56 protein-coding genes, 2 tRNA genes and 1 pseudogene (2 of these 59 running past the window's edge) are annotated in these 55101 nt (G+C 68.4%); 33 read left to right on the top strand and 26 right to left on the bottom strand.

Annotated elements, in window-relative coordinates; translation table 11 throughout:
• Positions 1 to 591, bottom strand: part of the annotated coding region (locus IFT79_RS05325) for an SGNH/GDSL hydrolase family protein (RefSeq protein ID WP_192123091.1) (this coding region is incomplete at its 3' end). The annotated region extends 207 nt beyond the left edge of the window; 591 of its 798 annotated nt are in view.
• A gap of 137 nt (positions 592 to 728) precedes the next feature.
• On the opposite strand from IFT79_RS05325, the gene IFT79_RS05320 reads away from it, so the two are divergent.
• Positions 729 to 819 (top strand) — tRNA-Ser (locus IFT79_RS05320).
• Positions 820 to 1063: 244 nt separating this feature from the next.
• Here IFT79_RS05320 and IFT79_RS05315 read toward each other — a convergent pair.
• Complete coding sequence (locus IFT79_RS05315) at positions 1064 to 1567, bottom strand: restriction endonuclease (protein WP_192123090.1); 504 nt, start codon at positions 1565 to 1567, stop codon at positions 1064 to 1066.
• A gap of 238 nt (positions 1568 to 1805) precedes the next feature.
• Here IFT79_RS05315 and IFT79_RS05310 point away from each other — a divergent pair, with 238 nt between their 5' ends.
• Positions 1806 to 4433, top strand: a complete 2628-nt coding sequence (locus tag IFT79_RS05310) for an N-6 DNA methylase (protein WP_192123089.1) — start codon at positions 1806 to 1808, stop codon at positions 4431 to 4433.
• Positions 4434 to 4475: 42 nt separating this feature from the next.
• Here the strand turns inward: IFT79_RS05310 and IFT79_RS05305 are convergent, their stop codons facing one another.
• The 5 genes from IFT79_RS05305 to IFT79_RS05285 form a co-directional block, all read right to left on the bottom strand.
• On the bottom strand, positions 4476 to 5060 hold the full coding sequence (locus tag IFT79_RS05305; protein WP_192123088.1) for a hypothetical protein: 585 nt from the start codon (positions 5058 to 5060) through the stop codon (positions 4476 to 4478).
• Entirely contained in the window at positions 5051 to 5734 is a 684-nt protein-coding gene (locus IFT79_RS05300; RefSeq protein ID WP_192123087.1) for a hypothetical protein, read from the bottom strand. The genes IFT79_RS05305 and IFT79_RS05300 overlap by 10 nt, the downstream gene beginning before the upstream one ends.
• Before the next feature lie 412 nt (positions 5735 to 6146).
• Positions 6147 to 7295, bottom strand: coding sequence for a plasmid recombination protein (locus IFT79_RS05295; protein WP_192123086.1), 1149 nt, complete (start codon positions 7293 to 7295; stop codon positions 6147 to 6149).
• A 348-nt stretch (positions 7296 to 7643) separates the two neighbouring features.
• Positions 7644 to 9152: a Rep family protein gene (locus tag IFT79_RS05290; protein ID WP_192123085.1), complete on the bottom strand. Its 1509-nt coding sequence runs from the start codon at positions 9150 to 9152 to the stop codon at positions 7644 to 7646.
• 225 nt (positions 9153 to 9377) lie between these two features.
• Positions 9378 to 9608 carry a helix-turn-helix transcriptional regulator gene (locus tag IFT79_RS05285; protein ID WP_199859391.1) on the bottom strand — a complete coding sequence of 77 codons (231 nt, stop codon included), beginning with the start codon at positions 9606 to 9608 and terminating at the stop codon, positions 9378 to 9380.
• Between the two features lie 190 nt (positions 9609 to 9798).
• On the opposite strand from IFT79_RS05285, the gene IFT79_RS16230 reads away from it, so the two are divergent.
• The 6 genes from IFT79_RS16230 to IFT79_RS05260 all read left to right on the top strand — a co-directional run bounded on the left by IFT79_RS16230 (position 9799) and on the right by IFT79_RS05260 (position 13932).
• Entirely contained in the window at positions 9799 to 10095 is a 297-nt protein-coding gene (locus tag IFT79_RS16230; RefSeq protein WP_249407730.1) for a hypothetical protein, read from the top strand.
• A gap of 39 nt (positions 10096 to 10134) precedes the next feature.
• Positions 10135 to 10920, top strand: coding sequence for a tyrosine-type recombinase/integrase (locus IFT79_RS16225; protein ID WP_342211768.1), 786 nt, complete (start codon positions 10135 to 10137; stop codon positions 10918 to 10920).
• Positions 10921 to 11181: 261 nt separating this feature from the next.
• Entirely contained in the window at positions 11182 to 11520 is a 339-nt protein-coding gene (locus IFT79_RS05275) for a hypothetical protein (RefSeq protein ID WP_192123084.1), read from the top strand.
• The gene (locus tag IFT79_RS05270; protein ID WP_192123083.1) at positions 11517 to 12317 is read left to right on the top strand and encodes a hypothetical protein; all 801 of its coding nucleotides are present in this window, start codon (positions 11517 to 11519) and stop codon (positions 12315 to 12317) included. Before IFT79_RS05275 ends, IFT79_RS05270 begins: the two co-directional genes overlap by 4 nt.
• Positions 12318 to 12322: 5 nt before the next feature.
• Complete coding sequence (locus IFT79_RS05265; protein WP_192123082.1) at positions 12323 to 13315, top strand: hypothetical protein; 993 nt, start codon at positions 12323 to 12325, stop codon at positions 13313 to 13315.
• A gap of 545 nt (positions 13316 to 13860) precedes the next feature.
• Positions 13861 to 13932 (top strand) — tRNA-Gly (locus tag IFT79_RS05260).
• A gap of 621 nt (positions 13933 to 14553) precedes the next feature.
• On the opposite strand, the gene IFT79_RS05255 is transcribed toward IFT79_RS05260, so the two are convergent.
• The 3 genes from IFT79_RS05255 to IFT79_RS05245 form a co-directional block, all read right to left on the bottom strand.
• Complete coding sequence (locus IFT79_RS05255) at positions 14554 to 15027, bottom strand: Mov34/MPN/PAD-1 family protein (RefSeq protein ID WP_192123081.1); 474 nt, start codon at positions 15025 to 15027, stop codon at positions 14554 to 14556.
• Positions 15012 to 16298 carry a HesA/MoeB/ThiF family protein gene (locus IFT79_RS05250; RefSeq protein WP_192123080.1) on the bottom strand — a complete coding sequence of 429 codons (1287 nt, stop codon included), beginning with the start codon at positions 16296 to 16298 and terminating at the stop codon, positions 15012 to 15014. Before IFT79_RS05250 ends, IFT79_RS05255 begins: the two co-directional genes overlap by 16 nt.
• Positions 16299 to 16803: 505 nt before the next feature.
• Positions 16804 to 17820 carry an SMODS domain-containing nucleotidyltransferase gene (locus IFT79_RS05245; protein WP_192123079.1) on the bottom strand — a complete coding sequence of 339 codons (1017 nt, stop codon included), beginning with the start codon at positions 17818 to 17820 and terminating at the stop codon, positions 16804 to 16806.
• A gap of 108 nt (positions 17821 to 17928) precedes the next feature.
• Here IFT79_RS05245 and IFT79_RS05240 point away from each other — a divergent pair, with 108 nt between their 5' ends.
• Positions 17929 to 19230, top strand: a complete 1302-nt coding sequence (locus tag IFT79_RS05240; protein ID WP_192123078.1) for an SAVED domain-containing protein — start codon at positions 17929 to 17931, stop codon at positions 19228 to 19230.
• A gap of 368 nt (positions 19231 to 19598) precedes the next feature.
• Here IFT79_RS05240 and IFT79_RS05235 read toward each other — a convergent pair whose 3' ends face one another.
• Positions 19599 to 20036 (bottom strand): hypothetical protein, encoded by a 438-nt coding sequence (locus IFT79_RS05235; protein WP_192123077.1) that lies wholly within the window; start codon positions 20034 to 20036, stop codon positions 19599 to 19601.
• A 155-nt stretch (positions 20037 to 20191) separates the two neighbouring features.
• Here IFT79_RS05235 and IFT79_RS05230 point away from each other — a divergent pair, with 155 nt between their 5' ends.
• Positions 20192 to 21079, top strand: a complete 888-nt coding sequence (locus IFT79_RS05230) for a helix-turn-helix transcriptional regulator (RefSeq protein ID WP_192123076.1) — start codon at positions 20192 to 20194, stop codon at positions 21077 to 21079.
• 81 nt (positions 21080 to 21160) lie between these two features.
• Complete coding sequence (locus tag IFT79_RS05225) at positions 21161 to 22372, top strand: MFS transporter (RefSeq protein WP_192123075.1); 1212 nt, start codon at positions 21161 to 21163, stop codon at positions 22370 to 22372.
• A gap of 50 nt (positions 22373 to 22422) precedes the next feature.
• Here IFT79_RS05225 and IFT79_RS05220 read toward each other — a convergent pair whose 3' ends face one another.
• A complete protein-coding gene (locus IFT79_RS05220; RefSeq protein WP_192123074.1) occupies positions 22423 to 22767 on the bottom strand; it encodes a DUF2200 domain-containing protein in 345 nt (114 codons plus the stop codon).
• Positions 22768 to 22831: 64 nt separating this feature from the next.
• On the opposite strand from IFT79_RS05220, the gene IFT79_RS05215 reads away from it, so the two are divergent.
• A complete protein-coding gene (locus IFT79_RS05215) occupies positions 22832 to 23350 on the top strand; it encodes a MaoC/PaaZ C-terminal domain-containing protein (RefSeq protein WP_192123073.1) in 519 nt (172 codons plus the stop codon).
• A gap of 116 nt (positions 23351 to 23466) precedes the next feature.
• Here IFT79_RS05215 and IFT79_RS05210 read toward each other — a convergent pair whose 3' ends face one another.
• The gene (locus IFT79_RS05210; protein ID WP_123571417.1) at positions 23467 to 23856 is read right to left on the bottom strand and encodes a MerR family transcriptional regulator; all 390 of its coding nucleotides are present in this window, start codon (positions 23854 to 23856) and stop codon (positions 23467 to 23469) included.
• A 47-nt stretch (positions 23857 to 23903) separates the two neighbouring features.
• Here IFT79_RS05210 and IFT79_RS05205 point away from each other — a divergent pair.
• A pseudogene (locus IFT79_RS05205) lies at positions 23904 to 24686 on the top strand (NADPH-dependent F420 reductase); the annotation flags it as partial.
• A gap of 64 nt (positions 24687 to 24750) precedes the next feature.
• Here IFT79_RS05205 and IFT79_RS05200 read toward each other — a convergent pair.
• Positions 24751 to 25461 carry an SDR family oxidoreductase gene (locus IFT79_RS05200; protein WP_173153806.1) on the bottom strand — a complete coding sequence of 237 codons (711 nt, stop codon included), beginning with the start codon at positions 25459 to 25461 and terminating at the stop codon, positions 24751 to 24753.
• A 108-nt stretch (positions 25462 to 25569) separates the two neighbouring features.
• On the opposite strand from IFT79_RS05200, the gene IFT79_RS05195 reads away from it, so the two are divergent.
• A complete protein-coding gene (locus IFT79_RS05195) occupies positions 25570 to 26172 on the top strand; it encodes a TetR/AcrR family transcriptional regulator (protein WP_192123071.1) in 603 nt (200 codons plus the stop codon).
• A 28-nt stretch (positions 26173 to 26200) separates the two neighbouring features.
• On the opposite strand, the gene IFT79_RS05190 is transcribed toward IFT79_RS05195, so the two are convergent.
• Together IFT79_RS05190 and IFT79_RS05185 are read right to left on the bottom strand one after the other, a co-directional pair.
• Positions 26201 to 27196 (bottom strand): NADP-dependent oxidoreductase, encoded by a 996-nt coding sequence (locus IFT79_RS05190; protein WP_192123070.1) that lies wholly within the window; start codon positions 27194 to 27196, stop codon positions 26201 to 26203.
• 231 nt (positions 27197 to 27427) lie between these two features.
• Positions 27428 to 27943, bottom strand: coding sequence for an ASCH domain-containing protein (locus IFT79_RS05185; protein WP_192123069.1), 516 nt, complete (start codon positions 27941 to 27943; stop codon positions 27428 to 27430).
• 165 nt (positions 27944 to 28108) lie between these two features.
• Between IFT79_RS05185 and IFT79_RS05180 the strand changes: the two genes are divergently transcribed.
• From IFT79_RS05180 to deoC, 7 genes are read left to right on the top strand one after another with little or no spacing between them, the layout of a single operon-like run.
• Complete coding sequence (locus IFT79_RS05180) at positions 28109 to 29098, top strand: substrate-binding domain-containing protein (RefSeq protein WP_192123068.1); 990 nt, start codon at positions 28109 to 28111, stop codon at positions 29096 to 29098.
• Positions 29095 to 30207, top strand: coding sequence for an alcohol dehydrogenase catalytic domain-containing protein (locus tag IFT79_RS05175; protein WP_199859390.1), 1113 nt, complete (start codon positions 29095 to 29097; stop codon positions 30205 to 30207). The genes IFT79_RS05180 and IFT79_RS05175 overlap by 4 nt, the downstream gene beginning before the upstream one ends.
• Before the next feature lies 1 nt (position 30208).
• The gene (locus IFT79_RS16855; RefSeq protein WP_192123067.1) at positions 30209 to 31810 is read left to right on the top strand and encodes an FGGY family carbohydrate kinase; all 1602 of its coding nucleotides are present in this window, start codon (positions 30209 to 30211) and stop codon (positions 31808 to 31810) included.
• Positions 31807 to 32757, top strand: a complete 951-nt coding sequence (locus tag IFT79_RS05165) for a sugar-binding transcriptional regulator (protein WP_192123066.1) — start codon at positions 31807 to 31809, stop codon at positions 32755 to 32757. Before IFT79_RS16855 ends, IFT79_RS05165 begins: the two co-directional genes overlap by 4 nt.
• A gap of 1 nt (position 32758) precedes the next feature.
• The gene (locus IFT79_RS05160; protein WP_192123065.1) at positions 32759 to 34357 is read left to right on the top strand and encodes a sugar ABC transporter ATP-binding protein; all 1599 of its coding nucleotides are present in this window, start codon (positions 32759 to 32761) and stop codon (positions 34355 to 34357) included.
• Positions 34350 to 35411, top strand: a complete 1062-nt coding sequence (locus IFT79_RS05155) for an ABC transporter permease (RefSeq protein WP_192123064.1) — start codon at positions 34350 to 34352, stop codon at positions 35409 to 35411. Before IFT79_RS05160 ends, IFT79_RS05155 begins: the two co-directional genes overlap by 8 nt.
• A gap of 49 nt (positions 35412 to 35460) precedes the next feature.
• Positions 35461 to 36171, top strand: coding sequence for a deoxyribose-phosphate aldolase (gene deoC / locus IFT79_RS05150; RefSeq protein WP_192123063.1), 711 nt, complete (start codon positions 35461 to 35463; stop codon positions 36169 to 36171).
• 158 nt (positions 36172 to 36329) lie between these two features.
• Here deoC and IFT79_RS05145 read toward each other — a convergent pair whose 3' ends face one another.
• The 4 genes from IFT79_RS05145 to IFT79_RS05130 all read right to left on the bottom strand — a co-directional run bounded on the left by IFT79_RS05145 (position 36330) and on the right by IFT79_RS05130 (position 38108).
• Positions 36330 to 36914: a DUF1349 domain-containing protein gene (locus tag IFT79_RS05145; RefSeq protein ID WP_192123062.1), complete on the bottom strand. Its 585-nt coding sequence runs from the start codon at positions 36912 to 36914 to the stop codon at positions 36330 to 36332.
• 74 nt (positions 36915 to 36988) lie between these two features.
• A complete protein-coding gene (locus tag IFT79_RS05140) occupies positions 36989 to 37213 on the bottom strand; it encodes a hypothetical protein (RefSeq protein ID WP_192123061.1) in 225 nt (74 codons plus the stop codon).
• A 123-nt stretch (positions 37214 to 37336) separates the two neighbouring features.
• Positions 37337 to 37747, bottom strand: a complete 411-nt coding sequence (locus tag IFT79_RS05135; RefSeq protein WP_159828071.1) for a (R)-mandelonitrile lyase — start codon at positions 37745 to 37747, stop codon at positions 37337 to 37339.
• 7 nt (positions 37748 to 37754) lie between these two features.
• Positions 37755 to 38108, bottom strand: a complete 354-nt coding sequence (locus IFT79_RS05130) for a carboxymuconolactone decarboxylase family protein (RefSeq protein ID WP_192123060.1) — start codon at positions 38106 to 38108, stop codon at positions 37755 to 37757.
• Between the two features lie 394 nt (positions 38109 to 38502).
• Between IFT79_RS05130 and IFT79_RS05125 the strand changes: the two genes are divergently transcribed.
• Complete coding sequence (locus tag IFT79_RS05125; protein WP_123571410.1) at positions 38503 to 39333, top strand: oxidoreductase; 831 nt, start codon at positions 38503 to 38505, stop codon at positions 39331 to 39333.
• Positions 39334 to 39618: 285 nt separating this feature from the next.
• On the opposite strand, the gene IFT79_RS05120 is transcribed toward IFT79_RS05125, so the two are convergent.
• Entirely contained in the window at positions 39619 to 40158 is a 540-nt protein-coding gene (locus tag IFT79_RS05120; protein WP_192123059.1) for a PadR family transcriptional regulator, read from the bottom strand.
• A gap of 128 nt (positions 40159 to 40286) precedes the next feature.
• Positions 40287 to 40643 carry a VOC family protein gene (locus IFT79_RS05115; RefSeq protein WP_159828062.1) on the bottom strand — a complete coding sequence of 119 codons (357 nt, stop codon included), beginning with the start codon at positions 40641 to 40643 and terminating at the stop codon, positions 40287 to 40289.
• A gap of 327 nt (positions 40644 to 40970) precedes the next feature.
• On the opposite strand from IFT79_RS05115, the gene IFT79_RS05110 reads away from it, so the two are divergent.
• Entirely contained in the window at positions 40971 to 42017 is a 1047-nt protein-coding gene (locus tag IFT79_RS05110; protein WP_192123058.1) for an NAD(P)-dependent alcohol dehydrogenase, read from the top strand.
• Positions 42018 to 42213: 196 nt separating this feature from the next.
• Here the strand turns inward: IFT79_RS05110 and IFT79_RS05105 are convergent, their stop codons facing one another.
• Together IFT79_RS05105 and IFT79_RS05100 are read right to left on the bottom strand one after the other, a co-directional pair.
• Positions 42214 to 42933 (bottom strand): hypothetical protein, encoded by a 720-nt coding sequence (locus IFT79_RS05105; protein WP_192123057.1) that lies wholly within the window; start codon positions 42931 to 42933, stop codon positions 42214 to 42216.
• 130 nt (positions 42934 to 43063) lie between these two features.
• Entirely contained in the window at positions 43064 to 43684 is a 621-nt protein-coding gene (locus IFT79_RS05100) for a DUF3887 domain-containing protein (protein ID WP_192123056.1), read from the bottom strand.
• A gap of 348 nt (positions 43685 to 44032) precedes the next feature.
• Between IFT79_RS05100 and IFT79_RS05095 the strand changes: the two genes are divergently transcribed.
• Positions 44033 to 44956: an EamA family transporter gene (locus IFT79_RS05095; RefSeq protein WP_192123055.1), complete on the top strand. Its 924-nt coding sequence runs from the start codon at positions 44033 to 44035 to the stop codon at positions 44954 to 44956.
• Between the two features lie 35 nt (positions 44957 to 44991).
• On the opposite strand, the gene IFT79_RS05090 is transcribed toward IFT79_RS05095, so the two are convergent.
• Positions 44992 to 45330 carry a hypothetical protein gene (locus IFT79_RS05090; protein ID WP_192123054.1) on the bottom strand — a complete coding sequence of 113 codons (339 nt, stop codon included), beginning with the start codon at positions 45328 to 45330 and terminating at the stop codon, positions 44992 to 44994.
• A gap of 226 nt (positions 45331 to 45556) precedes the next feature.
• On the opposite strand from IFT79_RS05090, the gene IFT79_RS05085 reads away from it, so the two are divergent.
• The 6 genes from IFT79_RS05085 (at position 45557) to IFT79_RS05060 (ending at position 52426) form a co-directional block, all read left to right on the top strand.
• Positions 45557 to 46483 (top strand): phosphate/phosphite/phosphonate ABC transporter substrate-binding protein, encoded by a 927-nt coding sequence (locus IFT79_RS05085; protein ID WP_192123053.1) that lies wholly within the window; start codon positions 45557 to 45559, stop codon positions 46481 to 46483.
• 109 nt (positions 46484 to 46592) lie between these two features.
• Positions 46593 to 47417, top strand: coding sequence for a phosphonate ABC transporter ATP-binding protein (gene phnC, locus IFT79_RS05080; RefSeq protein WP_056043952.1), 825 nt, complete (start codon positions 46593 to 46595; stop codon positions 47415 to 47417).
• On the top strand, positions 47414 to 49144 hold the full coding sequence (gene phnE / locus IFT79_RS05075) for a phosphonate ABC transporter, permease protein PhnE (RefSeq protein ID WP_192123052.1): 1731 nt from the start codon (positions 47414 to 47416) through the stop codon (positions 49142 to 49144). The genes phnC and phnE overlap by 4 nt, the downstream gene beginning before the upstream one ends.
• Positions 49141 to 50466 (top strand): TIGR03364 family FAD-dependent oxidoreductase, encoded by a 1326-nt coding sequence (locus tag IFT79_RS05070; RefSeq protein WP_192123051.1) that lies wholly within the window; start codon positions 49141 to 49143, stop codon positions 50464 to 50466. Before phnE ends, IFT79_RS05070 begins: the two co-directional genes overlap by 4 nt.
• Positions 50463 to 51230: an HAD family hydrolase gene (locus IFT79_RS05065; RefSeq protein ID WP_192123050.1), complete on the top strand. Its 768-nt coding sequence runs from the start codon at positions 50463 to 50465 to the stop codon at positions 51228 to 51230. The genes IFT79_RS05070 and IFT79_RS05065 overlap by 4 nt, the downstream gene beginning before the upstream one ends.
• On the top strand, positions 51227 to 52426 hold the full coding sequence (locus IFT79_RS05060) for a zinc-binding dehydrogenase (protein WP_342211767.1): 1200 nt from the start codon (positions 51227 to 51229) through the stop codon (positions 52424 to 52426). Before IFT79_RS05065 ends, IFT79_RS05060 begins: the two co-directional genes overlap by 4 nt.
• 109 nt (positions 52427 to 52535) lie before the next feature.
• On the opposite strand, the gene IFT79_RS05055 is transcribed toward IFT79_RS05060, so the two are convergent.
• Complete coding sequence (locus IFT79_RS05055) at positions 52536 to 53285, bottom strand: GntR family transcriptional regulator (RefSeq protein ID WP_043594651.1); 750 nt, start codon at positions 53283 to 53285, stop codon at positions 52536 to 52538.
• Between the two features lie 191 nt (positions 53286 to 53476).
• On the opposite strand from IFT79_RS05055, the gene IFT79_RS05050 reads away from it, so the two are divergent.
• The 3 genes in view from IFT79_RS05050 to IFT79_RS05040 are tightly spaced (each overlapping or abutting the next) and all read left to right on the top strand, a layout consistent with a single transcriptional unit that may run on beyond the window.
• Positions 53477 to 54406 (top strand): helix-turn-helix transcriptional regulator, encoded by a 930-nt coding sequence (locus IFT79_RS05050; protein WP_192123049.1) that lies wholly within the window; start codon positions 53477 to 53479, stop codon positions 54404 to 54406.
• A complete protein-coding gene (locus tag IFT79_RS05045; protein WP_192118563.1) occupies positions 54403 to 54627 on the top strand; it encodes a hypothetical protein in 225 nt (74 codons plus the stop codon). The genes IFT79_RS05050 and IFT79_RS05045 overlap by 4 nt, the downstream gene beginning before the upstream one ends.
• On the top strand, positions 54624 to 55101 hold the start of the coding sequence (locus IFT79_RS05040; RefSeq protein ID WP_192123048.1) for an aldo/keto reductase. The gene runs 491 nt beyond the window's last position; 478 of the gene's 969 nt are visible here — the first part of the coding sequence; it begins with the start codon at positions 54624 to 54626; the stop codon falls past the right edge of the window. The genes IFT79_RS05045 and IFT79_RS05040 overlap by 4 nt, the downstream gene beginning before the upstream one ends.

Below are 55101 nucleotides of genomic sequence, written 5' to 3'. Positions count from 1 at the left end.
GAGGCCGAACTCGCCGGCGATGCGGTGGACGATGGCGTTGGCCTCGACGAGCTTCTTCTCGCGGTCGGGAATCCACATGGCGGGCAGGTCGCCGACGATGGCGTGGGAGGGCAGGGCGCCGTAGATGACGCGGAGGTTCTTCTCGAACGACTCGGGGTTGAACTGGATGATGTCGTTGGCGCCGATGGCCACGGTGACGACGTCGGGTTCGTACTTCTCGAACTTCGGCAGCTGGTCTTTGCGGCAGAGCCAGGTGGTGGAGCCGCTGACGCTGAGGTTGACGACGCGCAGCGAGGTGTGGCTCTGGCGGCGCATGTACGCGGAGAGGCGGCCGACGTAGCTGCGGGCCGGGCTCGAGGCTCCGATGCCCTGGGCGGCGGAGTCGCCCATCGCGACGTAGAGCAGCTTGCCCTTGCGGTCGAAGCGGTCGCGCCACCAGGCGGAGTGGACGGGCAGCAAGGCGTTCAGGTCGGCGGCGGCCGCGTTGCGGCGCTGCAGGAAGCGGCTGACGCCGGCGCCGGCGGCGGCCGTGGTGGCGAGGGTGACGCCGACGCCCGAAAGGAAGGCGGTGACGGTGTGGCGTGAGGGCATGGGCCGAGGCTACGCCGGGCTCCGCTGCCCGCGCCGGGCGTCTGTGCACCCTGTGCACAACCCCGAGGAGGCGCGGTCCGGTGGACGAGCAATCCCCCGGTTTCGTCCCTGCCGCCGGATGTACTAAACTCGTCCTCGGTACCGTGTCCGAGCGGCCGAAGGATCATGTCTCGAAAACATGTGTGGGGGTTAACTCCACCGTGGGTTCAAATCCCACCGGTACCGCCACAGAAAACCCCTGGTCATCCAGGGGTTTTCGCTTTTTATCCTGACGGTTTGGTGCATAGGTGGTGCATCTAGCTGGGCGAGAAGTCTCCAATCAGGGCTGCGGTTCCCGAATGGGGCGATGAACCTGGCCATGCCCCATGGGGGGGTGACGCAGAGGTTTATTCTCGGCACGCGCGAAATTGAGGCCGTGTAGCCCGCTGATTAGCTCGGTCGGCTCCCAAAGGACTTCCACTGCAGCGGTGCGTCAACGAAATGAGCCCGGATCCTTGCCATCGGTGAGGACGTTTTCCACGCGCTCTAAGGCCCGGTTTCGGCTGATGGCAAAGATGGAAGTTCCGGCGCCTAGTGAGTACAGCAAGTCTTGCTGAAGGGTCGAGCGAGGCACACGTTTCTCCCAAGCCACGCGGACCACATGTCTGCAAGCCAAGTCCTTCTCTTCGGCCAGATACAGGTAGGTGGAAGTCACCCGTCCTAAGGCCAACTCGCGCGTGGTCTTCATCGGCAGGATGATGAGGTTGCCAGGCACGATCTCGTTTCTCAGAGCCCAAAGCTGTCGCGAGTACGCCGAGCGCCGTCCCGCCGATGCAGTCTCGAAGGTGCGCTGCACGAGGCTCTCAATGGCGGCTTGAGAGGTGAAATCCGACAGGTCGGGAACGTTGGCCCAGCCTCCTCCGGAGTAACAGCCCTGCCAGGCCCAACGGTCGCGCTCTCCCTGCTCGCCAGAACGCGTGACCCAGACGCCGGTCATAAAACAACACCTTTCGCTTTGTTCGATGTTCAGTGCCCAAAGTTTTGGTCATTCTCACGCCGACGTCGGAAGTCTTTCCTGTGCGTGGTCTGGCCTTGGGGTCGGGACAGTGTCCGATCCCTCCGACTTCGGCAACTGCACGCGGTGCCCGTTCGGGGTCCGCTCCGCAGCCTTTAGTCTTGAACCACCTTGCCTGTTGATGGCAAGCCACGAGCTGACGAGTCAGGATTGAGCCAGAATGACCAACTTGCCCGCGTCGGACGAAGCAGCGGCACCCCGGCCGGTCCTCCTTACTTGCCCAATTCGCGGGGCCCTGAACGCATCGGCCCTGGCTAAGGACGGCCTCACGCCCACCGAGGAATCTCGTCGCATCGAGTTCTTGAAGTACCTGCTCAAGCGCGGGTATCCGGCGGCCAATATCGCCGTCGAGACGGTTATTCTGCGAAAATTGGGCGAGGGTGGGCGAAACAGCCTGCGAGCTGACGTGACTGTCTACTCAAAGGCCCTAGACAAACTGTCGGGGGCCTCACCCGCTGAGCGGTTGGATGAGGTCGTCCTCGTAGCTGAGATCAAGCGTCAGGCCTCGAAGAAGACCTCAGGCGTTGACAATCAGCTGATACCCGCCATGCGCGTCCTGCCTTCCATGACTGTCTTGGGGGTCTACTGGGACGACGTAAACCAGTTGCTCTTCCACAAGAGTGTTATTCGGGAGAATGGCGCCGAACACGTTCGGATCGGCCAGGATTCGCTTGCTAACCTGCCTCAGTTCGGGCAACGCTACAAGAGCAAGCCCATCACGCTGTCAACTCTGGTGCCGGCCGAAAACCTCGTCTCAATTCTGCAGTCCATCGCAAACGTGATGCGAAGCCACGGTGTGAACGACGAACCAACTCGGTACCGGGAAACGGTCAAGCTTCTGCTTGCTCGATACATCGACGAAAAAGAGGCGCGGGACAAAGCGCCCCAGATTCTCGACCTTCAGGTGTTTGACGGGACTGACCCCGACTTCAGATCGAGGATCGACAAGGTCTATGGCAAGGCAGCTAGCCGGTACAGTCGGGCCAAATCGCTCTTTGCTCCAGTTAAGATTTCTTCCCTGAAGGACGACGCCCTGCGCGAGTGCGTGCGCACGGTTCAAGGAATCGACCTCAGTTCTGCCCCGAACGACGTGCTCCAGCAGGTATTCATGTCATTCGTGCCCGCTGTCTTCAAGCGATCGCTCGACCAGTACTTCACCCCCATCACGCTCATCGACGCGATGGTCGAAATGACACAGATCGGCCCGACAGACAAAGTGGCTGACCCGGCCATGGGCACCGCTGACTTCCTCTCGGCCGCCATGGCGTACCGCGTGGCAAAGGGTGATGACGACGCCTATCAACGTGTCTACGGCATCGACATGGACAGCCAGGCTTACGAGCTGGCCGTCATCAACATGATTCTGAATAGGGACGGCCAAGCCAACCTCCTCAACGAAGACTCCATCGAGAAGCATGCGCAGTGGGCTGAGAGCATGAACGTCGTTCTCTGCAACCCACCCTTTGGATCTCGCACTGTCGAGAAGCGCTCAGCCACCCTCAAGAACTACGAACTCGGCTTTCAATGGACCCAGGGCGAAGGTGGCCGATGGGTGCGAGGTGACGACGTCGTGCCCCAGCAACAGCTCGGGCTCCTTTTCATCGAGCGTTGCTACAAGCTGCTTGACGAGGACGGGCGTGTGGCGATCATTCTGCCGGAGGGCTACCTCTGCACGCCCAGCTACGGGTATGTACGCCAATGGATCATGGATCACTTCCAGGTGCTCAGCCTCGTGGAGTTGCCTCGACGGATTTTCCTCAAGTCTGAGGCGGACTTGCGCTCCAATATTCTGATTGCTCGAAAGAAGACCGCAGTTGGGCCGCCCCAAGTTCCCTACGCGATCCACACAGAGCTCGTCCGCAAGGTTGGCTACAAGCTTGGCAAGAGTTTCTCGTCGATACCCCTACGTGACCCGTCGACAGGACTCGCTCGTCGTGACGCGGAGAACAACGAGATTCTGGACACCGATTTCACGCGGGTGCGGGAGTCCTACGCTGCCTTCCTGGAATCGACGGGAGATGGACGATTCATCCCAGAGGGTTGGTTGGGCGCCACCTCCGACGATGTTTACGCTACAGCGCTGCTCGATCTGAAGCCGAGACGACTAAGCGTTAAGGCTCTCGCAAATGTCCGAGGCCTCCTCGCTGGGGATCATGTGCGTCTGCGAGATGTAGCTGACGTGCTCGAGGGAGATGCCCATCTGTTGAATCTGCCAGACGATCCTGGGGCCCTTCACCGACTTATCGAGGGTGAAGACATTCGGGCGGTAGAAGGAACGGCTTGGCCCAAAGAGCCTCAGCGGGCATGGGCCATAGCGGACCGCAAGGCCGCAAAGGTCTACAAGCTCCAGCAAGGAGACATCATCGTGGGGTTGGTGCGACCCGAACGTCGCAACGTCGGTCTCCTATTCGCGGATTATGACAACATGGTCGGTGCCCCAGACGGAATTGCAGTCATTCGTCCGCATTCCGAACTCTCGAATGACTACGGATCTGGCTGGCTATTTGCCGCACTTCGAAGTGAGGCGGCTCGCCTGCAGCTGTGGACGGAGAGTGGTGGGACGAGTTACGGAAAACTGACCCGCGAGCAGATACGCGAGACCATTCTCCCCTCGGGTTCCCCGGAGTCCCGGGCGCAGACTGAAGCGTCCGTCCAGGCATGGCAAGAATCCATGAAGGCATCTCTCTCTGTGTGGGAATCCATTGGGGCGCCGGACGATCGCGTTCCCATTCGTAATAGCCCCCTGATTGGCCTTGCTGAGGACGAGAGTGACATTGAGGACGATTAGCGGAGCCGTGCGCGAGCGGAGTCAAACATAAGCCCTGCCTGACTAAAGGCAGCCCGGTAATTGCGCCACCGCCGACGCCTCCGCTGCTTGATCTCCTCCCGCATCTGAGTTCTTATCGACCAGCGGGCCCATCCTGTAATTCTGCAGGATCGTTTCGATGACCGCGGCATCAAAGCCATGCGCAAGCCACTCCGCAGGCGACAGATACGTCGTCGTTCTCGATGCCAGATCAGGGTGTTGGGAGGTCATGAAGAGCGAGATGTCTGCGGCATCCCACCACTCGGGAATACCCTCATTCAGCTCGGCTAGGCCCTCAACCGGCCGATTCGGATCTGTCCGAAACTGCCACGACGGAAATCGGGGCAGTCCCAAGACTTTGAACCACTGGAGATGTCCTTGCGCTACGGCGCTCCACCAGCTGTCTTCATCGTGGCCAAGATGCTTCTGAAGCCAACTCATGGAACGTGTCTCTTTTAGGGCGGCCCAATCTTCGTCGTCTATCACGACCTTCAGCCCACACAATTCGAGGGGAACGGGGCGCAGGTTATCCGCGATCAGGTCTTCGCTGTCCTCAAGGAGCGCGGCGAGAACGGTCGCATATGGGTCTTCTCGCGTCGTCACCACCACTTGTCGCCCTCGATAATGTCCGCGATGGCGGCGGGATCTCCGCCGTCGCGCAGCCAGGACCTCGGAGTTTTTCTGCCATCGGCCACGAGGCTGCGCTGTCTCACGGACATGAAAGCGCTGATCGAGATCCAGTCCCAGTGCTCGGTCAAGATGGGCAAGACGGTCTCGAGGTGGGGGATGAGCTTCCCGGGTGAGCCGAGGCTGAACTGCCAGCGGGGAAATCGGAGGCTGCCTCGAACAGGAATGCCGTAGATGCGCTGCTCCTGGGCCGCGGCCAGGACTTCGTTCTGCGTCCAGCCTAGAAATCGAGCAGCTGTGTTCGCGGACCACGTCTCTTGATACGTCCTGAGCCACAGCTCTCCGGCGCTCTTTTCAAGCGACCCTCTCGCGACGCTCCTTTCGGAAGCCACGAGCTCGGCCTCCGTCATAGCGCCGGACTCGATGACGAACTTCCGTTCCTCGGCCGTCATGCCGGGTCTTCCACTGCGCTTCTGGAGCCGGAGGAAGTCAGTGAGGCCCCCAACGAGCCAGCGCCCGTCGACGCCGAGGGCGTTCACGGTGTCGATGAATTCGGTCACTGCGTTGTCTGACGGGTTGAGGGTTATGGGATGCGCCTCATGGCCGGCCGCATCTCGGTAGATGGGACTCGGTGCTTCGTTGTGATCGTCGGTCATAGGAGGGACCGTATGACGGCTCTTGCCTGTTCCGGCTCAAGCCTTTCGGGCCTCGGTGTTGGCAGCGCACCGAGTTATCGGCGGCGATACTTTCGTATACGAAATGACCAAAAACGGATCTACACGTAATCGAGCACAATTCTCACATTTCAGAAGAGTCCCGTCCTCCGGAGGTCTTTGGCCGAGGTGCCCTGTGAAGTGTTGTGTGGCCGGGCGTGTCGCCTAAAGCTGAAGTGTGGGCGTTCCGCGGCCTGCCGAGGGGCGGTTGGGGGACGTCCGCTGGGGTGTCCGAGGCCCACATCCGACCGACCTGTGACCAGGCAATTTACTGGTCGTACGATGGCCGTCACCCGACCACGATGTAGTCGGGTGACGGGCGCAACTCGACGAGTTGCGACCGTCATGCGGCCCCTCAGCCTCCTTCTCGTTCAGCGTCCTCCGCGCCCTTGTTGCGGACGGGGTAGCCCACCTGGCGGGCCACATCGCTCCTGGCTGCCCTCGCTTTTGCCATGTCTGCCATGAACCGGTCACGAAGTGGAGTGCCCCCGACTCGCACCTTGTCGAGCCACCTATCGAAGTCGGGTGGGAGCTGCTGCAGCCGGTCATTCGTCGCCTGCAGCCTGGCCCGCTCCTTCTCTGCTTCATCCCGCGCGAGTTTGGCTGCGAACCGAGCCGCCGCCGCTGCTTGCTGCGCAGTTTCGGCCGCCTCAGCCGCGCGGCGCGCCTTCTCCTGCTCAGCCGCCACCTCACGCTCCTTCTGCGCCAGGGCTGCCTGCTGAGCATCGAGATTGCTCCGGCGGACGTCGAGGCTGCGAACGAGGGTCTCGTAGGTCGCCTTCTCGTCTTCGATGTCCTGCGCGGCAGCCTGGAGCCGGTCGGCCTTGGCCTGGAACTCGCTGCTGCTGAGGTGTTCCGTCGACCGCTCGGTGACACGAACTTCGACGTCGTATCCGGCCTCGTCCATGTGCCCGCGCAGCTCCTTGTGCTGCCGCCTCAGGTCTGAGGGGCCCTTGAAGAAGTCCTTCTGGGCGAGCCTGCCATCTTCCGTGACAGGTGTCATGAGGACTTGGAGCTGGGGGCTGTACTCGTCGAGGTGCAGCGAGAAACCGATGAGGTTCTTCTGGCCGAACTCTTTGCATGCCCACTCGAGCGACGCATCCAGGTTGTCGACTGCCGCCCGGTTGATACCGGTCTCTCGCCAGCCCGGGTTGTGCTCCTCGAACCATTTCGGGTCGAGCTGCAGGATGATGCCGCGGATCGGAACAGCGTCCTTTCGGAGCCCCTTAGTGACCGTCGCCAGGCGCTGGTTGAGGTAGTCCTCGAGCTCCTGAGACGGCGGCCGGCCGTCGACCGACTTGAGCGCACGGAAGTCGCCGGCGCCGTCGTTGACCCGGGTGAAGTTGAGCTTCGTGCGCTCCGGGACGATGTTTTTGTTGACGTGCTGGAAGTGGAAGCCGGCCGCCTGGTCGGCGTCACGGGCGATGTGGCGAAGGAAGTTCTTGACGTGGCCTCCGCCGATCTTGACCTTGTGGGACACGTCGAACGTCATCGTGTAGCTCATGCTTCGCTCCCCTCTACGACTCCCGACAGGTGATCCGCCTTCGGCGCATCGCCTGCCGCGGCCTCCGGCGGCTCTCCCGAGGGGCTTCTACTGCCGCGACTCCGACCACCACCCCGGTGCACCTTCGGGAGGGTGGTGGTCTCCTTCGCGGCAGTAGAAGGTGTAGCCCCTTACACTTCGGCATCGCTTCGCTCGTCGAAGTTCCTGGTGCCCTGCGGGGCGCCTCCGCGCAGAGCGCGTCGAGCGCTCCCTGACGGGAGCCCAGCGGACCCGTCACGCTGGTCGCTTGACGGGCGGACGGATGCCGCGCGCTGCGCGTCGAAGCAGCCATGGAGCGAGGAGAAAGACCTAGCCAACATAGGCCGGAACCGCCTTCGGCATTGCGGGCCAGACAAAGGCGTCGACAGCCTTGGGCTGGGGGATACCGGACAACGCCGGCTGCGCCGCAAGCTCCGTCGCCACCAAGGTCTTAAGACTCGGCCAGTCGCCACCATCGGCAAATGGGATATCCCGACTGCGAGAAGCAAAATCAAGGGCCAGGGCTGCGTGGGCGCCCGCGAGGGTGTGCTCTGTCTCAGGGGTAAAGCCGCGGTCGACCTCGAAGGCTACGAGGCCATCGCGAGTACGGAGCCTGTGCGTGTAGGTCGGGACCGGTTGCACTTGCTGCGTGAAGTAGCGGCGCCGCTCTTGTGGAGTTCCAAGGTCTTCGGCGATGACTGTCACCAGGAGGCTGAGGCGACGAATGAATTGACCCATGGCTTCGTCGATGTCTCCCTTCTCGCGCACGTAGTAGAAGTACTCGAGTGGGTGGGTCGTGTTTGTAATAGCGATCATTCGAGGGGCCACCTTGCCCTTGTTCTTGTAGCGGGCTGAAGCCGGGGACGCTTTCTCGGGGTTCATGAGTAGGAGCCAGTCAGCGGCGCCCATGGCGTTTGCGCGAGCTTCGTCCATCATCAGGATCTCTTCGCCGTTGTAGTCGTCCATTGAATTCCTGGCGGCTGCTTCGTGGACCTCCCACCGGTAGCCATGCATTGCTGCGCGGGCGATCATCTGGTCCGCGAACCATTCCGCGGTTCGGCTCTTACCCGAGCCATTGGCGCCTGTGAAGAAGACGATCTGCGTTTCGAATTTGCCAGCCTTGAGGTCGACGGCCGCGCGCATGGCCCGCCGCTTGCCGAACGCCGTGAATGCCTCGTCGATGTCGCGCATGTGTCGGGAGTAGATCTCGTAGAGGCTGTCTGTAAGCAGGATCTCTTCCTTCGAGACCTCACCCGCCAGGACGCGGGCTCGAAGGTCCTCGAAGTTCTCGGCGGCGCGTTTCGAGACGACGTGCGCGCGTCCCTTGATCCAGGCCTGGCGGCGCTCTGCGTCGATGCCCTGGTAAGAGCGTCCTCGGGCCGTGGCTACTTCCGAAGGGTCGTACTGGAACTTGTCGACGTACTTGGCATGCGTGAGGTAGCTGAGCATGTTGTCGTAGGCGTGACCGCCGCGCCCCGGCTTCTCGACGTACTCGGCAGCGATCCCGAGCCACAGGGCGAGCGATTCCAGCGGTGCGCTGCTTGCGCGGTCCTTGAACTTGATGACGGCATGGATGTGGAGGGGCTTCGTCTCGATGACGAGCTCCTTCGCCGCCTCGCTCCAGACCTCGCGCTGGTCCTTGTCGTGGTTGATGGCGTAGGCCTCGGTCACGTGACAGCCATGGGTCTCCAAGCGCTGAACGAGCTGGTCGAGGATCGCCGATGCTCCTTGGAGCAAGATGGCGACGCCGTTGGGGTCGATAGCAGCCCAGGACCAGTACTCGGGGGCGAGCTGCTGAGTGACGGCGATTACAGTTGGGTTGTTCTCCTGCTTGGGCATCTCAAAGCCCCCTGACGACGAGGAGGTTGGGAATCGAACAACGCAACGCACCAAAGGGGCCGCAAATGACCCCCAATTGATCCCCGAAATGAAGCCCGAAAAAGGCGGAGGTCTCGGACTTGGCAATTCGACTCTGATCAGGACAAAGTGCGGTCATCGACAAGCCCTGACCGCACCCGTAGGGATCCTTTGGGCAGTAGGGGTTCGGGAAAGTCTGGAGGGCGCTCACGCGAACACTTCCTCGGAGGTGCTGGCGTATTCCTGCGCGAGCAGCCAAGCGTCGACAGCTTCAGGCCGGTATCTGGGGCTTCGACCCACGCGGATGAACTTCGGCCCACGGCCGGTGATGCGCCACTCGCTGAGGCTGCGCTCTGTCGTGCCGAGGCGTTCGGCGAGAGTCGCAGGAGTGATCAGCGAATCGAGCAGAGAAGTAGAGATCGGGGCGGAAGTGGGCACAGGTGTTCCTCGAAAGTAAATACTTCCGAGGAGACCTTCATCGCCGACCCCACTTGGACGTCATCCGGCGTGTCTTCTCGTCGAGCAAGGAGCTCTCGGAACTTTTCTCTATTCGAACCTGAGCTCAGGATACACACATGTCCACCTATGCTCACGAATACACACTCGAATTCATACCCACAGGGACACGATGGGCACAGTCAAGCCGTACAGCACGAAGACCAAGGGCCGGCTCTATGAGGTCTGGTACACCAAACCTGACGGCACGCGCGGGCACGACAGAGGCTTCAAGCTAAAGCGCGACGCCGAGGCACACTTGGCCACGGTGGAGGTGTCGAAGCTCAAGGGCGCGTACATCGACCGGGCCGATGCGAGGGCGACGGTCGCCCAGCTCGGCGAGCAGTGGATGGAGCGTCACCGGTCCAAGATCACGGCCAGCAGCTACCACTCGGTGGAGAGCGCCTGGCGCATCCACGTTCTCCCGTAGTGGGGTGGCTACGCGGTCGGTGCAGTCACCAAGCGACAGGTGGAGGCGTGGCTGACTCAGCTTGGCGGGCGTCGTTCACACACGACCGTCGCGCGGGCTCGAGACCTGCTCGCAGGCATTTTCGACGACGCTATTGAGGACAACCGTGTCGCGAAGAACCCTGCTCGCGGAATTGTCATCAAAAGGAAGCCGATCCCTGACGAGGTCTTCTTGACGCATGTCCAAGTGGAGGCCCTCGCTGCTGCGTCGCGGTACCCGGGTCTCGTTCGATTTCTCGCCTACACGGGGCTTCGCTGGGGCGAAGCGACCGCGTTGAGGGTGCGGAGCATCGACCATGAAAGGCGTCGAGTCCACGTTCGAGAGGCCGTTGCGGAGGTCAATTACAAGCAGGTGTTGGGTGGGGTGAAGTCGCATGAACGTCGCATGGTCGCCTACCCCGATTTCCTTGATGCGGACGTTGCGGCGGCTTGTGCGGAGAAAGCACCGGAGGATCGTCTTTGGAGCGCCGATGACGGATCTTTCCTTCGCGCGGGGCATGCTCATCAAGGGTGGTTCGCCGGCGCGGTCAAGCGCTGTGAGAAGGCGGACGAGACCTTTCGACGAGTGACCCCTCACGACCTGAGGCACACGGCTGCCTCCCTAGCGATCAGCGCCGGCGCGAATGTCAAGGTGGTCCAACGGATGCTCGGGCACAAGTCCGCCAAGGTCACACTCGACACGTATGCGGCGTTGTTCCCAGATGATTTGGACAACGTGACTGAAGCTCTGAGTCGGCAAAGGAGTACCTACCTGTCTCGACCATCAGGGCTAGTGGTCCCAGCGTGACGTTCGTAATGGGTATGTTCCCCGCGGCCGCGGCCGCGGCCCCGGCCGCGACTGCGACCGCTGCCCGTCTTCGGTTGCGATCAGGGTCTTATGGCAGAAACCCGACTTAACTGGGTCCTAGACGGAGATCCGACTCCATCTTTACGACGGTCGCCGAAGCACTGATCGGGGGTGCCTGGCCTCTGGGCAGTCATCACGCTTGCGGTCAACTCAGATCGTGGCGAGTATCCCTCACTGACGAAGAAGAACTAAGGTCAGCTCATGGCCCGTACCGTTGTCTCGCTGCTCATTGCCGTCGCATCGGGTCTGTTGCTGTTCGCAGCGACTTCGGCGTTGGAGTTGCTCGACCCGCTTCTTCGGGGGGTGCTCGCAATCGGTCTTGGCGCGGTGGTCGCCCTCATTGGGGTCGTCGTGTCCGGTCGCGTCCAGCAACCCGGGAAGCGAGAGACGACGTCGAACCTAAGATCTGGCCGCGACGTAAAAATCAATGGTGTTCGCGTAAAAGGGGCGACTGGAGATCAAGCCAGTTCGTCCACTGCATCCGGAATTCGAGCCGCTGGTGGCATCGAGATTACGGACGTTGAGGAAGATTTGCGATGAGCGGTGTGGTGCTGAATTGGCGGAAAGAGACAAGCTCTTTTGAATCCTTCCTAAGCGAGCAGCCGGGAGTCCTTCACGTGGTGGGGGCTGATCCTCATCATGCCCGTCACTTCCTTGATTCTGCGCTTCCACGCTTAGGGGGGACAAGCCGCAGGAGTGACATCGATTCGCTCGATGGTTGCACGTCTCCACTAGAGGTCCTGGCTCGCCTTGCCCGCGCTCTGCAAGTGCCACGCCCACCTGCGCCTGATCCTCTCAGCGGTGACCTAACGGTTGCGTCCGACATTCGCGCCCGCCGAGACGTGATCATTGAAAACATCACAATTGAACAAAATTACATATTCTCGCAGAATGAAGCAGGGGACGCAGGTGCCCTCCGGGACACGATCGCCGACTATCTGGCGACCAAGCCATCCTTCGACGGGCTTGTTCTTGTCTTCCTTGACTGCCATGAATGGGATGCTGGCAGCCGCCGCAATTTCTACCGGCACGTGTGGCTAGATTTGTTGGATGGTATTCATGCCCTTGGTGCCAGGGTCGTATTTCAGTACATGCCGAATATCGACCAAAACCCCGGCGCCATTCCGCCAAAGGCGACTCGAGTCATTCGGCTGCCTTCAACTCTTACGGCAGGCGTGGTCCCTGACATCGCGGCCCACGCGCTCGATCAGGGTTGGGAGACGTCGCCAGATCTGGCAAGCCATACGGCGAAAACGCTGCTAGGCATTAGTAACTCCGTTCAGGATGTCTACGGACACATGCTGACACTTCACAATAAGGCGGTGTCTGGCAATTGAGCTCGGTGGACTCATTGGCCTTGCTGCCAGAAGTGGCCTTGCTGTCAGCTGCCCGGTCTCACACGGAGAAGTCGGCGCGCGATGCATTGAGTGCGTTCGACCAGCGCCCAGAGATCCTCGAGGCTTTGGACGCCTACGGATTCATTACCCATACAGGGGATGAGTTGCGCGTAACCGGCGTGCTTCGCCAGGCCGCGCTTCGAGTAGCGGATCAGTCGCGTGGAAGTCAGGCCAGTGAGTGGTCCCAGTTTCAGCAGTACTATCTCGGTCTGGCGACTGCGGATGACCGTTCCGATGCTCCGGCCTACATGCGTGTCGGGGCGGGGTATGCCTACCACGGTGCCGAACTCGACGAGGGAGCTGGTCTTCAGGCATACCTTGAACTCGCTCACGCGGAGTCACTCGCGCTGAATCTTGAAACTTCAGAGATGGCTGCGGAACAGGCGCGACGTGGGCTCCTGCCGGCTGATGCGCCCGCGCTGGTATTCCTTCGAGGCATGACTGCCTACCGTGCCGGTCGCACGGAGGAGGCGGTTGCGATGTTGCGACCCCTCGCCGGCATGAAACAACCGGCTCGCGAAGTGGCGATCGCGCAACACCTTGTGGGCCGACGCGACTGTATCCGTGGTCTCAATGTCCCGGGCGCACAACGGCTTCTGAAGCGGAGCCTGAAGTCCGCGGTGGATCGGAACGACACTCAGCATCGCATTCATGTGCTCCACTCGATGGCTCTCTGTGTCGTAACAACTGACGATTCGCAGTTTGAGGGCGCCCGGCAGCTCCTGCTGGAGGCTCTCAATTTGGCTGCGGGGGACGTGTGGGCGCGGGCAATGATTCTGCATTCTCTGGGACAAATCGAGGTTCGACGTCCGAAACTAAGGTCTGTGGGGCACGAGCGGCTTCTCGAAAGTCTCCACATTGGACGCGAGCTTGGCTACGCAAAGCACATCGACAAGGTCTTGAGGACGCTGAGAGATTTCCGACTCGCGCAGCGGTGACCTTTGGGACCGTGGCAAGCGCCCTGCAAGCGGCCGTGATGGTTCGTTGTGCTCACGACTATTCAGCTGAGTCGTTCTCTCTCGGGATCGCTTCGCCTGGGTCTAAACCACAAACAGAACTTGGGGGCAGCCCCGAGGCGGTGTCGCTCACGTGGGACTTGCGAGAGCCCCCTGATGCGCAAGTTGGCCTCTGCGGTGCATTTTGGTGCAGGAACGGTTGTGAGCTCTTGTGTTGACGCGCTCTTAGATGTGCTCACTTGCCCGGTTTTCCGGGGATTAAAGCCAGGGTCAAGCCTAGGAAAGCAAGCCAACATGGGTTCAAATCACACCGGTACCGCAGAGCGAAGACCCTGAGACCCCATTACGCGGGGGATCGGGGCTTTTCTCTTTTCGGTTCGACTTCGCAGTCCGCCAATACCCGTACGTTGTGGTGCCGTGCCCCGCTCGGGGGCTTTTAGACCTTTAGAAACCGGGGGACACTTAGTTCGCGCTTAGGCACAGGCCTGGTTCGGTTCGAAGGACTCGACAACGGCTGGTGTCTCATGCTCCTTGTAGCTCAACGGAAGAGCACCCCATTGCCTATGGGACGGTTGCGGGTTCGAATCCTGCCAGGGATTTCCGGCCCTCGGTGATCTTCACCGGGGGTCGGTCTTGAGTTTCCGTGCCTCCCATTCCCGGTGCCCCCCCGCGCAGATCGACGAGACGACACGTGTCGAGAGCATCGCGTCGGCCAGGTTAGAGCCCTACCGGCCTAGCCACAGGCGCCAGGTCCCCTCGCCATCGACGGCGAAGACTCTCGCATCGATCTAGTCCTCTTTCCATCGCGAGTTGTTCCGCTTGGGTTTCGTCGCGCTGATCCTGGCGCGTTCGAGGCTAGATACGCCAGACAGTTTGTCTTCTGCGTCGCTGTCGTCTCTGGCGCGATGCGCGGGGACCCTCGCGGCGCCATAGTTGGCATCTTGATCTGCGGAGGCTTGTACGAGGACAGACTCGACTGCAAAATCGGGCACTCCGAGTCCGCCCCAAACCGTCTCGCCGACACCTAAGACTCCCCGCCGGATGCCGAGAGATAGGTGCTGCCCGCTGCAGAGCAGATCACCGCGGCGTTCGACAACCCGACGACATGGCCAACGGAACCGAAACGGAGCCAAAACCCCAAGTCGACTGAACTAGCGACATAAGGTTCATTATCGGCTGCTGCCCCCGGCCTCAAGGACCTCTTGATGTAAGCGGGATAGCTACTCGCTCAGGCAAAACGCCTGTTCCCCCGCCTGAATCAGCACAATGGCCTGATCCTGTCGTTCAAGCACCCAGGCCGCCAGAGTTGGCCTAGGTCCCAACGAGATGATGAGGGCTAAGAATCGATTAAACCCAAGGGTCGGATTAGAGATGTGTCTGAAATAAGTGCTTAGGTCCAGCTCGCTGGGTGTCGGCGGAACATCGACGTGAGTATGCCATTCACCAATCCACTGGGAGCCGTCGGTTTGGTACAGGCGCGCAGCTTCTTCCCGAGTGAAGGCGAGATCCCGGCGGAAAAAACGGGCGCTATGTTCGGCCATGGCGCCCGGCTCAGCAGCGTGTAGAACTCTGCTGCCGTCTAGTGGGCCGAACAGTGCGCCCCCCGTCTCTAGCCTGGCATCCCCAGAGCGGATCGTCGATGCGATGGACTGAAGAGCGGAGGCGGCAATCTCAACGTTCAGAGCGGATTGCACGCCGGGCAATCTTCATAGGGCGGGCCTGCGCGGTACCACTTTTGATCGAGCACTCTGATGGCGTCAAAGGGGTCCGCATATCCCGGAGATGGCCGCAGCGCGATCACGAGATTGTCGTCAACGAGGGTCTGATCGAGTTCTCCCTTTGCCCGTAAGAGGGTGGCGACGGTGATCTTGGCGGTGAGCTGTCCGATGAGATGGAGGTCACCCCCAACGGCGGTCATCGGGTTGTGGCGGGTGCCCGTCCCATAACCCCGGTCGAGCGTGGCTTCGAGATCGATACGCCCCTCCTCTCGCAGGCGCCGGCGTTGGCACTCAAGGCATCCAACTTCGGGCAGGGGTCTTAGTCGCAGAATCTCGCCGTACCGGCCGTCACCGAGAACGCACGCGAAGACAACCGGTTTGCAGGCTCGTCGCGCGAGATAGTTCGCCACTCGTCTAGCTTCTACGCCGTCAACGGTGCAGACGACGATGTCGGCTTCGTCGAGCAACGGCCTGACGAGATCTGCATTAGTAACGAGGTCGATACCCCACGGCGTGACGTGGCACTCTGGCCAAGCGTCCTCGAGTGTCCGACTAAGAGCGTCGACCTTCGACATGCCAACATGCTTGGTGGTCAGAACGTGGCGAGGGACGTTGTGAAAAAGCAGCCGGTCCGGGTCGATGATGTCGATCTGCCCAACACCGTAGCTGGCAAGCGATTCGGCGGTTGCACCGCCGATACTGCCCGCACCGAACAGGACGACCCTTGTGTTCGCGAGAGTCCGTGTCGGCCAGAGACCGTCGAGCGCATCGACAAATTCTTTTCCGTCGCGGATGTCTAAGAGCAGGGGGTGGACGCTGGCGTCGGTGACCATCCAGGCAGACCAGGCAGGTAATGTCTCGTCGTCTGAAATCGTTGGAGGTTCAGAGCAGTACGTCACCGCGATCGACCAACTCCCTGGGGTGGGGCGCTCCGCCTTCGGGACAAGCTTTTGGAACTCGTCGAAGGAGAGCCCCGTTGACTGGCGGGCTAGGAAGTATCCAGTGAGCACAAGTTCGCTCGGGACGGCATACCAGTGTCCGACCGGATGGAAGTCGGCGGTCATAAGAAAGTGGCCAGGGTCCTTGGCAACTGGGACGTTGTCGGAATCTTCACTGGAAAGGGCGACGACAAGCGCTGCATGATCGGGGCCCGAGATTCGGCAGGTGAGGTGCCCCCACCCGCCGCCCAATTGGATGACTTCCTTCGCCTCCTGCGGGAGAAGAATTAGCCACTGTCCGCCGCTCATGAATTCATGGCTGTGATCGTCGCGGCAATGAGGTCATCGTAAGAGGCGTCGTTGACAATGCCATTCACAGACATCTGGGTGATGGCCCCAGCCTGAAGGAGCGCGAGTTCGATCGCCCAGCCTGAGGCCTTTAGGAGCAGCTCACTCGTACTCGACCACGGATACCACTGATCGGCGTCTCTCAGAAGGCATAAGCGTCCGCTGGGCAGGACGTGGTACTGGGTGTAACCGCGGATCGAGGGATCAGGGCGAGGAAGCAGCGGTAGGATCTGTGCCGGTGCGGCGGGGAATGCGTGACTGTACTCGACTCGGGCAACGAACGGAGTTAGTAAGTCGGTGATGTCTGCGGGGACGGGACGCGAGAACGGCCACAACGGCAGCGGTCCCTCAAACTGGCCTGCGCCTTCCGCTGTCCAAGTGAGCAAGGGGGCCACCCCTTGCACGTCGACAACTTCCTGCTCCAGTCGAGCTGGGTTGTCCTCCCACCATGTGCGCGTGACAAGATTCATCCCTGAGGCGAATCATGAATCGGCCGAGGCCCTGAGCCTGATCCTCCGCCCAGGGGGAGCACGAGGGGAAACGCCTCGCCAAATACGTCTTGCCAGTGCTGCGTCGCGGCCGCATGATCATTATTTGCGACCGCCCGGACTGCGGCCGATGCAGCCACGGCTGAATCTTCAAGTGCACGGCGTAGTCCAGCCACGTCGAGATCGAGCTGGATAAGTCCGGAAAGGCCTGCCGGGTCTTCAATTTCGAGGCTGTGTGTGGATGCCTCGACGAAGAAACGTCTTAGGGCCTCGGACCGGTTTCCTTCGTGAAGGCAGTCAAGAGCAAGCACCTCCATTACTAGTGACTTGACTCGCCCTGTGTCGGCGGTGTGCTGCCGTGACCAATGTTTAAGCATGCGCACCAACGGCCGAAATTGGGCCCACTCCCTCTGGCGCTCTGCCACCTGATTGATTAGGTACTTAGGGTCAGCGAGCGTCCAGCGGCGCTCGCTCTTGAACGGGATCAAGATGCCGTCCGGACGCTTTAGCGCCGGCATGACATCCACCGTGAACGCGTCGTCCGCGTCAGGCGGATCGATGAAGCATTTCGCGGCCCGGTTTCGTTCGGCGGTGTTCACCTGCCGCACCAACCGCGCGTGCGTCCCGTTTTTGGCCGAGAGCAGGTCGTTCACAAGATCGCGGCACCGCTCGATTGCCTCTTCTGCCGAGTCGCCATCCTGTCCCCACTCGGGATGCTCGTCGGCATCGAACTCAACGACGAGATCGACGTCATGCACCGGCTGCAGCTGAGTACTTCGCGCAAGCGACCCCGAGCCCCAAACGACCTCGACGTCGGGGGCGGTATTGAGTGCAGCCTTGAACGTGTCGCGCCTTTGCCGTGCAAGTTGAACCACCTTGACGTCAGCGTCGATCTCTCGCTGGAGTGATTCAAACGAGTCCATAACTGTCATGAAGGCCTCCCAGTCGCAGTCACGCAGACGCGACGGATCATGTCCGGCCTGCTTGCGGTTCATCGTAAGCAAAGCCACCGACATCCGGATGGCACGAGCGACCGGCACCCTGCATAGGGAGCTTGGCGGCATACTCGTTCTAGGAGACCACCGCGACGAAAAGGAGTCCGAGTGAGCACCAGCGTCGACGTCTTCGGTCCGCTGTTTCTTTCATACCGGCACAACGATGGAGCGGACATTGTCGCGGAGTTGGCTTGGCTCCTACGCGCCGCGGGAATTCCCGTGTGGCGTGACCAGGATGACCTCCCGCCCGGTGACACCGCGGAAAGGCTCAGGCAGGCGATCGGCGGCGGTCTCTCCGGAGCCACCCTCGTGATTACGGACGACGTCACCAACAGCGCCATCGTCCGAAGCATTGAAGCTCCTCAGTTGATCGACCTTCACCGGAACGATTCGCGATTCCAGCTGCTGATTGCAAATGACGTTGCCAAGGAGACAGGCTCGCTTGATTACGAGGCTCCGGACCGGGCGCTTGGACGTGATAAGGACGATCTCAAAGGGGTCGATCAGTCGGCAACGAGCACAGATGGGCTCTTGACGCTGACCCGAAAGGCTTTGACGCACCGAATGGTTCAGCAGCGCGCGACGGTCGAAGCGAGCGGAGTCTTTAATCTTACGATTCAGACTCGCAACGTCGGCCAGGTTTACGACCGCACCGGCGCCCAGCTCGATATCCGCATCCGCCGATCCCAGCACGAAAAGCTTCCCGACCCTGCGGGGCTCGGCGATCTCCGTCGCACCCTGGCTTTGCTGGCGGATGCGGTTACTAGCACTGGAGCGCGCACGGTTCGAGTCGGCGGCGGCGCGCACCTGTCTGTTGCGTTCGCGCTCGGCATCGCGTTGCCGTCATCTCGGATTGGGCAACTCGACGTCGTTGATCAACGATCCCTCGTCTGGGCAAGCGCTGCCGAAGCCGCCGTCCCGGCGGCTTCTTCACTTCTTTTCGACGTAACCGAGAGCACCGTGTCACCCGCACCGAGCGTGAGGCCACGCGTCGCGGTCTACGTCGATCTACTACCCACGCAGAGCGATTCCGCGTTCGAGCGGTATCTCGAAGAATACGGCCACACTTTGGCCGCGCACGGGACAATCAGGTCCCCACAACGCGGGCTCCTCAATTCCGCAGACGCCGGTGCGCTCGCATCAGAGGCCGCGGGTCTTATCCGGCAGCTGTCTGCCGCTTACTCCAACGCCCGAGTCGACGTACTGCTTGCCGTACCTTTTGGGATTGCAGTGCTGATTGGTCGCCTCAGCAACACGCTCCGGGTGCGCCTCTTCGAGTGGGACGACAGCGACGAACCTACTGACGACAGTAGTGATGCGCGGCCCCGATATGTGCCCTCCCTCGAGGTTCGGGCAGGAGGCACAGCGGGTCCCATCGCTCAGGTTCTACTTGACAGTTGCACAACGTAGCGAAAGCCCTGTGCCTCCGCGTGCTCGAATGCCTGACCCGAATCAAGCAGTGCTGACATAAAACGGCGTTATGAGCCGCGGCGCCGCGCCAGAACAATTGATCCGCGAGCGTGGCGCCCGGTGCGTTCCACCCTCGCCCTGCTCGCAACACCTTGCCCTTTGTCTGTCTACCTCAACTCGTCTACAGACTTCTCCAAGCGATGAATGCTGGCTGTCCGATCGTCGCTAAGGGGTCTCGATCTAGACGCTGCACATGACTCCCGTCACGCGTAAGGCCCAAAGGAGAAGAAGTAGGTGCAGCGACGCGAAGCTCTGGCCGCGAGGGCCGTTAGGGCAAACCGCGTCCTCGCCAGGCCCGCCGGCGCAGCTCAGCTGCAGGTGTAGGTGACCCCGTCGACGACGTGGGTGCCCGGGCCGAGGTCCGCGCAGGTCTCGAGGAGGGTCGAGGCGCCGACGATGGCTGCGACGATGAACGCGACGGTCAGCAGCAGCACCACGATCGAGATGATGATGCCGGCGAGCGAGAGGCCTCGGGGCTGACCGGCTCGGCCGAGACGGCGGAACGAGATCGTGCTCATGATGAGGCCGGCGATCGCCAGGAAGCCGAAGAACGACAGCACGAAGCCAGCGATCTCGAACCCACGCGACGGGCGCTGGACCGCCCCTCCGTCCGGCCCCGCCCCGGGCGCCTGCGGCACGCCCCCGTACTGCTGCCCGCCGTACTGCAGGCCCTGCTGACCCTGCTCCCCGCCGTACTGCTGGCCCTGCTGCCCCTGCTGCCCGTTGTCGTCGCGTCCGTCAGTCATCTCGGTCCCCCGTCGTCGAGTGGTGCTGGTGCCACGACCCTACCGAGGCGTTGAGCGAGCGTCACGACCTCCACCTCAGCGCCGTGCCAGGCCTCACCGAACCTGGTTCCAACAGGGCCTGGTTGCCCGGAACCACCGACCGTAGGGTCGAAGCCATGGACAACCGAGCCGAGGTCCGCGACTTCCTCGCCACCCGCCGCGCACGCCTCTCGCCCGAACAGGCCGGCGTCGTCAGCGCCGGCGGCCAGCGACGCGTCCCCGGGCTCCGCCGCGACGAGGTCGCCCGCCTCGCCGGCGTCAGCGTCGACTACTACACCCGCCTCGAACGCGGCAACCTCGGCGGGGTCTCCGACAGCGTCCTCGACGCCATCGCCCGCGCCCTCGGCCTGGACCAGGCCGAAACCGACCACCTCTACGACCTCGCCCGCGCCTCCGTTCCCTCTCGCCGCAGGCCCCCGGTCACCAGCGAACAGAAGATCGCACAGTCCCCGGTCCAACACATGCTCGACGCCATGACCGGCGCCGTCGCGATGGTCACCAACACCCGCATGGACCTCGTCGCCGCCAACGCCCTCGGCTTCGCCCTGTACTCCGACATGTACCGCAGCACCCTGCGCCCCGCCAACCACTCGCGCTACATCTTCCTCGACCCCGGCGCCCACGACTTCTACCCCGACTGGGAGCGCGCAGCCGCCGTCAACGTCGCCATCCTGCGACGCGACGCCGGACGCAACCCCCACGACGCCGGCATCGCCGCCCTCGTCGGCGAACTGTCCATCCGCAGCGACGAGTTCCGCGCCCGCTGGGCCGCCCACGACGTCCGCCGCCACTACACCGGCGCGAAGGAGTTCCGGCACCCGGCCGTCGGCCTGCTCGAGCTGGACTTCCAGGTGATGGAACTCCAGGACACCCCCGGGCACTCGCTCACCGTCTACACGGCCGTCCCGGGCTCCGCGTCCGACGAGGGGCTGCGCCTCCTCGCCTCGTGGGCGGCGACGGAGGACGTCGTCGAACGCGCCCGGTCCGCCGACCCGGTCACCTGACCCGCGCCTCCTCGTTTCTTCCTCCCGCACCACCGGGCTCACCCCCAGGAGGCGCATCCTCGCGCCCGAAAGGACCTCACCATGTCGACAGCCCCCGTCCCCACCCACGTGCCCCGCGCCTCCGTCGCCGGAGGGCCCGTCGAACGGCTGCCGGTGTTCTCGCTGGTCGTCCTGGCGACGATGGGGTTCATCCTCGTCGCGATGGAGACGATGCCGGCGGGCCTGCTGCCCGTCATCGCGGACGGCCTCGACACGAGCGAGGGTGCCGTGGGACTGCTCATCAGCGCCTACGCACTCGGGACCGTGGTCGCGACCGTGCCGGCCATCACGCTGACCCGGGGGATGCGACGCAAGCCGCTCCTCCTGATCGCGATCACCGGCCTGGTCGTCGCGAACACGGTGACGGCGCTCTCGCCCGTCATCGCCCTCGCCCTGGTGTCGCGGTTCGTGGCCGGCGCGTTCTCGGGTGTGATCTGGGGCATGCTCGCGGCCTACGGACGCCGGATCAGCCCGCCCGACCGTGCCGGACTGTCGCTCGCGATCGTCTCGGCGGGTGCGCCCGTCGGCTTCGCGTTCGGGACGCCGCTGGGCTCGTGGCTCGGGACGGCCTTCGACTGGCGGTGGTCGTTCGGCGGGCTGAGCCTGCTCGGGGTCGTCGTCTTCGTGCTCGTGGCGACCATCGTCCCGGACGCGGCACCGGCACCGGCGGGGGCGCGGCTCTCGCTCGGGCGGGTGTTCCGCATCCCGGGGATCGCCGTGATCCTGGCCGTCATCGCCGCGTGGATGCTCGCCCACAACACGATCTACACCTACGTCTCGCCGTACCTGCGGGCCGGCGGGTCGGGGCTCGGCGTCGACGTCACGCTGCTGATCTACGGCATCGCCTCGATCGGCGGGATCGTCGTCACCGGCGCGCTGCTCGACCGGCACCCGCGGGCGCTGCTGCACGGCAGCGTCGCCGTGTTCGTCGTCGCGGGGGTCGTCCTGCTCGTCGGGCACGCCTCGGTGCCGGCGGTGGTCGTCGCCGCGGTGCTCTGGGGTGTGACGTTCGGCGGCGCGTCGGCCCAGCTGCAGGCGGCGCTCACCACCGTCGGCGGCGACAACGCCGACGTCGCGAACGCCTTCCTGCCGGTGGCGTTCAACGTGGCGATCTTCTTCGCGGGGATCGTCGGGGCGGCCCTGCTGACCGTGGCCGACGGGCTCGTGCTTCCCTTGGTGATGATCGGGTTCGGGGTCGTGGCGTTCGCGCTGACGGTGTACGGGCGGCGGAACGCGTTCCCGGCCGGGCTGTGATCGGCCGGTCTCGGCGTCGCCGCCGACGTGTCACCCCGCGGTGCGACGCCTCACTGCTCCCGCAGCACCTTCGCCATCGGGCGGCCGCGTGCGACCTCGTCCACGAGCTTGTCGAGACGGCGGATGTTCGCGGTCAGCTCGTCGTCGAGGGCCTCGATGCGGACGCCGCAGATGACGCCCGTCACGAGCGAGGCCCGGGCATTGAGGTCGGCGGCCGCGAAGAAGTCGCGGAACGTGGTGCCGTCGGCGACGTGCTGGTCGATCTCTCCCTGGTCGTAACCGGTCAGCCAGGTCACGACCTGGTCGACCTCGGCCTTCGTGTGGCCCTTACGCTCGACCTTGGCCACGTACAGGGGATAGACCCTGGCGAACGGCATGTCGTCCAAGCGGCTCATGCCGGAATCGTACGCGGACTGGTCGACGGGCACCGCGCCTCCTCGGCCGACCTAGGGTGAAGGCGTGCCCTACGAACCGGACGGGACCGCAGCCGCGGCCGACGACACCTCGCCCTTCGCGCATCGGCTCGCCGACCGCTTCCTCGACGACTACGTGCCCGGCCTCACGCTGGAGCACGGCTCGTACCGCGTCACGGCGGACGAGATCGTCGACTTCGGCCGCCGGTTCGATCCGCATGACATGCACGTCGACGCCGAACGGGCCGCGGCGACGCCGCTGGGCGGACTCGTGGCCAGCGGCTGGCACACCACCGCCATGATGATGCGCCTGATGGTGGCGTCCTACCTCAACCAGGGCGCCAGCGTCGCGTCGCCCGGCGTCGACGAATTGCGCTGGTCGGCTCCCGTCCGCCCCGGGGACGTGCTCCGCGCCCGGTTTGTCGTCGTCGACGCCCGCCTCTCGGCGTCCCGTCCCGACCGGGGAGTGGTCCGCACCCGCATCGAACTCCTCGACCAGCACGACCAGGCCGTGATGACGCAGGTCATGACGAACCTGATCCTGGCCCGCCCCGTCGCCGGCTGACCCGGCCTGCGACCAGCTGACCACGGCCCGCGACCAGCTGACCCCGGCCGGTGACCAGCTGACCCCGGCACGGCCGCGAGAGCGCGGGTCACCCAGCCCGGGTCACCCAGCCCGGGTCACCCGGCCCGGGTCTCCGGACGCTCGACGCCGGCGTCCTCGAGGGCGCCGAGGTAGCTCGTGAGCGCGTCGCGGTTGTGGGTGAGGAACTCGATCTTCTCGGTCATCCGGTCGCGCTCGGTCTCGAGCAGCTCGACGAGCCCCGGTTCGGCGTTCTCGACGACGATCGTCTGCGGCTGGCCGAGGCAGGGCAGGATGTCCGTCACGATGCGCGTGGGGATGCCCGCGTCGATCAGGCCGCGGATCTTGCCCACCCGGTCGACGAGGCGCTCGTCGTAGTCGCGGTAGCCGTTCGCCAGGCGGGTCGGGGTGATGAGGCCCTGCTCTTCGTAGTAGCGGAGCATCCGCGACGGGACGCCCGTCCTGGTCGACAGCTCACCGATGCGCACGAGTCCTCCTCCGGCTTGACCTTCACACTAATGGCAACGTTCATGCTGGAGGCATGTCTGACGTACGAGAAGAAGAACGAGCACACCTGAGGATCGGGATCATCGGGGCCGGCTCCATCGGTTCCACCATCGCCCGCCGCCTCGCCCGCCACGGGCACGACGTCGCCATCGCCAACTCGCGCGGCCCCGAGACGATCGACGAGGCGGCCCTCCGCACCGGCGCCCGCGCCGTGGACGCCGCCGAGGTCGCCCGGGGCGTCGACGTCCTCATCGTCTCGGTGCCGATGAACCGCAACGCCGACATCGCCGAGCACGTCCGCTCGGCCCCCGAGGGCGCGGTCGTCGTCGACACGTCGAACTACTACCCCATGCGTGACGGCTCGATGCACGACTTCGAGCAGGGCGTCCCCGAGAGCGTCTGGCTGTCCGAGCTGTTCGGACGCCCGATCGCCAAGGCGTGGAACGCGATCATCTCGCAGTCGTTCGACGCGAAGGCCACCGAGCCCGGCGACCCCTCCCGCGTCGCCATCCCCGTGGCCGCCGACCGTGACGCCGACCGCGCCGTGGCCATGCGGCTCGTCGAGCAGACCGGGTTCGACGCGGTCGACGCCGGCGTCCTCGCCGAGTCCTGGCGCCAGCAGCCCGGCTCGCCCGTCTACTGCACCGACCGCACGCGCGCCGAGATGCCCGGGTGGCTCGCCGCCGCCGAGAAGGAGCGCGTCCCGCAGCGCCGCGACCTCGCGATGGAGGCCATCGGCGGCTACGTCGAGGCCGGCGGCACCGTCGACGGACCGTTCCTCGTGGCGATCAACCGCGCCTGCTACAGCTGACGCGACCGAGCGCAGGAGGCGCGGTGCCGGTCGGGCCGGCACCGCGCCTCCTCGACGTCACCGGTCAGCGCGCGGCGAGCTGCGGGTAGAGCGCCTCGAGCGGCGCCGACAGGCCCGCCTTCACCTGGCGTGAAGTCTCGTCGGCGAGGACCTCGTGCTCGCCGGCCTCGAGGGCGTCGAGCACGTCGGCGACCAGGGTCGCCGGGTCGGTCTTCGCGTCCGTGACGCCCGCGGCCATCGCGGTGTCGACGTAGCCCACGTGCACGCCGACGACCTGCACGCCCGCGGGCTGCAGCTCGAGGCGCAGCGAGTTCGTGGCCGACCACAGCGCCGCCTTCGTCGCCGAGTAGATGCCCGCGACGGCGAACCACGACAGCGCCGAGTGGATGTCGACGATGGCCGTGCCGCCGCCGTGAGCCGAGAGGAGCGGCGCGTAGGCCCGGGCGAGGAACAGCGGCCCGAGGAAGTTGGTCTCGACGTTCGCGCGGATCTCGTCGTCGGTGTGGCTGAGGATGCCGGGCGTGGGGGTGCTCGCACCGGCGTTGTTGACCAGCACGGTGACGTCGGGCGCCGCCTCGACGACAGCGGCGATCGAGGCCGGGTCGGTCACGTCGAGGGTGAGGGGCACGACGCGCTCGTCGTCCCAGGTGCGCGGGGTGCGGGCCGTGGCGTAGACCTTCGCGGCGCCTCGGGCGAGGGCGGCCTCGACGAAACGGGTGCCGATGCCCCCGTTCGCTCCGGTGACGAGGACGACGGAGCCGGTGATGTCGGTCATGGGTGTTCCTTCCGGGGTGGTGCGAGGATGAGGCGGCTCGAGACCGAGTCGCCATAGGTGACTCATGTCATAATTGAGTTCAGTCAGTTTCTATTCCGGGAGATCCGAATGACGTCGTCAGCCCCGCCGCTCGGCCGGCGCGAGCGCAACAAGCAGGAGAAGCTCGAGCGCATCACGCGGGCCGCGTCCGACCTGTTCAGCCGACACGGGGTCGACGAGGTGACGACGCAGCAGATCGCCGAGGCGGCCGACGTCGGCGCCGGCACGCTCTTCCTCTACGCCCGCACGAAGGGCGAGCTGCTGCTGCTCGCGCAGAACGCGGCCTACGCGCGCTCCCTCGACGAGGGGATCCGCGCCTCCTCGTCCGCCTCGACCGCCCTGGACGCGGTCGTCGCCGTCCTCGAGCCGATCGTGCACTGCAACCGGGCCCAGGTCGAGAACGGCCGCACCTACCTGCGCGAGATGGCGTTCGGCGACGCGACCGAGCCGCACCACGCCGAGGCGCTCGCGATCGTGGCCAGGACCGAGGAGGCGGTGGCCGGGATCGTCGCGCGCCTCACCTCGGCGACGCCCTCCGACGCGGCCGCGTTCGCGCACGTCGTGTCGGCGGTGATGATGCTCGCGATGTCGTCGGCGGTCGACGAGTCCGTCCCCGACGACGAGATCGTGGCGGGGGTGCGACGCCAGCTCGAGGTGATCCTGCCGCGCTGACGTGCCACGTCGGCCGTGGTGCCGGCCGTCACGGGAGGGTGACGACCGCCTTCCCGCGGATGCGGACCTTCCCGAGGCCGTCGAGCGCGGTCGCCGTCTCGGCGAACGGGTGCGTCGCGCCGACGACCGGTCGGATCGCGCCCGCGTCGACGAGGGCGGCGATCTCGGCCAACTGGCCGCCGTCGGCGCGCATGAAGAGGAACTCGTACGAGACACCGAGCTTCTTCGCCTGGGCACGCACCTTGCGGCTGAGGCCGGCGATCGCGAGGCGCACGACGGGGTTCAGCCCCGCGGCCTTGGCGAAGACGGGAGTGGGCGGGCCCTGGATGCCGATGGCGATGCCGCCGGGGCGGAGCACCCGGAGCGACTTCGCCAGGTTCTCGGCGCCCAGGCTGTCGAGGACGAGGTCGTAGCCGGACAGCTCCTGCTCGAAGTCCTGGGTGCGGTGGTCGATGACGACGTCGGCACCGAGCTCGCGCACGAAGTCGGCGTTCGACGAGGAGGCGGTGGTCGCGACGTGCGCGCCGAGGTGCTTCGCGAGCTGGATCGCGATCGAACCGACCCCACCGGCACCCGCGTGGACGAGGACCTTCTGACCGGGCTGCACGTCGCCGCGTTCGACGAGGGCCTGCCAGGCGGTGAGGGCCACGAGGGGGAGCGACGCGGCCTCGACGGTGCTGATCGAGGTCGGGGCGAGGTCGACGTCGGCCTCGTCGACGGCGATGCGCTCGGCGAAGGTGCCGATCCGGTGGTCGCGGGGGCGGGCGAACACCTCGTCGCCGGGCTCCAGGCTGCGGACCGAGCCGCCGACCTCGATGACCGTCCCGGCGACGTCGTGGCCGAGGACGAGGGGCGTCCGGTACGGGAGGATCAGCGTGAACTCGCCCTCGCGGATCTTCGCGTCGAGGTGGTTCAGACCGGCGGCGGCGACCGCGATCAGGACGTCGTGGTCACCGACGGTCGGCTCGGGCACGTCGATTTCGTGCAGGGGCTGCTTGTAGGCGTCGAAGGCGAAGGCTCGCATGGGGGTGCTCCTGGGGGCTGGGGGTGTGGCTGGGGTGGTGGGATCGCGCGCGCGGCCCGCGACGTCCTCGGCGCGAGGGGTCTCGACTCAAGCATCCGAGTGTGCTCAATACTGAGCGCACTCAACAATATTGTCAAGGGCGGACCTCGGCTGTGGCCGACCCGTCACCGACCGTCGCCGCGCCTTCTCGGTCTGACCTTCGACCCTCGGCACCCACGGCCCCGGCGGTGTTCAGTCCGCGTGCTCCGGCGGCCACACGATCGCGAAGTGCTCGAAGACGATCTCGTCCTGCTCGGACCACGTCACGCCACGAGCTCGACACGTGCGCTCCCAGTAGCGCCGATGCTCGTGCTGCCAGCTGTTCAGCGTGCGGTCGTCCTCACCCTCGGCGAAGGCGAAGGCAGCGTCGGCGGTGGAGAACCCGCCGATGCGCAACTGCAGGCTCCGGATGACGATCCGAGGAGCCCCCGTGCTGTCGCATGCGATCCAGTGCGACCCGACCCGCGGCAACGGATCGCCCCGATGCGCGAACTCCGACACCAGTTCGGCGGTCGCCCGCTTCCGACCGGACAGCACCGCCTCGAGCAGCTCGTCGGCGAGCCGCGCCGTGTCGCCGAAGTGCTCCACCGTGTAGTCGTCGTCGACCGCGTCCGTCGCCCGTCGGGACGCCGAGTAGGCAGTCCACATCGCGGTCGCCGCATAGCGGTCCGGCGGCGCGACGGAACGGGTGGCGGGTGCATCGCTCATGGGGACGATCGTGCCAGAGGGCCGGTGCCTTGGAGGCGCGGATGAGTTCCGAAGACGTGCCGTCTCTGCTCACATGAGCAAAGTCGTGCGCGGATGTTGACCCTGTCCCACCGGCCGACCTACCTTGTGGCAGGCCCAACGAGGGGCCGCACTCCAGGAGGAACGATGAAGTTCTCACGCATGATCCCCGTCGCCGCCGCTCTCGCCGCGACGACGCTGGCGCTCGCCGGTTGCTCCGTCCCGGGCGAGACCGGCGCGGCCGCCAAGACAGCGTCTGCCGACGAGGCGCTGACCATCGGTTTCAGCCAGGCGACGCAGCAGAGCCCGTTCTACGTGTCACTCAGCGATGCCGCCACGGCCCGCGCCGAGGAGAACGGCGACGAGCTGCTCCTCGTCGACGCGAACGGCGACGTCACCAAGCAGAACAACGACGTGCAGGACCTCATCACGCGCGGCGTCGACGTCCTGATCATCAACCCCGTCGACCCGAAGGGCGTCGCCCCGGCACTCGCCGCCGCCGACGCGGCAGGCATCCAGGTCGTCACCGTCGACCGCCCGGTCGAGAGCGGCGCCGTGTCGTTCGTCGGGCGCGACAACGAGGCCATGGGCAAGCTCGTCGGCGACGAGCTCGTGAAGACCCTCGGCGACTCGGGCGGCACCGTCGTCGAGATCCAGGGCGACGCCGGAGGCGCGGTGGCGGCGGCCAGGAGCGCCGGCTTCCACGACGCGGTCGACGCGGTGCCGAGCATCTCGGTCGTCGAGGGGCCCTACGCCAACTACGTCCGCAGCGAAGCCGTCACCGCCATGCAGGACCTGCTGCAGGCGAACTCCGACGTGAAGGCCGTCTACGCCCACAACGACGACATGGCCCTGGGTGCCCTACAGGTGCTCGACGAGAACGGGCGCACCGACGTCAAGGTCTTCGGCGTCGACGGCCTGATGGAGGCGGTCGAGGCGATCGCCAACGGCGATCAGTACGTCGCGACGGCCGTGAACGATCCCGGGTCGCAGGGCGCGTCCGCCGTGGACACGGCCAGCGCCGTGGCCCGCGGGGAGAAGGTCGACGCGTTCGTCGACGCCGGCACCGGACTCATCAGCAAGGACAACGCGTCGACGTTCGTCGGCACCACCACATTCGCGGAGGCAAGCAAGTGACCACGAGCACCAGCACCGGCACCGGCACCGGCACCACCGATCGTCCCGGCGTCGACGGGGGCGAGATCCCCGAGACGATGACGGCCGCCGTCATGTACGCCCCCGGCGACATCCGCGTCGAGGAAGCCGCCGTCCAGCGCCCCGGCCCGGGCGAGGTCCTCCTCAAAGTGGCGGCCTGCGGCGTCTGTGGGTCGGACATCCCCCGCATGCTCCGCAACGGCGGCTACGTCATGCCCATCATCTGCGGTCACGAGTTCAGTGGCCACGTCGCCGAGCTCGGCGACGGCGTCACCGGTTTCGACCTCGGCGACCTCGTCTCGGTGCCGCCGCTCATCCCCTGCCGCCACTGCGACTTCTGCGTCCGCGGTGACTTCGGGCTCTGCGAGGACTACGACTACTTCGGCAGCCGCAGCAATGGCGCCTACGCCCAGTACGTCGTGTCACCCGTCAGCAACCTCCTCAAGATGCCGGCCGGCATCGACTCCCGCGCGGCGGCCATGCTCGACCCCGCGGCCATCGCGCTCCACGCACTCTGGAAGACCGGCCTCCGCACCGGACAGCGCGTCCTCGTGGTCGGCGCCGGGCCGATCGGCCTGTTCGGGGTGCAGTGGGCCAAGCTCGCCGGCGCCGGCGAGATCGTCACGATCGACCTCAGTGCCGAGAAGTCGGCGATGGCAATCGAGGCAGGCGCCACCCACGCGGTCAAGACCCACGACGAGGCCAAGGCCCTGGCCGGGCGGGGCTTCGACGTCGTCCTCGAGTCGGCCGGCGTCCCCGTGACCGTCGACATGGCCGCCGGGCTGGTCGGGCCGAAGGGCCACGCCGTCTTCATCGGCATCCCGCACGCCGAGGTCACCCTCTCGAAGGAGACCTTCAACACCTTCCTGCGCCAGGAGGTCACGCTCCACGGTTCGTGGAACAGCTTCTCGGCACCGTTCCCCGGTGACGAGTGGCGCACGGCCGCCGACAAGTTGGCGAGCGGCGAGCTCAAGTGGGAGTTCATGATCACCCACCAGCTGCCGCTGTCGGAGCTGCCCGACATGATGCAGGTGCTCGGCGCCCGCTCGGAGCACAGCTCCAAGGTGATCTTCATGCCGAACGGGGACTGACGTGGGCGTCCTCCTCAGCATCGACCTCGGCACCGAGGGCGCGCGGGTCGGCGCCTTCACCGACGACGGCACGTCGCTCGGCTCGGTCCACCGTCCGTACCGGACGTCGTTCCCCCGTCCCGGGTGGGCCGAGCAGGACCCGGAGGAGTGGTGGTCCGCCTTCGTCGACGCCGCCCGCACCCTGCTGGCGACGGACGCGTGCTGCGCCGCCGGTCCCGTCGTCGCCCTCGCGTCCGCGACCACCGCCTCCACGGTGGCCGTCGTCGACGAGGCCGGCACGCCCCTCCGTCCGGCGATCCTCTGGATGGACTCACGCGCCTCCGCCCAGTCCCGCCGCACCGCCGACTTCGCCACCGACCACGCCGTGCTGGCCTGGTCGGGCGGATCGGACGCCGCCGAGTGGCTCGTGCCGAAGGCGATGTGGCTGCACGAGAACGAGCCCGACACGTACGATCGTTCGTCGCGCATCGTCGAGGCGATCGATTACCTCACCTTCCGGCTCACGGGTCGCTGGGTCGGCTCGCAGATGAACGCCGTCTGCAAGTACAACTACGACCCGATCGCGCGACGCTTCCCGGTCGAGCTCTACGCCGCCCTCGGCATCGAGGGCCTCGCCGACAAGCTGCCGGACGAGGTCGTGCCGGTGGGCGCGGTCGCGGGCGAGCTGACTCGACGTGCGGCCGACGAGCTCGGCCTGGAGCCCGGCGCTCCGGTCGCCGTGGGCGGCATCGACGCCCACGTGTCGCTCCTCGCCTGCGGCGGCGACTGCGACGGCCTGGTGTCGCTCGTCTCGGGCACGTCGTCGGCGATCATCGCCGAGGTCGACGCCCCCGTCGACACGACCGAGGTGTGGGGCCCGTATCCCCAGGCCCTCCGCACGTCCAAGTGGCTCGTCGAGGGCGGACAGGTCACCAGCGGATCGGTGCTGAAGTGGGCCGGGGAGGGGATCATGGGCATCGCCCGCGACGACCTCCCCGGGCTCATCGCGGGTGCCACCGCCGTCGATCCCGAGGTGCACGGATTGCGAGCCCTCGACTTCTTCATGGGCAACCGGACCCCTTACCGTGACGCCCGTCTGCGCGGCGCCGTCGTCGGCCTGACGCTCGGCACGACGCGGGAAGAGCTCTATCGCGCCGCCGTCGAAGCCGTCGCCTGCGGAACGCGGGGCGTCGTCGACTCGTTCGAGCGCGCCGGAGTCTCGTGCGAGCGCCTCGTCTTCTCCGGCGGCATCGAGAAGAACGCCCTGTGGCAGCAGGTCACCGTCGACGTGCTGGGCCGTGAGGCCGAGATCGTCGACGGCGACAACCTCACGCTCCGGGCGTGCGCCGTCATCGGCGCGGTCGGTGCCGGGCTGGTCGGCGACCTCGACGAAGGGGCCACCCTCTTCGCACCCCGCACCCGGGTGCTGACGCCCGACGCGGCGCACCACGAGGTCTACCGCGAGACCTACGACGACTACATCGAGCTCGTGGGCGCCCTCACCCCCGTCATGCACGCGACGGCGGCCCGTCAGGAGGCGCGTCGTACCGCCGCTGCGTCGCTTCCGTCGGACGCCCGCTCGCTCCTCGTGCCCGAGGCGGGCTCCGGCGCGGTGCTCCGATGAGCGCCGCCCTCGAGGCCGACCGGTCGGACCTGTTGCTCTCGGTCGCGCAGGCCTACTACGAGCAGGGCCGCACGCAGGAGGAGATCGGACGCGACCTGCACCTCACCCGGTGGAAGGTGGGGCGCCTGCTCGAGGAGGCGCGTGCCGAGGGCATCGTGCAGATCCGGGTCGTTCACCCGCAGGCCCGCAAGAGCGACCTGGAGCAGGAGCTCCGTACGCGGTTCGGGCTCGGGGCCTGCGTGGTCGTGCCGACCCCTGACGACGACGAGCACGGGCACGCGCACGTCGCGGTCGCCGCGGCCGGGTGGCTGCGGTCGCACGGCGACCGGCTCCGCACCCTCGGCGTCTCGTGGGGCAACACGATGGAGGGCGTCGCGGCGGTGCTGCCGCACGGTTGGACCCAGGGCATCGAGGTCATCCAGGTCAACGGCGGCATCAGCCGGTCCGTCCGACCCACGACGGCCGCCAACGTCGCCCAGAGCATCGCCCACAGCGGGGACGGTCGCGCGACACTGCTGCCCGTGCCCGCCATCGTCGAGCACGTCGCCACGCGGGACGCCCTGTACGGCGAGGCCTTCGTGGTCGAGGTGCTCGAAAGCGCCCGTGGAGCGGACGCCCTGCTGTTCTCGCTCGGAGCCCTCGGACCGCGCAGCGTGCTCGCGCAGAGCGGGGCCGTGACCGCCCAGGAACTGCTGCGCCTCCGTGGCGCCGGTGCTGTGGGCGACGTCCTCGGGCACTACGTGACGACTGACGGCGGCATCGCCGACGCCGACGTCGAGAGCCGCACCGTCGGGCTGACGCTCGACGACCTGCGCGCCCACCCCCAGAGCGTCGCGGTCGCCGCCGGCGCCGCCAAGTCCCGCATCATCAACGCCGCCCTCGTCAGCGGCCTCTGCTCCGTGCTCGTCACGGACGAGGCAGCCGCGCGGGCTGTACTGGAGCACTGACATGAACATCGCGAGACCGGTGGCCGAGGCCACCACGCACGCGCACGGCCTCGGGGCCGGCGATTCGGGCCCGACCCGCGCCTCCTCGTCCTCCGGGGACGACGGCGCGGCCGTGCCCGCGCTCGTCATGACCGGCATCGTCAAGTCGTTTCCCGGCACCCGGGCCTGCGACGGGGCGACCCTCGAGGTCGCCCCGGGAGAGGTGCACTGCCTGCTCGGCGAGAACGGCGCGGGGAAGAGCACGATGATGAAGATCTTGTCGGGTTCGTACCTGCCGGACGAGGGCACGATCACCGTGGCCGGCGAGGTCGTCTCGTTCTCGAACCCGCTCGACGGGGTGCGCGCCGGCATCGCGACCATCTACCAGGAACTCGACCTCGTCCCCGACCTGACGGTCGCGCAGAACCTGTTCCTCGGCCACGCGCCGACCCGCGGTCCGCTCGTCGATCACCGTCGACGCACCGAGCTCGCGGCCGAGGCGATCCGTCGTGTCGGGGGCACGTTCTCGCCGTCGGCCCTCGTCCGGTCGCTCTCCGTCTCGGAGCAGCAGCTGGCCGCCATCGCTCGCGCACTGACGAGCGACGCGCGGATCATCGTCATGGACGAGCCCTCCGCCACGCTCACCGAGCACGATCTCGAGGCCGTGTTCGACGTGATCCGCGAGCTCGTCGCCGAGGGGAGGTCCATCGTCTACATCTCGCATCGCCTCGACGAGGTCAAGGCGATCGGCGATCGCGCGACGGTGATGCGCGACGGCCGCACCGTAGCCACCTACGCCGTCGACGCCGTCAGCAAGCGCGACCTCGTCGACGCCATGATCGGCCGGGAGCTCGCCGAGTCGGAGAGCACGACGCGGCCGCCGTTCACGGGCACCGGGCAACTGCTCGACATCGAGAGCGCGGTCATCCCCGGGGTGCTCGACGTGCGGGGCGTACGGGTGCGACCCGGCGAGATCGTCGGCCTCGCGGGGCTCGGTGGTGCCGGTCGAACGACCCTGCTCGCCTCGGTCTTCGGCGACTCGTCCGCGACACTCGACATGACCTTCCGAGGTCGGCGGCACACGAAGATGTCGTCGCAGAGGGCGGTCGCCCTCGGCATCGGCTTGGTGCCCGAAGATCGCAAACGCCAGGGCTTGCTGCTCGAGCTGTCGATCCTGCGCAACGCCGGGCTTGCCGCGCTGAGGCCGTTCGGGCTCAACCCCGCCGCAGCCGCTCGCCGCGTCGCCGCCGGCCCCCTCGCGGGGCTCGGCGTGAAGTACGCGGACGTCGACCAAGCCGTCGGACAGCTCTCGGGCGGCAACCAGCAGAAGGTCGTGCTCGCCAAGTGGATGGCTCGTGGCATCGACCTCCTGCTGCTCGACGAACCGACCCGAGGACTCGACGTCGGGGCCAAGGCGGATCTCTTCGCACAGGTGCGAGAACTCGCCGCGACCGGTGTCGGCGTCCTGATGGCCAGCAGCGAACTGTCCGAACTCACCGAGAACTGCGACCGCGTCTGGGTCCTCCACGAGGGCCGCAACGTCGCCGAATACGAACCCCACCAGACGCCTGCGGCCGAGATCGCCCGCGCCGTCGTGACAGGAAGCATCGACCATGACTGACAACGCCGTCATCACCAACACTCCTCGCGCCTCGGGACGCGGCGGCGGGGGAGCGTCGGGCCCCACCGGGCCTCGCAAACCACTCGTGCCGGGGAAGGCGACCGGTCGCCAGCAGCGACAGGCGCTCCTCGTGCGGTTCAACCTGTTGATCATCTTCGTCGCGCTCTTCGTGGTCGCGTCGTTGGTCGCACCCGAGTTCCTGTCCCAGCAGAACCTCTCGAACCTCCTGCAGCAGTCGAGCCTCGTCGGCATCGTCGCGATCGGCATGACCCTGGTCATCCTCACCGCCGGGATCGACCTCTCCGTCGGCAGCGTCGCCGCCCTCGCCGGCATGCTCGTGGCGATCTTCATCGGCGTGGGCGTCCCGTGGCCGATCGCCGTGCTGCTCGCCATCGGAGCGGGCGTCGTCAGCGGAGGTGTCGTCGGCAGCCTCAGCGCCTACCTCAAGCTGCCCGCCTTCATGGTGACCCTGGCGGCGCTGCAGAGCGTCCGGGGCGTCACCTACCTGACGACGAACGGCACCCCCACGACCTCGGAGATCCCGACCGGCCTGCGCTTCCTCGGAGCGGGCACCATCGCCGGGGTGCCCGTCGTCGGCGTCCTGTTCATCCTGGTCACGCTCGTCGTCGCCTTCGTGCTGAAGCGCACCACCTACGGCGAGTACGTCTACGCCGTCGGCAGCAACAAGGACGCCGCACGTCTCTCGGGGCTGCCCGTGAACCGCATCGTCACGAGCGTCTACGTCATCTCGGGCGGCCTCGCGGCCTTCGCGGGCGTGCTCCTCACCGGGCGTCTCACCATCGGTCAGCCGACCGCCAACCAGGGGCTCGAGCTGGACGCCATCGCGGCCGTCGTGCTCGGCGGCACGAGCCTCTTCGGTGGCAAGGGTGGCGTCGCAGGCACCTTCATCGCCGTGCTGTTGCTCTCCGTGCTGCGCAACCTCTTCAACCTGATGGGGTTGAGCTCGTTCTTCCAGATGGTGGTGACAGGGCTCATCCTCGTCGCGGCGCTCATCATGAACCACGTCCTCGACCAGCGCGGCAAGCGCGCCTGATCGCCCCTTCCTTCGTTCCGAGCCGTACACCCCGAGAGAGAAGCCACACATGACCGACGCCACCTCGACCGACGCCGCGCCCACGACCACGGAGGTCGCACGGCTGATCGACCACACCCTGCTCAAACCCGAGGCCACCCGTGGCGATGTCGACGCGCTGATCGCCGAAGCCATCGAGCTCGGCACGTACTCGGTGTGCGTCTCGCCGTCGATGCTGCCCCTCGTGCTGCCCGAGGGTGCCGACCTGAAGGTCGCCGTCGTCGCCGGGTTCCCCAGCGGGAAGCACACGTCGGCCGTCAAAGCCGCCGAGGCATCGGAGGCGGTGCGAGCGGGCGCCGACGAGGTGGACATGGTCATCGACATCGGCGCCGCCAAGGCAGGCGACTTCGCTTCGGTGGAGGAGGACGTCGCCGCGGTCCGCGCAGCCGTCCCCACCCCGACCGTGCTCAAGGTCATCATCGAGTCGGCGGCGCTCACCGACGACGAGATCGTCGCGGTCTGCCGAGCGGCCGAGTCGGCCGGGGCGGACTTCGTCAAGACCTCGACCGGCTTCCACCCCGCTGGCGGAGCCACCGTTCATGCGGTGGAGCTCATGTCGAGCACCGTCGGTGGCCGGCTCGGTGTCAAGGCATCGGGCGGCGTCCGCACTCTCGCCGATGCCCGGGCGTTCGTCGCCGCGGGGGCCACGCGGCTCGGCGTGTCCGGCAGTCGCGCCCTGCTCGCCGACGCCGCTGCCGGCGGCACCGTCGCCGGGTACTGATCCGCCCAGGTCGTGAGCTGAGCGCGACGACGAGGCTCCGCGTCTCAGCCCACACCGCGCCTCCTGAGCTCTGCCGGGCGCGGCTCGTGGGGTCGGGCGCATGCTCGGCCGCGGGGTGCCCGGAACGGTCAGCCCGCGGCGTGCACCGGCCGGGGTGCTCAGTCCTCGGGGTGCAGGCTCTCGTCGGCGGCGGACGTCGTCCACGAGGTGAAGTGCACGGTGAGGTCGGCGCGCGAGGGGGCGCAGCAGAAGGGGCCGGCGCTCGCCGCGGCGTCCGGGGAGAGCGGGGCGACGCGGACCAGGCGCCACGGCTCGGCGTCGACCCGGGCCCGGATGGTGAGCGCGTCTCCGGAGCGGCTGGCTCGGATCGTCACGGTGCGGCCGGTCCAGTCGACGGGGGAGAGCGACCAGTCGGACCGGCCCCGCGTGACCACGGCGCCGAGGCTCTGCTCGCCGTCGCTGAGCTCGACCCCGGCCTTGACCCAGGTCTCGGGGTCGACCGAGACGAAGATCCCGGCCTGGTCGAACTGGGCCGAGAAGTCGAGCACGAACGACACCTCCATCGCGGTGCCCTGCTCGAACGGGGCGACCAGGGCGTGCTCGGTGTCGTGGACGAACCCGTACGACGTGAGGCGCCAGGCGTCGCTGCCCTCGGTCGCCGTGACGCGCATGCCGTCGTCGGCGACGTCGACGGCCGTGGGCTCGGTGGTCCAGGTGCCGGTGGTCCAGGGGATGTCGGTCATGGGGGCCTCGTGCTCGGTGGTGGTCGGGGGGAGTGGCGTCAGCGGTGGCGTCGGGGGTGGCGTCACCGCCGGCGTCAGCGCTCGTGCGTCGGGGCGTCGCCGGCCTCGAGGGCGGCGTGCTGCCTCTCGACGCGCCGGGTCAGGGCCAGGGCCCGCAGCCCGACCACGATCGAGGCTGACCCGCTGAGGATCATCAGCACGCCCACGAGGTCACTGCCACCCCTCGTCAGCAGGGCACCGCACACGACCACTCCGGCGGAGAGGATGAGCTGCAGGGTCGTCCACGTCGTCGTCGTCATCCCTCGACCCTACGAGCGTTCGGCCGCGAACGGCTCGGCCGCGCGACGGAGCGACCCGAGGAGGCGCGGTGCCGGATCGAATCGCACCGCGCCTCCTCGGCGACTTCCCGGGGTCTCGGCGCCTCAGTCGGCGTCCCGGCCGGCGTAGTCCTCGTCGGTGATGCGCTCGAGCCAGGTCGTGGTGGTCGCCGGGTCGTCGGCCGCCTCGAGGACGGCGACGTGCTCCATGAAGCTGCCCTCGGCGGCGGCGTGGAAGTGCTCCTCGCCGGGCGCGAGGTAGATCGTCTGCCCGGGGTGGACGTCGACGACCTTTCCGTCACGGGTGCCGAACCGGGCGACGCCCTCGGTGACGTACAGGAACTGGCCCCGCGCGTGGTGGTGCCAGGCGGTCCGCGCGCCGGGCGCGAAGCGGACCTTCGCGACCGTCGCGCGCTGGTCGTCGGTCTGCGGGGTGACGATGGGGTCGAGCCACACCTGGCCCGGGAACTGCTCGTCGGGGTTCAGGGTCGTGGGCTGCGGGGGCAGGATCTTCACGGGTTCCTCACTTCTCGTCGGTGTCGTCGTCTGCGTCGTCGGTGAAGAGCTCCTGGGCGACGCCCATGGCGGCCATCCCGCGGGGCCAGCCCGCGTAGAGCGTCACGTGGGTGATCGCCTCGACGAGCTCGTCCCGGGTGACGCCGTTCTCGACGGCGCGGCCGAGGTGGAACCGCAGCTGCTCGGTGTTGCCGCCGGCGGTGAGCACCGCGACGGTGACGAGGCTGCGGTCGCGCGCGGACAGTTCGGGGCGGTTCCAGACGTCGGCGAAGAGGACGTCGTCGGTGAGTTCGGCGAGCTTGGGGGCGAAGTCGCCGAAGAGGGTGCGCCCTCCGCCGACCTGGACGGGCTGTTCTGACATGGCTGAGCTCCTGGTGGTGGGTGTCGGGGCCGGGACGTCCGGTGCCGGACGCCGGCTCCGGGCGAGGGGGGCTGCCGGGCCGGGTCGTGACCGACGCTAGGCCGGCGCGGGCGGGGCAGGGAGGCCCCGCCAGGGTCCCTCAGCCCCGACACGCCCCGCCCCGCCCCGGCGGGAGCCGGGCGCCGACGTCGCACCGCCGACTGGACGTCGCACCGCGCACGTGGGCGGTGCGACGTTCAGTGGGCGGTGCGACGCGGGGCAGCGACGCGGGGCAGCGACGCGAGGGGGGTACTGCTGGGACAGGGGGCGGCGGGACCCGACGGGCACCGCGCCTCCTTGGTTGTCTGGAGTGCGGCGCGTCAGCGACCGCGACGCACGAGAGAGAAGAGAACACATGTCGACCTGGTTGATCACCGGCTGCTCCACGGGGTTGGGGCGAGCCTTCGCCGAGGAGGCGCTGGCCCGCGGACACGACGTCGTCGTCACCGCGCGCGACGCCTCGGCCGTGCAGGACATCGCCGACGCCCACCCCGACCACGCCGTCGCCACCGCCCTGGACGTCACCGACCCCGACCAGGTGACCGCGGCCGTCCACCTCGCCACCGAGCGGTTCGGCGGCGTCGACGTCCTCGTCAACAACGCCGGCTACGGCTACCGCTCCGCCGTCGAGGAGGGCGACGACGCCGACGTGGCGCGCCTGTTCGACACGCACTTCCACGGCAGCGTCCGCACCGTCAAGGCCGTCCTGCCCGGCATGCGTGCCCGCCGCAGCGGCACGATCGTCAACCTGTCGTCGATCGGCGCCCGCCGCACGGGCCCCGGCTCGGGCTACTACGGCGCCGTCAAGGCCGCGATCGAGCAGATGACCATGGCCCTGCGCACCGAACTCGCCCCGCTCGGCATCACGGCGACGGTCGTCGAACCGGGCTCGTTCCGCACCGACTTCTCGGGGCGCTCGCTCACGCAGTCCGCCACGCCCATCGCCGACTACGCCGAGACCGCCGGTCGTCGCCGCATCGAGGCCGACACCTCGGACGGCACCCAGCCCGGCGACCCCGCCGCCGGTGCCCGCCTGCTCGTCGACGCGGTCGACTCGGGCGAGGCTCCGTACCTGCTGCTGCTCGGCTCGGACGCCGTCGAGATCGTCACGGGCGCACTCGACGACCTCCGCCGCGACGTCGACGCGTGGGCGGAACGCAGCCGCGCCACCGACTTCGACGCCTGAGCCGGTCGCCTCACCTGCAGGAGGTGCGGTGTCGGTTCAGACGACCCCGCTCCTCCTGCAGGCTGTCACCTCCGGAGTGCCCGCGACCCCCCGCGGCCACCCCGGCCCGACCGGTGACGCCCCTGCCACGACGACCCGACGGCGCCTCGTCGCCCGGGCCGGCCCACGCCGGTGACGTCGGCTGCCGGCGACGAGGTGACGCGATCGGCTGACGCGTGGCTTCGAGGTCACGCTAGTCCAGTTGGTACTAGTCATCAATGGACGGACGAAAAAAGGTGCCCCGTTCTACGGGGCCCTGGGGGCACCGATCTCGCCGTCGCGCGAGTAGTCCTCGACCCAGGCCCGCTCGCTGTGCAGCTGGTCGAGCAGGTGCCGGAACATGGCGACCGACTGGACGGGGAAGCGCGTCGCGTCGTCGTGGCTGGCGTCGAGGTAGGCCTGGGCCGTCGCCATGCGCTCGTCGAGGGCCTGGAGGCGCGTGGCGAAGATCGTCGCCCGCGTCGCCTCGTCGACCAGGTCCAGCAGCGCGAACCGGACGTAGAACTCCTCGTCGTCGCCGGCGCGGGAGAGGGGGAAGTCGGCGACCCGCCCGATCAGCAGGTCGCGGCCCGCGTCGGTCAGCGAGAACACCTGGCGGTTCGGCCGACCCGTGGTCTCCACGGTGCGACGGTCGAGCGCGCCCCGGTCGTGCAGGCGCTTCAGCGTCGTGTAGACGGCGTTGTTGTTGACCACGCCGAGGCCCGGGCGCCGCACGTTCCGCTTGATGTCGTACCCGTGCTGCGGGCCGGCGAGCAGGTTGCTCAGGATGAGGATCTCGGTGACCATCCCCACATCATGGGGGGTCGCGGCCGGGTCGACGCGACCGCGGCGCGACCGGCCCTGCCGCGGCGCCACCACACGCGGGAGGCGCGGTGCCGGTCGGACCGGCACCGCCCCTCCTGAGGGCCCCGACGTCAGTCGGTCGGCGGCGTGTAGAACTGCAGGTCGTTGCCCTCGGAGTCCTTGAAGGGCAGGATGCGGCCCCACGGGTGCTCGCTGATCGTGCCCGTCACGTCGGCGCCGCGCGACTGCAGGTCGGCCAGCGCGTCCTCGAGGCTGCCGTCGGGCTGGAACGTGATGACCGCCCCGCCCTCGCTCGACGCCGCGGCCTCTTCTCGACCGTTGAGGCCGATCATCAGGCCGTTCGCGTCGATCTCGGTCCAGTCGTCGCTCTCGTCCTTCACCGTGAGGCCGAGCGCGTCACGGTAGAACGCCGTCGCCCGCCCCATGTCCGTCACGGGCACCCATACCGTTGCCACTCCGCTTGCCATGTCGACTCCTTCGTCCGGCACCGGACCACCCGGTGCTGCGTCTGGCTCCTTGCTACGCCGCGCACCGCGCGAGCCGAGCCGCGAGTCAGGGCACTTTCCCACCCGGAAGCGTGTCTCACGGTGACCGGTGCCCGAGCGGACCACCCGCAGGAGGCGCGGTGCCGGACGGTCGCGCACCGCGCCTCCTGCGGGCCGTCGCGTCGGGGGCCCTGCCAGGGCCTCCCACGATCGGCGCGGGGGCGTAGCGTCGATGACGAGGAGCCCGTCGTCGAGCACCGCGTTCCGACCCGCCCCTCGTCCCCGTACCGAATCCACCCCAGGAGACCCATGCGCACCGTCAACGCCTACGCGGCACCGTCCGCCACCGAGCCCCTCGTCAAGACGACCATCGAGCGCCGCGACGTCGGCCCGAAGGACGTCATGATCGACATCGCCTACGCCGGCATCTGCCACAGCGACATCCACACCGTCCGCGGCGAGTGGGGCGAGATCCAGTACCCGCAGGTCGTCGGTCACGAGATCGTCGGCACCGTCTCGGAGGTCGGCTCCGAGGTCACCAAGCACGAGGTCGGCGACCGCGTCGGCGTCGGCTGCATGGTCAACTCGTGCGGCGAGTGCGAGTACTGCAAGCGCGGCGACGAGCAGTACTGCGCCAAGGGCAACACCGGCACCTACACGAGCGTCGACCCGGCCGACGGCACCGTCACCCAGGGCGGCTACTCGCAGGCCGTCGTCGTCACCGAGGACTTCGTGCTGCGCGTGCCCGAGTCGCTCGACTACGACAAGGTCGCACCGCTGCTCTGCGCCGGCATCACGCTGTACTCGCCGCTGCACCACTGGGGCGTCACCGAGGGCACCAAGGTCGCCATCGTCGGCATGGGCGGCCTCGGCCACATGGGCGTCAAGATCGCCGCCGCACTCGGCGCCGACGTCACCGTCCTGTCGCAGACCACCTCGAAGAAGGAGGACTCGCTGCGTTTCGGCGCCAAGGCGCACTACGCGACCAGCGACGAGCAGACCTTCACCGACCTGGCGAACTCGTTCGACCTGATCATCAACACCGTCTCGGCGAAGGTCGACATGGGCGCGTACCTCGGCCTGCTGGCCGTCGACGGCACCCTCGTCAACGTCGGCGCCCCGTCCGAGCCACTCGAGGTGCCCGCGTTCGCGCTGATCCCGGCGCGTCGCAGCTGGGCCGGTTCGGCCATCGGCGGCATCCGCGAGACCCAGGAGATGCTCGACTTCTGCGCCGAGCACGGCATCGTGCCCGAGACCGAGCTGATCGACGCCGACCAGATCAACGAGGCCTACGACCGCGTCCTGAAGTCCGACGTGCGCTACCGCTTCGTGATCGACGCGGCGACCTTCGCCTGATCCGAGCCGTTCCGCCGGACGCCCCCGTACCGAGTGTGCGGGGGCGTTCGTCGTCCCCGCGGTGGGCCGTGGGCGCACCGCACCGCACCGCACCGCGTTTCGTGCACTGCACCCGGACTAGACGCGGTGCAGTGCACGAAACGCGGTGCAGTGCGTGAGCCGGGTTGCGTCGAGCCGAGGCACGGGACGCGAGGGATCAGCGGCCCCGCAGGGCGCGCATCGTGGGTGCGGCGATGGCCCCGGCGACAAGGGCTGAGGGCCACGGGACGACCCTGACGGCAGCCAGGACGACGGCGGCGAGACAGGCGCCGACGACGGCGACCAGTCCGATCGTCCGCGACCGGCGCGCCACGGGACGGTCGATCCGAGGAGCATCGTCGGTGGAACGCGGGCGATCGTCGGGCGACGAGCCGTCGGGGATCGTGACGCCGGCGGGCGGCCGGCCGACCCCCAGGGCGACCCCGACTGCGACCAAGAGGCCGACCACACCGAGTGCGACGAGGGACGCGATGCCCGGGTCCGGTGCCGACCAGGGATCGCTCGTGGCGAGTGAGGGCGCGACGAGCAGCGGTAGTGCACCGGCCAGGACGAGAGTCAGCCCGGCCAGGGCGCCGACCGTCGATCGGTGTCCGAGCTTGACCGAGTCGCTGGTGACGCGGGCCAAGGCCAAGAGCAACCAGGTGGCGACGGCGGGGACCGCGACGGAGGCGACCGTGACGGCCAGGGGGCGGACGGTGGTGACGTCTCCTGCAGACCACTGGTTGGCTACCTCGGCGGGAAGGCGTGGGGCCCACGAGACCACCGTGGCCACTCCGGCGACGATGGCGCCCGCGAGGGGCAACTGCACGAAGGCCCAGAGTCGACCGCGCCGGATCTCGACGTCGTCGAGGTGTCTGTTCTCGGTGAGAGCCGTCATGGTGATCCTCCGGCCTGGTCGCTGTCCTTCCGCATCTGCTGACACGCTGTCAGGACTGCGAGGAGGCTGTCAACCGTGTCTTTCGCATTTCCTCCGCGAGGAGGAGGAGCAGCGTACGTGGCTGCGCGCGTCATGACGAGGCAGCGGGGTCGAGGAGGAAGAGCCCGGCCAGACGACCGTCGGGGTGGCACGAGACGCGACCGACCATGTCGCCGGCCTCGAAGTGGAGGGGGACGTCCACGACGGTGAAGTCGCCGGAACGACGCGCCGTGGGCGTGCCGCTCGACTCGAACGCCCCGACGGAACCGAGGACGTGGCTCCACACGTCGCCGAGCTGCGTCGGGCCCATGGCTTTTTTCATCTCGTCGTCGAAGAGGGTGTGGACCTCGTCGGGGCGACCCGTGCTGAGCAGGTCGAAGACGGTCGTCGCCCGCTCGACGGAACCCGACGTGACGTCCTTCTCGAGCGGGCGTCCCGTCCTCGGGTCGATCACCTGGCCGAACCTCTGGTAAGCGGCTTGACGTGAGATGGACATGACGTCTCCTACTTCCTGCCAGGTCGCCCCGGCGTCGCGGGCATCGGTCACGAGGGCCGTGAGGACCGCCTCGAGGTCGGCCTTCATGCCCGCCGCGCGCTGGACCGCGGCGAGTGTCGAGGACCGATCGTGTCGACCGTGTACCGACGCCGCGAGACCCTGGACCCGGGCGAGGAGGCTCGCGAGCAGGGACGGGGTGCGGGAGGGGGTCGACATGTGTAAAGACTAGATTGACGCGTGTCGTGGCGTCAAGATCGGCTTTCGTCCCGCTGGTCCATGTGTTCTCCTGGCTCACCCGCTCCCGCCCTCGCACCCGATTTCGAACGATGCACCCCGAAGCTTCCGGGTGCGTCGTTCGAAACCGGGTGCAGCGCGGCACGGTTCACCTCCCGGACACCCGCCGCCCCTACGCTGACCGCGACAGCGCCTAGGGTTCCGGGGTCCCACGATCCGACTGGTCCGAGCGGCGCCACGGTCGGGCGCCATCGCCGGGCCGTCATCTGAACGGACAAAAGCCTGGAGGACCCGTTCGGCGCGCCCCGCGCCGAGCCGATGGGTCCTCGCATGTCCACCACCGCCCTCCTGCTCGTCCTCGCCGCCGCCGTCTGCCACGCCGGCTGGAACGTCGTCGCCCACGGGGTGAGCCGCCTCGGCACCCCCTTCCTCTGGTGGGGAGCCGTCGCCAGCACCGTGCTCTGGCTGCCGGTCGTCCCCTTAACGGGCGGCCTCGGGGCGAGCGTCGGCGGCCTCGCGGTCGGGGCGGGCGTCTCGGCCGTGCTGCACGTCGTCTACATGACGGTGCTGCAGCGCGGCTACGCGGTCGGCACCCTGTCGACCGTCTACGCGACGGCTCGCGGCAGCGGCCCGGCGGTCAGTGCGGGTCTCGCCGTCCTGCTGCTCGGCGAGCAGCTCTCGGCGACGGCCGTGGGGGGCATCGCCGTGGTCGTCGCGGGGGTGGTGGCGACCGGACTGATCGACCGGCGGCCGACCGGCTCTCCGTCGCCGCGCCTCCTGCACGGGCCGTCGACCGCGTCGACGCCGGCCGCCCCCGGCCCGGCGCGCCGTCGCCTCGACCCGGGCATCGCCTGGGGCCTGCTCACCGGCCTCGCCATCGCGAGCTACACGATCTGGGACGCCCATGCCCTGCGCACCTGGGGCCTCTCGCCCGTGTCGTTCATGGTCGGCGTGACGCTCGCCGAGGTCGTCTTCTACAGCGCGTCGCTCGGCCGGCGTCGGGGCGAGCTTGTCGCGGTCGCCCGCGCCCACTGGCCGCGGGTGCTGGCCTTCGGGGTGTTGTCGCCGCTGTCGTACATCCTCGTGCTGACGGCGATCTGGACGGCTCCGGTCGCCCTCGTCGCCCCGGCCCGCGAGACGAGCGTGGTGATGGTGGCCGTGTTCGGGGCGCTCGTCCTGCGCGAGGGCTCGCTCGTGAAGCGGCTCGCGGCCTCGGGCGTCGTGCTCGGGGGCATCGCCCTGCTCGCCCTCTGACGGGCGTCGCACGAGCCCAGGAGGCGCGGGTCGGGCTACAGGAACCCGGTCACCGCGACGGCGACCGCGGCCAGCAGCGCGACGGCGGCGAGCACCTTCGACGACCCCATGACGAGTCGGCGCCTCGGCCCACCGTCGTACGGTTCGTCGTCGGCGTCGCGCAGTTCGGGCGGGAGCTCGGCCTCACGGCGACGGCGCTCCTGCTCGAGGCGGGCGGCCCGTTCGACCCGGGCGACGCGCTCGGCCTCGTGCCGCCGGGCCTGCTCGGCCTCGCGGTCACGGGCGACGAGCAGCTCGAGTTCGCGGTGGGCATCGTCCGACCAGGTCGCGAGGTCGTCGCCGGCGGAGTCGGGGGTGCCGTCGTCGTGTCGCATGCGGAGGCCTTCGTCGCGGGAGCAGGGCGGGGTGGTGGTCCGAGGGTAGACCGCCGCACCTGGACCCGCCATGGCCGGGACGGCACCCCGTCCCGCCCCGCGGTCGGTTCGCCCAGGTTAGGCAGACAAGAGGTGAACTCTCGTTGAACGGGCCCAAAGATAGGTTCCTATGTCGGTCGGGCGCGTGCCACCATCGTCACGTCCTGCTCCCACCCGAAAGGCCGTCATGACCCTCCGCCGTCCCCGCGCCGCGACCGCCCTCGTCGGCGCCGCCCTGCTCGCCGTCACGCTGTCCGCCTGCTCGACCCCCGCCTCCTCGGCCACCGGCTCGTCCGACGCGGCCGGTGGCTACGCGGTCGACGACGGCACCCTCGTCTTCGGCGTCGTGCCCGACTCGGTCGACACCGAGACGAACTACCAGCCGCTGATGGACTACATCGCGAGGGAGACCGGCAAGACGGTCGAGTACCACGAGTCGACGGACTACGCGGCCCTGATCGAGGCGAGCATCGCCGGCCAGATCGACGTCGCCTCGTTCTCGGGCTTCACCTACGTCACCGCCACGAACAACGGCGCCGAGCTCACCCCGATCTCGTCGATCACCACGGCCGAGGGCCAGGAGCCCGGCTACTACTCGCAGGCCATCGTGCCGAAGGGCAGCGACATCACGTCGATCGCCGACATGAAGGGCAAGAAGATCTGCTTCGTCGACCCGTCGTCGACGTCGGGCTACCTCTTCCCGAGCTACGCGCTGCTCGAGGCCGGCATCGACCCCGAGAAGGACATCACCCCGGTCTTCGCGGGCAAGCACGACGTCAGCGTGCAGAAGGTCGGCGAGGGCACCGAGTGCGACGCCGGCTTCGCCGAGGACAGCGAGGTCGCCAAGAGCGACGCCGTCGAGATGATCGACGAGCAGATGGTGCCCGGCGCGCCCATCGTCGAGTCGGACTCGCTGCCCGACGACGTCAAGGCCCAGCTGAAGGACATCCTCTCGAACGTCACCGCCGACGACATGGTCGCCGCGGGCATCGAGGGCGCCGACAGCGAGGGCTTCCGTGCCGTGTTCTTCCAGACCACCCCGGTCGACGACGCGTACTACGACCAGATCCGCGACATCTGCGAGAAGACGAACGCGTCGCAGTGCAAGGCCTGACCCGCACGACGTAGCACATCCCCACCCCGGGAACCCGCCGGGACCCTCGCGCACGCGTGGGGGTCCCGGCGACGTCCCGGGGTCCGAGCACGACGAACCGGAGACGAACATGAACCCGCACACCGCCCCCGCCGAGACCGTCGTCCGGCTCGAGGGCATCACCAAGCGCTTCGGTGAGACCCTCGCGCTCGACGACGCCTCGGTCAGCGTCCGACGCGGCGAGGTCGTCGTGCTGCTGGGCCTCTCCGGCTCGGGCAAGTCCACCCTGCTGCGTCACGTCGACGGCCTCGAACGGCCGACCGACGGCCGCGTCACGGTGCTCGGCCGCGAGGTCACCGAGCTCACCGGGCGGGCCCTGCGGCGGCTGCGCAGCGAGGTGGGGTTCATCTTCCAGCAGTTCGAACTCGTGCCGTCGCTGACCGTGCTCGAGAACGTCCTGACCGGCTCGCTCGCCACCGTGCGCGGGCCCCGGCTCGGGCTCTGGTCGTACGGCCGGGCCGCGAAGGCCGAGGCGCTCGCCCGGCTCGAGCGCGTCGGCCTGCTCGACCGGGCCTACCAGCGCGCCGACACCCTCTCGGGCGGCCAGCAGCAGCGCGTCGCCATCGCCCGGGCCCTCATGCAGCGCCCCCAGGTGCTGCTCGCGGACGAGCCCGTCGCCTCGCTCGACCCCGAGTCGAGCGACCAGGTGATGGCGCTGATCCGCGAGATCGCGGCCGACGAGGGCCTCACCGTCATCTGCAGCCTGCACCAGGTCGACCTCGCCCTCTCGTGGGCCGACCGCATCGTCGGGCTGCGCCACGGTCGGGTCGTGCTCGACACCGGGACCGAGGGCCTGTCGAAGGCCCAGGTGATGGAGATCTACGGCCGCGTCGCCACGAGCACCGACCAGATGGCAGCCATCGAGCTCGAGCTCGCCGGGGACGCCGTCCGATGACCGCCGTCACCGAGCGCCCGCGCACGACCGGGGCGGCCCCCGCTCCCGTCACCGCGCCTCCTCGTCGCCGGGTCTCGCCCGAGCGCGTCGCGGCGGGCCTCACCCTCGTCGCCCTGTTGGTCGCGAGCCTCGTGGCCCTGCGCAGCGTCGACATCGACCCCGCGCGGATGCTGCAGAGCTGGGCCAACGCCGAGCGGTTCTTCGGCCGCGTCGGGGCGATCGAGTTCCCCCCGCTCGGCGAGCTGTTGCAGCTCACCGCCCTCACGCTCGGCCTCGTGATCTGCGGCACCCTGCTCGCCGCCGTCCTGTCGGTGCCGGTCGCCGTGCTCGCGGCCTCGAACACCACCCCCGGCCCCGCGTGGCGTGCGGCCGCCCGCTTCGTGACGGTGCTCGCCCGGGCCGTGCCCGACGTCGTGCTCGCCATGGTGTTCGTGCTGCTCTTCTCGCTCGGCACGCTGCCCGGCATCCTGGCCATCGGCCTGCACTCGGTCGGCATGATCTCGAAGCTCTTCGCCGACGCGATCGAGCAGATCGACGAGGGTCCGCGCACCGCCGTCCGTGCCGCCGGGGGCAGCCGCCTCCAGCAGTTCACCGCCGGCGTGCTGCCCCAGGTGCTGCCGTCGTGGGTGGCGACCGTGCTGCACCGCAACGACATCAACCTCCGCGGCAGCGTGATCCTCGGCTACGTCGGGGTCGTCGGCCTCGGCATGGAGATGTCGTTCGCCTTCAAGTCGCTCGACTACGGACTCGGACTCGGCTACGCCCTCGTCATCTTCGTGCTCTGCGTCGTGATGGAGATCGTCTCGAGCAGCGTCCGCGCCGCCATGCTCGGCATCGCGCCGACCGGCCGCGGTCTCGGCGACCGCGTCGTCCGACGGGCCACCAGGAGGCGCGGTGCCGGTCACCCCGCCCCGTCGCGTCCCGTGCCCGCCACCGTCGAGTCCGCGCTCCGCCGACCGTGGGACCGCGCCCGTCGACGCAACGTCTCGTGGGGGTGGCTCGCGGTCGCCGTGGTCGTCGCGAGCGTCGCCGTCTGCGACATCGCCTGGTCCGACCTCGTCACCGTCTGGGCGAAGGTGCCCGCCGTCGCGACGCAGTTCTGGCCGCCGTCGTTCGGCAGCTACGAGGCGTCGACGATGGTCGCCGCCATGGGCGAGACGATCGCCATCGCGCTGGCCGCGACCGTGCTGACCCTCGTCGCCTCGATCGTGGTCGGGTCGCTCGCGGCCCGCAACGTCGCCCCGAGCCGAGGGGCGCGCAGCGGCATGCGCCTGCTGCTCGTCGGCATCCGCGGGGTGCCCGAGGTGATCCTCGCCATCGTGCTGATCGTCGTCACCGGGCTCGGCACGCAGGCCGGCACCCTCGCCCTGGCGCTCGGCGGCGTCGGGCTGCTCGGCAAGCTGCTCGCCGACTCGTTCGAGGAGGTCTCGCCCGGCCCCGAACGCGCCCTCTCGGCCACCGGGGCGAGTCGCGTGCAGGTCTACGCCGGGGCGACCCTGCCGCAGGGCACCCGCGCCCTGATCGGGCACACCTTCTACATGCTCGACACCAACCTGCGGGCCGCGACGCTGCTCGGCATCGTCGGTGCCGGGGGAGTCGGCTACTACCTGCTCAACGCCAGCCAGGGCTCGAACTACGGGACGGTCACGGCGATCGTGCTGATGATCCTCGTCACGGTCCTGGTCGTCGAGGGGCTCGCCATCTGGATGCGGAGGGTCTTCCGTTGACCGCGACACACGACACGGCCCGCGGGGCGGCCCGTCACTCCGCTGCCCCGACCGCGGCCTCGACCGCGGCAGCAGGGCACGCGGCGGCACCGCACGACGTGGTCGTCGTCGGCTCGGGCGTCGTCGGCCTCGGTGCCGCCCTCGCCGCCGTCGACCGGGGGCTCTCGGTGCTGGTCGTCGACCGCTCCCCGGTGATCGGCGGCTCGACCGTGCGGAACTTCGGCCACCTCTGCCTCACCCCGCAGAGCGGCGAGGCCCGCCGCCACGCCCTCGCCGCCCGCGAGCTCTGGCTGCGGCTGGCCCGCGACGCCGGCTTCTGGCTGTCCCGGCGTGGCACCCTCGTCGCCGCCCGACACGTCGACGAGCTCGACCTGCTCGACGAGCTGGCCCTCGCCCGCACCGACCGCGTGCTGGGCGACCGGCCCGAGATCGAGCGGCTCGACGCGGCCGAGCTGTCGTCGCTGGCCCCGGTGGCTCCCGGTGCGGTCGTCGGCGGCGCCCTGCTCCCGTACGACCTGCAGGTCGACCCGAGGGAGGCGGCCGACGCGATCCGCCGGCACCTCGAGACGCGAGGGGTGCGCTTCCTGACCCGCACCTCCGTGGGGTCGGTCTCGTCGGGACGGGTCGAGACGAGCCGCGGTCCGATCGACGCCGGGACGGTCGTCGTCGCGACCAACCACGACCTCGACCAGCTGCTGCCCGACCTCGCCGACAGACACGCCCTCGAGCGCTGCGGCCTCGACATGCTGCGGGTGCGGGCCGACCTCGTCCGGCCGCTCGTCGCCCCGCTGCTGACCGGTTGGTCGCTGATCCGCTACAGCGCGTTCGCCGGCACCGGAGCGGCCGACGCGGTGCGGTCCCGACTGCACGCCGAGCGCCCGGACCTGGCCGCGATGGACCTCAACCAGATGTACACGCAGCTGCCCGACGGGTCGGTGATCGTCGGCGACAGCCACCACAAGGGCGCCTCGATCGCGCCGTTCCAGGACGAACGGATCGCCGACGCCTTCCTCGACGAGTTCCGCGTGCTGTTCGGCGCCGAGCCGGTCGTCACTGAGCGGTGGCAGGGCGTCTACGCCTCGGGTCGCGACGAGTTCGTCGTCGACGAGGTCGCCCCGGGCGTGCTCGTCACGGTCGTCTCGACCGGCATCGGCATGACCACCGGGCTCGGTCTCGCCGAGCACGTCGTCGGGGCGCACCTCGACGGCGGGCGCGACCGGGCGCTCGACACCCTCGCCCCGACCTCGACCGTCCACTCGCCTGTCACCTCGCCCGTCCCCTCGGCCGTCCCCTCGCCCCTCACAGAGAGCCTCACCGCATGAGCACCACGACCGCCACCACCCCCGCCTCGTCCGGCACCCCCGCCGCCGAGGCCGCGACCCCGATCGAGCTCGTCGTGCTCGACATGGCCGGCACGACCGTCGTCGACGACGGCGTGGTCGAGCAGGCCTTCGCCCGCGTCGCCGACCGGGTCGACCTCGGCCCGACGCTGAGCCGCGACGAGGCCCTGCAGTACGTCCGCGACACGATGGGCCGCTCGAAGATCGAGGTCTTCCGGCACCTCACCGGGGGCGACGCGGCGCTCGCGCAGCGCGCGAACGACGAGTTCGAGGTGGCCTACGGCGAGCTCGTCGACGAGTCGGGAGTCGAGCCGATCGAGGGCGCGGGCGACCTCGTCGACGCATTCCGCGCCTCCGGGGTCTCGGTCGTCCTGACCACGGGCTTCTCGCCCGTCACGCGCGACCGCCTGCTCGACGCGCTCGGCTGGACGGTCGACGCCGCCCTCTCGCCCGTCGACGCCGGCCGCGGACGCCCCGCACCCGACCTCGTGCTGACCGCGCTGCTGCGCACCCGTGCCTCGTCCGTCGCCGCCGTCGCGGTCGTCGGCGACACCGTCAGCGACGTCCTCTCGGGGCGCTCCGCCGGTGCGGGCCTCGTCGTCGGCGTGACGACCGGCGCGCACACCCGCGAGCAGCTGCTCGCCGCGGGGGCCGACGTCGTGCTCGAGAGCGTCCGCGACCTCGTCGGGCTGCCGGCCTTCGCCGGGGTCGCGGCCGCCGGCGCGTCGACGACCGCGGTCGCGTGACCACCGCCCTGCCGCGGACGGGGGTGCCGCCGCGGACGACGGACCAGGAGGCGCGGGTCGCGTCCGTGACGGACCCCACCTCCCCGGCCGCGCTGCCCCTCGACCCGGCCCCGACCGCCATGGTGTGGCTCGAACCCGGCCGTCCTCACGAGGCCGTCGCGGTGCCCTCGGTCGTCCTCGAGCCCGGCGACGCCCTCGTCGAGGTCGAACTGGCGACGATCTGCGGCTCGGACGTGCACACCACCCGGGGCGACCGGAGCGCGCCCGCCCCGCTCGTCCTCGGTCACGAGCAGGTCGGTCGCGTGGTCGCCCTCGGGCCGGGGGCGGTCGCCGTGGACGGGGCGCCGCTCGCCGTCGGGCAACGCGTCGTCTGGTCGCTGACCGTCTCGTGCGGTCGATGCGCCACCTGCCGGCGCGACCTGCCGCAGAAGTGCGAGTCGGTGCGGAAGTACGGTCACGAGCGGCTCGTCACGGGCTGGGAACTGAGCGGCGGCTTCGCCACGCACGTGCACGTGCGGTCGGGCACGGCGATCGTCCCGGTCGAGGCCGACCTCCCCGCCGAGCTGCTGGCCCCGGTGTCGTGCGGCACGGCGACGGCCGTGGCGGCCCTCGACGCCGCCTCGGCGATCGTGCCCCTGGACGGTGCCGTGGTGCTCGTCACGGGGGCCGGGCTGATCGGCCTCACGGCGACCGCGCTGGCCACCGACGCCGGGGCCCGGGTGGTCGTCGTCGACCCCGATCCCGCCCGCCGTCGGCTCGCCGTCCGCTTCGGCGCGGTCGCGACGGTCGACCCTACGGCTGCTCCCGACTCCGACGACGGCCTGAGCACCGCGTTCTCCGTCGCGGGCGGTGCCCCGCTCGTCGCCGTGGAGGCCTCGGGGTCGCCGCACGCCGTGACCTCGGCGCTCGCCGCGCTGGGCGTCGGCGGCGTGGCCGTGCTCGTCGGCAGCGTCTTCCCCGCCCCGGCGGTGCCGCTCGACGCCGAGAGCGTCGTCCGACGTCTCGTGACCCTCCGTGGCGTGCACAACTACGCCCCGCGGCACCTCGTCGAGGCCGCCCGCTTCGTCGAACGGAGGCACGCGGCCTGGCCGCTCGACGCCCTCGTCGGCGAGGTCGTCGCCCTGCGCGACCTCGACGCCGGGATCGCGGCGGCCGCCGCCGGCGGGTCGGTGCGGGTGGGCGTCCGACCGGAGTGACCGGGGGCGGTGGCGGCCTGCGGGGGCTGCCCCGCGCCTCCTGCGTCCTGCCTCCTGCGTCCTGCCTCCTGCGTCCGCGGACGCGGGAGGGGGGGCGGGTCGGCGCCGCTCAGGGGCCGATCGCGCGGATGAAGTGGTCGCCCTCGCGGGCCCGGCCCGACGCCGAGACGGTGAAGCGGACGATGTCGCTGCGGTACCGGTCGTCCGAGGCCTCGAAGGTGCGGCCGTCGGGGCCGCGCGTGATGCGGTGCAGCCGCAGGATCGGTGTGCCGGGCTCGACCCCGAGCAGCTCGGCGTCGAGCTCGTCGGCGGCGACCGCGTCGATCTCGTGGTCGATGTCGGCGTAGCCGAAGCCCCGCGAGTCGAGGTACTCGGTGATCGACACCGTGTCGAGGTCGACGTCGAACAGCACGCGGCCGACCTCCTCGATGAAGGTCAGGCGCTCGAGCATGGTCGGGCGGCCGTCGACGAGTCGGAGCCGGACGACGTCGACCACGAGGGCGCCCGGCTCGATGCCGAGCGACCGGGCCTTGTCATCGTCGGCGCGGCGCAGCGACACCTCCTGCGTGCGGGCGCCGGGCTCGCCGCCGACGTCGCGCACCCACTTGGTGAAGGGGATCGACACGTCGACCGGGTGGTGCGCCTTGCGCGCGACGACCCGCGCCGGGCGGCCGCGCCGGGTCTCGACCAGGCCCTCGGAGCGCAGGGCGGCGAGGGCGTTGCGGATCGGCCCGCGGGAGGTGCGCCACTGCTCGGCCAGCTCGCCCTCGCTCGGCACGTCGTCGCCGACCGCGAGGTCGCCGCTCAGGATGCGCCGCCGCAGGTCGTCGGCGATCTGCTCGTAGAGGGTCGAAGGCACGTGCGGATCTTACCGAGCGGTGCGGTCGGGATCGTCATGGGCCCCGTCCGCGACGACGAACCCCGTTCGCGAAGACGAACCCCGTTTCATCGGGGTTCTCCTTCGCGAACGGGGTTCGTCCCGTCGTCGCGCCGAGGGGGTCACCACCAGGGCTTCCCACCGCGACCCGCCCCTGTCGTAGCGTCGAGGGCATGGACACCGAGAGCGAGATCCGCGACTTCCTGACCAGCCGACGGGCGCGGGTGCGGCCCGAGCAGGTCGAGCTGCCGGGCGGGCCCGGACGCCGCGTGCCCGGACTGCGGCGGAGCGAGGTGGCGCTGCTCGCGGGCGTCAGCGTCGAGTACTACACGCGGCTCGAACGCGGGCGCCTCGGCGGGGTGTCCGAGGCCGTGCTCGACTCGCTCGCGACCGCCCTGCTGCTCGACGACGCCGAACGCGAGCACCTGGCCGACCTCGCCCGTGCCGCGAACGAGTCGCCCGTGCGCGCCCGGCGTCGACGCCGTCCGCCCGAGACCGTCTCGCGCAGCATGCAGCTCGTGCTCGACGCCGTGACGGCCGGGCCCGCGTTCGTCCGCAACGGGCGCATGGACGTCCTCGCCGAGAACGCGCTCTTCCGGGCGCTCTACTCCGACCTCTACGCCCTCGACGAGCGGCCGGTCAACCTCGCCCGCTTCGTCTTCCTGCACCGCGAGCAGGCCGAGGCCTTCTACCCGTCGTGGTCGGTGGCCGCCGACATCAACGTCGCGATCCTGCGCACCGAGGCCGGCCGCGACCCCCACGACCGCGCCCTGCACGACCTGATCGGCGAACTGTCCACCCGCAGCGACGAGTTCCGCGTGCGCTGGGGCGCCCACGAGGTGCGCCACCACACGTCCGGCCAGAAGCGCTTCCACCACCCGGTCGTCGGTCAGCTCGACATGGTCTACGAGGCCATGGAGCCGATGGGCCGCCCGGGCCTGAACTTCCTCGTCTACAGCGCCGAGCCCGGCTCGCCGACCGAGGAGCGCCTCCGCCTCCTCGCCAGCTGGGCGGCACCGCAGGCCGACCCGGCGGTCGTCCGCGCCGACGCGCCGGACCGACCCGACGTCGCGAGCGGACCGCGCGGGGCGGCCGGATCGTGAGCCGTCTCGCGACGTGGTGGCGCGCCTCCTGCGAGATCTCCGACCTCACGCGCGACCGAGAGCAGGAGGCGCGGGTGCTGGACGAGATGGCGGTGCGTCTCGAGCCGGGCCCCTGGGCGATCGCCGCGCTCTTCCACCGACGCGCGCCCGGCGCGACCGATGCCGCGCACCCCGCCATCGAGACCACATCACCCCCGAACGCCGAGGAGGCACGACCGTGAAGTACACCCGTCTGGGAACCACAGGCCTGCAGGTCAGCCGCATCGGCCTCGGCTGCATGAGCTACGGCGACCCCACCCGGGGCCTCCACTCGTGGACCCTCGACGAGGCGGCCTCGGCACCGTTCTTCCGCCAGGCCGTCGAGCTCGGGGTCACCTTCTGGGACACCGCGAACGTCTACCAGCAGGGCACCGGTGAGGAGTTCGTCGGTCGCGCGATGCGCGAGTACTCCCGCCGCGAGGACGTCGTGCTGGCGACCAAGGTCAGTGGTCGCATGCACGACGGCCCCGGCGGCTCGGGCCTGTCGCGCAAGGCGATCCTCGAGCAGGTCGACGCCTCGCTCACGCGACTCGGCACGGACCACGTCGACCTGTACCAGATCCACCGCTTCGACCCCGAGACCCCGGTGGAGGAGACGATGGAGGCGCTCCACGACCTGGTCAGGGCCGGCAAGGTCCGGTACACGGGCGCCTCGA

This window comes from Frigoribacterium sp. CFBP 8759, assembly GCF_014841655.1.
Taxonomy (GTDB): domain Bacteria; phylum Actinomycetota; class Actinomycetes; order Actinomycetales; family Microbacteriaceae; genus Frigoribacterium.
The sequence above is the reverse complement of the archived record's forward strand: the minus strand, read 5'-3'. Positions and strand labels throughout refer to the sequence as shown.

What these genes read in the sequence shown, in the direction of transcription:
- IFT79_RS05275 (WP_192123084.1), top strand. Translation starts at nt 11,182, where the DNA reads ATGGCCCGTACCGTTGTCTCGCTGCTCATTGCCGTCGCATCGGGTCTG.
- phnC (WP_056043952.1), top strand. Translation starts at nt 46,593, where the DNA reads ATGAACCCGCACACCGCCCCCGCCGAGACCGTCGTCCGGCTCGAGGGC.
- IFT79_RS05160 (WP_192123065.1), top strand. Translation starts at nt 32,759, where the DNA reads ATGAACATCGCGAGACCGGTGGCCGAGGCCACCACGCACGCGCACGGC.
- IFT79_RS05130 (WP_192123060.1), bottom strand. Translation starts at nt 38,108, where the DNA reads ATGTCAGAACAGCCCGTCCAGGTCGGCGGAGGGCGCACCCTCTTCGGC.
- IFT79_RS05065 (WP_192123050.1), top strand. Translation starts at nt 50,463, where the DNA reads ATGAGCACCACGACCGCCACCACCCCCGCCTCGTCCGGCACCCCCGCC.
- IFT79_RS05105 (WP_192123057.1), bottom strand. Translation starts at nt 42,933, where the DNA reads ATGACGGCTCTCACCGAGAACAGACACCTCGACGACGTCGAGATCCGG.
- IFT79_RS05145 (WP_192123062.1), bottom strand. Translation starts at nt 36,914, where the DNA reads ATGACCGACATCCCCTGGACCACCGGCACCTGGACCACCGAGCCCACG.
- IFT79_RS05115 (WP_159828062.1), bottom strand. Translation starts at nt 40,643, where the DNA reads ATGGCAAGCGGAGTGGCAACGGTATGGGTGCCCGTGACGGACATGGGG.
- IFT79_RS05050 (WP_192123049.1), top strand. Translation starts at nt 53,477, where the DNA reads ATGGACACCGAGAGCGAGATCCGCGACTTCCTGACCAGCCGACGGGCG.
- IFT79_RS05235 (WP_192123077.1), bottom strand. Translation starts at nt 20,036, where the DNA reads ATGACTGACGGACGCGACGACAACGGGCAGCAGGGGCAGCAGGGCCAG.
- IFT79_RS05310 (WP_192123089.1), top strand. Translation starts at nt 1,806, where the DNA reads ATGACCAACTTGCCCGCGTCGGACGAAGCAGCGGCACCCCGGCCGGTC.
- IFT79_RS05125 (WP_123571410.1), top strand. Translation starts at nt 38,503, where the DNA reads ATGTCGACCTGGTTGATCACCGGCTGCTCCACGGGGTTGGGGCGAGCC.
- IFT79_RS05290 (WP_192123085.1), bottom strand. Translation starts at nt 9,152, where the DNA reads ATGCCCAAGCAGGAGAACAACCCAACTGTAATCGCCGTCACTCAGCAG.
- IFT79_RS05315 (WP_192123090.1), bottom strand. Translation starts at nt 1,567, where the DNA reads ATGACCGGCGTCTGGGTCACGCGTTCTGGCGAGCAGGGAGAGCGCGAC.
- IFT79_RS05230 (WP_192123076.1), top strand. Translation starts at nt 20,192, where the DNA reads ATGGACAACCGAGCCGAGGTCCGCGACTTCCTCGCCACCCGCCGCGCA.
- IFT79_RS05095 (WP_192123055.1), top strand. Translation starts at nt 44,033, where the DNA reads ATGTCCACCACCGCCCTCCTGCTCGTCCTCGCCGCCGCCGTCTGCCAC.
- IFT79_RS05300 (WP_192123087.1), bottom strand. Translation starts at nt 5,734, where the DNA reads ATGACCGACGATCACAACGAAGCACCGAGTCCCATCTACCGAGATGCG.
- IFT79_RS05190 (WP_192123070.1), bottom strand. Translation starts at nt 27,196, where the DNA reads ATGCGAGCCTTCGCCTTCGACGCCTACAAGCAGCCCCTGCACGAAATC.
- IFT79_RS05295 (WP_192123086.1), bottom strand. Translation starts at nt 7,295, where the DNA reads ATGAGCTACACGATGACGTTCGACGTGTCCCACAAGGTCAAGATCGGC.
- IFT79_RS05250 (WP_192123080.1), bottom strand. Translation starts at nt 16,298, where the DNA reads ATGAGCGGCGGACAGTGGCTAATTCTTCTCCCGCAGGAGGCGAAGGAA.
- IFT79_RS05180 (WP_192123068.1), top strand. Translation starts at nt 28,109, where the DNA reads ATGAAGTTCTCACGCATGATCCCCGTCGCCGCCGCTCTCGCCGCGACG.
- IFT79_RS05220 (WP_192123074.1), bottom strand. Translation starts at nt 22,767, where the DNA reads ATGAGCCGCTTGGACGACATGCCGTTCGCCAGGGTCTATCCCCTGTAC.
- IFT79_RS05165 (WP_192123066.1), top strand. Translation starts at nt 31,807, where the DNA reads ATGAGCGCCGCCCTCGAGGCCGACCGGTCGGACCTGTTGCTCTCGGTC.
- IFT79_RS05090 (WP_192123054.1), bottom strand. Translation starts at nt 45,330, where the DNA reads ATGCGACACGACGACGGCACCCCCGACTCCGCCGGCGACGACCTCGCG.
- IFT79_RS05225 (WP_192123075.1), top strand. Translation starts at nt 21,161, where the DNA reads ATGTCGACAGCCCCCGTCCCCACCCACGTGCCCCGCGCCTCCGTCGCC.
- IFT79_RS05155 (WP_192123064.1), top strand. Translation starts at nt 34,350, where the DNA reads ATGACTGACAACGCCGTCATCACCAACACTCCTCGCGCCTCGGGACGC.
- IFT79_RS05245 (WP_192123079.1), bottom strand. Translation starts at nt 17,820, where the DNA reads ATGAACCGCAAGCAGGCCGGACATGATCCGTCGCGTCTGCGTGACTGC.
- IFT79_RS05185 (WP_192123069.1), bottom strand. Translation starts at nt 27,943, where the DNA reads ATGAGCGATGCACCCGCCACCCGTTCCGTCGCGCCGCCGGACCGCTAT.
- IFT79_RS05120 (WP_192123059.1), bottom strand. Translation starts at nt 40,158, where the DNA reads ATGGTCACCGAGATCCTCATCCTGAGCAACCTGCTCGCCGGCCCGCAG.
- IFT79_RS05110 (WP_192123058.1), top strand. Translation starts at nt 40,971, where the DNA reads ATGCGCACCGTCAACGCCTACGCGGCACCGTCCGCCACCGAGCCCCTC.
- IFT79_RS05200 (WP_173153806.1), bottom strand. Translation starts at nt 25,461, where the DNA reads ATGACCGACATCACCGGCTCCGTCGTCCTCGTCACCGGAGCGAACGGG.
- IFT79_RS05085 (WP_192123053.1), top strand. Translation starts at nt 45,557, where the DNA reads ATGACCCTCCGCCGTCCCCGCGCCGCGACCGCCCTCGTCGGCGCCGCC.
- deoC (WP_192123063.1), top strand. Translation starts at nt 35,461, where the DNA reads ATGACCGACGCCACCTCGACCGACGCCGCGCCCACGACCACGGAGGTC.
- IFT79_RS05100 (WP_192123056.1), bottom strand. Translation starts at nt 43,684, where the DNA reads ATGTCGACCCCCTCCCGCACCCCGTCCCTGCTCGCGAGCCTCCTCGCC.
- IFT79_RS16230 (WP_249407730.1), top strand. Translation starts at nt 9,799, where the DNA reads ATGGGCACAGTCAAGCCGTACAGCACGAAGACCAAGGGCCGGCTCTAT.
- IFT79_RS05195 (WP_192123071.1), top strand. Translation starts at nt 25,570, where the DNA reads ATGACGTCGTCAGCCCCGCCGCTCGGCCGGCGCGAGCGCAACAAGCAG.
- IFT79_RS05140 (WP_192123061.1), bottom strand. Translation starts at nt 37,213, where the DNA reads ATGACGACGACGACGTGGACGACCCTGCAGCTCATCCTCTCCGCCGGA.
- IFT79_RS05270 (WP_192123083.1), top strand. Translation starts at nt 11,517, where the DNA reads ATGAGCGGTGTGGTGCTGAATTGGCGGAAAGAGACAAGCTCTTTTGAA.
- phnE (WP_192123052.1), top strand. Translation starts at nt 47,414, where the DNA reads ATGACCGCCGTCACCGAGCGCCCGCGCACGACCGGGGCGGCCCCCGCT.